Raw genomic sequence first — 56,453 nt, forward strand, 5'->3', positions numbered from 1 at the left:
CGGGACTCGGCGGTGGCGTCGGCCGGGGTCTCGTCGGCCGGGGCGCCGAGCACGCCGCCGGTCACCGCGGAGGCGGGTTCGGCGGTCTCGTCGGCGTCGGTCGCCCGGTCGGCGGACTCAGCGGCGCGCGGGCCGGTCGCGTCGGCCGGGGTCGGCGCCGGGTCGAGCGGCGAGGTCTCGGCGGACTCGTCGGCGGGGGTGGCGGGCCTGCGCAGACCGGCCACCCTGGGGCGGCGTGCGGGCGGGGTCGCCGGGCGGCGGCGCGGAGGCGTGGGCACTGCGGGTCCTCTCGACGGGCTCTCGGCTCAGCTTGCGGGGGTGAACGGCACCGTGTCGATCCCGGTGAGCTTCCAGCCGGTGTCGGTGCGCAGCAGGCTGGCCTGCACGCGCTGGTAGGTGGGGGTGGTCTGACCGCCGTCCGGGATCACCTCGACCAGCATCGCGGCCATGACCTGGGCGGTGCCGTCGCGGTCGTTGAGCTGGGTGACCGCGGACTTGAGGACCTTGGCGCTGGTGCTCGTCTTCGCCGACTCGATGGTGGGCTTGCTCGCGGCGCGCTTGCTGTGGACGTCGTTGTACAGGTCGCCGGTGGAGGCGGCCTCCCAGCGGTCCAGGCCCTCGTCGACCTTGCGGTAGTCCAGGGTGTTGAAGGTGACCATCGCGGCGTCGGCGACCCGGGACACCTCGTCGCGGGTGCGGTCGAGCGCCAGGTCGTCGTCGCCCGCGGCGACGGCCCAGGAGATGCCGAACCAGGCGGCGAAGACCAGCGCGACGGCGGCCAGCGCGCCCGCGCCGAGGAGGATCGGGTCGGGGCCGCGCCGCGCGGGCCCGTCCGCCGTGGACGCGCCTGCGCCGGTCCCGTCCGACCCGGGGGCGTCGGCCCGCTCGTCGTCGGCCTCGGGAACCAGGTCCGTGGAGGGCGCGGACGGCTCCTCGCGGGTGCCGTCGCCGTCGGCGACCTCCGCGTCCGCGATCTCGGCGCCGGGGTCGTCGCGCTCGTCCTTACTGGTCATGGCGCTCCAGGGTAGAGGGTGGCCGGTCAGGTCCGTGTTTGACTCCCCGGTAACAAGTACCGGGTGGACCGGCCGCTCAGCCGCCCAGGCCGAGCAGGCCCGCGAGCGTGGGCGGGCTGGGGTTGCCCGGCTGACCGATGGTGCCCGGCAGGTTCGCCGCCATCGCCGCAAGCTGCTCCCGCGACCGGTCCTGGTTGGCCGCGATGTCCTCCTGGCTCGGCGTGGCCGGGCTGCCGCCGAACGGGGCGTTCTGCGAGCCGCGCACGTTGATCGGGCTGCCCAGCGGTTCGGCGCAGTAGGCGGCGGTGTTCTCCGCGATCGGCGCCACGTCGGTGCCCGCGCGCCTGGTCGTGCCCTCGTAGCCCCTGGTGCACGGCGGCGGGTCGAACAGGTTGAGCGCCAGGCCGAGGTGGGCGGTGCCGTCGCCGGGGGCGACCGTCTTCGGGCCGACCGCCAGCACCGGGTAGACCACCAGCGCCAGCTCGATCCCGTCGACCCGGGTGCGGAGGATGTCCGAGGTGGTCAGCAGGTTCGCGGTGAGCACGCCCAGGCCCTGCCCGGACTCGCGCAGCAGGGTGACCACCGAGTCGGCGGCGGCCGGGGTGGCGGCGATCAGCGTGCGCAGCGCCGGGTCGGACGCCTTGAGCTGCGCGGTCACCTCGGCCAGGTCGGCGGCGAAGGACTTGATGTTGCCGGAGTTGGCCGCCTGGGTGCCCAGCACGGTGTTGCCGTCCTGGATCAGCTTGATCGTCTCCGGCAGGTTCTCCTTGGCCGCCCTGGTGAACTCGCTCGCCGTGTCGAGCAGGACCTGCAGGTCGGGTCCAGTCCCGGTGAACGCCTTGTCCAGCTCGTCGACGACGGTGCGCAGCGAGTCCGTGGGGACCGAGCGCGCCAGGCCGTCCAGGTCGCGGATGACGGTGTCGGTGCTGACCGGGGTCTTGGTCCGGTCGGCGGGGATGAGCGACCCCTCCCTGAGCACCTCGCCGCCGTCGTGGCGCGGGCGCAGGTCGACGAACTGCTCGCCGACCGCGGACCGGTTGGCCACCAGGGCGTCGAGGTCGGCGGGGATGTCCGGGGCGGACGGCTCGATGTTGAGATCCACCTCCATCCCCTCGCGGGTCAGCCGGATCTCCCCCACCCTGCCCACGTTCACGCCGCGGTAGGTGACCTCGGCGTTGGTGAAGATGCCACCGGACTCGACCAGCTCCATCCGCACCCGGTAGCCCTCGGAGCCGAAGGCGCGGCCGAGGTCGGTGAACCGGAACAGGGCGTAGACCACGGCCACGACCGCGATGACCGCGAACGCGATGAGCTGCCTGCGGACCGTTGTGGTGAGCATCAGGCACCGCCTCCGAGAAGGGCTCCGAGCAGGCCGGGCAGGCCGGTCCGCGCGGGGGTGGGCGGCGCCCCGGCCGCGGGCGGGGCGGCGGACGTGCCGAGACCGGGCAGCGGGGGCAGGGGCAGCAGCGGCGACGTCGGGGTGCCGGGGGCGGGGGTGGCGCCGGTGGGCGGGGCGGGAGTGCCGCCGATGCCGGGGATGAGGCTGTCGAGCGGGTTCTGCCGGGACCGGCCGAGGTTGTCCAGGACGTTCGACAGGTTCAGGTCGATGTCGGCGTAGATGTTGAAGTAGTCGCCCTTGACACCCGCGACCGCCGCGTCGGTGAACGGGAAGGTGATCAGCAGCTCCAGCGACTTGGGCAGGTCGTTGCCCGCCTCGCCCAGCTTGAGCAGCGTCGGGGTGAGCGCCTTGAGGTCGGCGACCAGGTCGGCCTGGCTGCGGTTGACCGTGTCGACCGCCACGCCGGAGAGCGAGTCGAGGCTCTGGAGCATGGTCACGAGCTGCCTGCGCTGGTCGGTGAGGACCTTCAGGCCGGGGCCGATGCCGTCGATCACGCCGACGATCCGGTCGCGCTGGCCGTTGAGGGTCATCGCCAGCCGGTTGACGCCGTCGATGGCCCTGGTGATGTCGGCCTTGCCCGCGTCGAGGGTGCTGACCGCGCTGTTGACGTTGTCCAGCAGCGCGCGGATGTCGGTCTCGCGGCCCTCGGTGGCCTTGTTCAGCTCCCGGGTGATGTCGCGCAGCTGCTCGACGCCGCCGCCGTTGAGCAGCAGCGACAGCGCGCCGAGGACCTCTTCGACCTCGGTGTTGCGGTTGGTGCGCCCGACCGGGATGACCGCCCCGTCGGCGAGCCTGCCCTCCGCCGCGGTGCCCGCGGGGGGCGTGGCCAGCTCCACGTACTTCTCGCCGAGCAGGCTGGACTGGCGCAGCTTGGCCGAGGCGTTGGCGGGCAGGTCGACGTCGCCGCGGACCAGCAGGGTCACCTCGGCGGTCCAGCCGTCGGCGGCGAAGCCGACCGAGTCGACCCGGCCGACGGCGACCTCGTTGACCTTGACCGCGGACTGCGGGACCAGGTCGAGCACGTCGCGGAACTCGACCTTCACCGTGTACGGGTGGTCGCCGAGGTCGGCGCCGCCGGGCAGCGGCAGGTCGTAGACGCCGGTGAACCCGCACCCGGAGGCGGTGAGCACGACCGCGCCCACCGCGGCGGCCACCCTGGTGGCGACTGCCCTGGCGCCCATCACTGGCCTCCCGTGGTGCCGAAGACCTGGCCCGCGAGCGGCAGCGGCAGCGACGGCAGCCGCCCGCTCTGCAGGTCGGAGATGATCTGCGCAGGCGTGGGCAGCGGCACCAGGCCCTGGACGACCGGGGCGAGCTGGTCGCAGGCGTCGGCCAGCGTGGTCGGCAGCCCGGTGGGGGTGCCCTGGCGGACCAGCTTGCACAGGGTGACGATCACCGGCTGGGTCAGCTCGTTGATGTTGGCCCTGGCGTCGAGGGTGCCGGAGGCGGCGTTGTAGGTGTTGATCACGTTGCTCAGCGCCAGCGGGGCGATGTCGAGGGTCTCGGCCAGCGCGGCCCGCTGGTCGGTGAGCACCTGGGTCACCGAGGCCAGCTTGTCCACGTTGGACCGGATGCGGCCGCGGTTGTCGTTGATGAACTGCTGCACCACGCCCAGGGACCGGCCGAGCTGGTCGACCGAGGCGGCGAGGTTGCCCTTCTCGGATGCCAGGAATTCGCTGACCTGGGCGAGCTGCCTGCTGAACAGGTTCACCTGATCGTCGCTGCCCGCCAGCGCGGTGGTGAACTTCTGGAGGTTGTCCACCGTGGCGAACAGGTCGGTGGAGTTGCCCGACAGGGTGCTGGAGAGCTGGCCGAGCTGCTTGATCGTGTCGTTGAGGGCCTGCCCGTTGCCGCCGAGGTTGGTCGCGGCCGTGGTGAGCAGGTCCGACAGCGCCCCGTTCTTGTTGGCCCCGTTCGGGCCGAGGGTCTCGCTGACCCTGGTGAGGCTGGCGTAGAGGTCGTCGACCTCCAGCGGGGTGGAGGTGCGCTCGCGCGGGATGACCGCGCCGGTGGCCATGACCGGGCCCGCGGTGTAGGCGGGGGCGAGCTGGACGTAGCGGTCGGACACCAGCGACGGCGCGACGATGAGCGCCTGCGCCTCGGCGGGCACGTCGACGGTCCGGTCCACCAGCACCTCGACCTCGACCACGTCCCCGCGCGGGGTGATCTTGTCGACGGTGCCGACCTTGACGCCCAGCACCCGCACGTCGTTGTCCTCGTAGAGGCCGACGACACCGGGGAACACGGCGGTGTAGCGCTTCTCGTTCGGTTCCCGCAGCAGCCACCACAGCGCCGCCGCGACGAGGAGGCCGAGCACGCAGGCGAGGGCGACGGTGCGGGACAGGTCGCGGCCGAACTTGCTGGAGAAGGTGCTCATTTCAGGTCCCCCAGGCAGCCGGAGCTGTTGATCGGGCCGAGCGAGGGCGGCAGCAGGCCGCAGATGTAGCTGTCGAACCACCGGCCGTTGCCCAGGACGTTGTTGAACTGCCGGGCGAACGGGGCGAACTTCTCGATCCCCTCGGCCAGCGAGTCCTGGTTGCGCTGGAGCATGGCGGTGAGCTGGTCGAGCCCGGTCAGCACCGGGCCGAGCTGGGCCTGGTTGTCGGAGACGAGCCCGGACAGCTCCCGCGACAGCGCCTGGGTGCCGGTGAGCAGCGCGTCGATGGCCTTCTTGCGGGCGTTGACCTCGTCGAGCAGCAGGTTCCCGTCGGTGATCAGCTTGACCACCTGGGCGTCGCGGTCGGCGAGGGTCTGGCTGAACTGCCGGGTGTTGCCGAGCAGCGCCGACAGCTCCCGGTCGCGCGAGGAGATCGTCTTCGACAGCGCCTGCAACCCGGTCAGCGCGCCCTTCACGTCGTCCGGGGTGTCGGCGAAGGTCTCGGTGATGACCTCGAAGCTCCGCGCGAGCTGGGAGGTGTTGATCTCGTCGGTGGTCTCGGCCAGCCCGCGGAAGGCCTCCAGCACGTCGTACGGGGCGGTGGTGCGCTCGCGCGGGATGCGGGTGCCCGGGTCGAGCACCTCGGTGCCGTCGGGTTCGAGGGAGAGGAACTTCTGGCCCAGCAGCGTCTTGATCCTGATGTCGGCGCGGGTGCGGTCGCCGATCCAGGCGTCCTTGACCTTGAAGCTGACCACCACCCGGTCGTGGTCGAGGTCGATGTCGGACACCTGGCCGACCTTGATCCCGGCGACCCGGACCTCGTCGTCGGGTCGCAGACCTGCGGCCTCGGTGAACTCGGCGCTGTAGGTGGTGCCGCCGCCGATGACCGGCAGGTCGTCGGAGTGGATGGCCGCGGTGAGGACCAGGCCGATGGTCAGCAGGCTGACCAGGCCGATCGGGATCGGGTTGCGCTGGCGGAAGGGCTTCATCGGGCTCATGGCGTCGTGCACCTCGGCTGGTTCGCGGGCAGCACCGGGATGTCGATGGGGGTGGTGATCAGACCGGGGATGCCGACCTGGCCGGAGGCCGAGCAGAGGAAGAAGTTCAGCCAGGAGCCGTAGCTGACCGTCCGCGCCAGCGTCTCCGTCTTCTGCGGCAGGAACTGGATGAACCGCTCCACGGTGGACTCGTTGGCGTTCAGGTTGTCCACCAGCCCGCCCAGCGCGGCGATGTCCTGCCGGAGTGGTTCGCGGGCCTCGGTGAGCAGGCCGGAGGTGGTCGTCGCCAGGCCGCCGAGGGCGTCGATGGCCTCGCCGATCGGCTCGCGGTCCTCGGCCAGGCCGCTCACCAACTGCTGCACCTGCCCGACCAGTTGCCCGAGCTGGTCGCCGCGGGAGTTGATCGCGCCGAGCACCCCGTTCAGGTTGGTGATCACCTCGCCGATCACCCGGTCCTTGTCGGCGAGGGTGGTGGTCAGCGTGGCCGTGTGCGCCAGCAGGTTCTCCACCGTGCCGCCCTCGCCCTGCAGGACCTGGATGACCTCGTAGGACAGCTTGTTGACGTCGTCCGGGGACAGCGCCTGGAACAGCGGTTTGAAGCCGTTGAAGAGCTGGGTCAGGTCCAGCGCGGGCCGGGTGCGCTCCAGCGGGATCACCTCGTCCTGCGCGAGCACGGCGTTCGGGTCGCCGCCCGCGCCCTGCCCGAGCGCGACGTAGCGCTGGCCGACCAGGTTGCGGAACTTGATCTGCGCGGTGACCGAGGCGGGCAGCTTGCGCCCGGCGGTCACGGAGAACCTGACCTCCGCCTGCTTGCGGTCGGCGATGGCGACCTCCTCCACCTGCCCGACCCGCACCCCGGAGATCCGGACGTCGTCACCGGGCAGCAACTGCGTGGCGTCGGTGAAGCGGGCGGTGTAGGTGGTGGTGTCGGACAGGTCGATGTTGGCGATGCTCACCGCGAGCACGCCGGTGGCGGCCACCGTGACGACCATGAAGACCGCCAGCTTGACCAGCGGGGCGACGAGGCTCCTCACCTGAAGCTCACCTCCGTGCCGCGGTAGGCGGGGCCGAGCAGCAGCGCGCTCCAGCTCGGCACCTGCTCCGGTGCCACCCCCAGGTCGGGGGCGAGCAACTGGGCCAGGAAGTCCGCCTCCCCCGGCGAGTTCACCAGGCCCAGGTCGCCGTCGGCCGGGGCGGACTGCGGGGTGGTGCCGCCGAGGTTGGCGGGCGGGTTGACCCCGTCCTGCTGCGAGCGGGCGGCGGGCTTGGCCGAGGCGCCGTCCTGGATCCGGCCGTCCGGCGGGTTCTGCGGGAACGGCGTGGGGAACTGGGTGAAGTCGTAGCAGCGCGGGCCGCGGTCGTCTTCGTAGGCGGGGGTGTCCTTGCCGGGCTCGTACTTGCCGCGGTTGACCGTGACCTCGATGGTGGCGTGCAGGCCGGGCCGGTCGGTGCCCTTGCCGAAGACCTTGTCCAGGGTGTCGACGTTGTCGGCCATCATCCCCAGCAGGCACGGGTACTCCGGGGAGTACCTGGCGAGCGCGTCCAGGGTGGGCCGCGAGCTGTCGGCGAGGCGGATCAGGTTGTCCCGGTTGATCCGCAGGAACGACTCCAGGTCGCGCGCGGCGGTGGTGGTCGTGGCGAACAGGCTGTCGAGGTTCGCGCGCTGCTCGGCGATGGTCTGCGAGGTGGTGGTCAGGTCGGTGAGCGCCTGCACCAGGTCCGGCGCGGCGTCGCTGTAGGTGTCGGAGACGGTGGCGAGCTGGACCAGGTCCGCGCGGAGCTGCGGCAGGTGCGGGTTCAACTCGCCGACCAGCGAACCCAGGTCGGACAGGGTCTGCCCGAGGGCGTCGCCGCGGCCCGCGAGGGCGGTGGAGATGGCGGTGAGGGTGCTGGAGAGCTTCTGCGGCTGCACCGCCTGCAGCACCGGCAGCAGGCTCTCGAACGCCTGCTCCAGCTCGACGGCCGCGGTGGAGGTGTCCTGCCGGATCCGGTCGCCGCCGCGCAGCCGGTCGGGCGAGGCGTCCTCGGGGATCTGCAGGGAGACGTAGCGCTCGCCGAACAGCGTCTTGGGCAGGAACCGGGCGGAGACGTCGGCCGGGATGACGTCGATCTTGTCCGGGTCCAGCGCCAGGTCCAGCTCGGCACCGTCGCGGGTCGGGGTGATGCCGCGGACCTCGCCGACGAGCAGCCCGCGCACCTTCACGTCGGAGTGCACCGCGAGCTGGTTGCCGACCTTGTCTGTGGTCAGCGTGACCGAGGCGACCGGGGTGAACGCCTTGTTGTACATGGCGATGCTCAGCGCGACGAGCCCGACGACGATCAGGATGAACGCCAGCCCGGACAGCCTCCGCTTGATGACTTTCCCGAGACTCATCCCGCGATCCTCACCGTCGTGGTCGTGCCCCAGATGGCGAAGCCGATGAAGAAGTTGACGATCGCGACCGTGACGATCGTGGTCCGCACCGCCCGCCCCACGGCGATCCCGACGCCCGCCGGGCCGCCACTGGCGTTGTAGCCGTAGTAGCAGTGCGACAGGATGATGATGACCGCGAAGATCAACACCTTGCCGAACGAGGAGAACACGTCCTCCGGCGGCAGGAAGAGGTTGAAGTAGTGGTCGTAGGTCCCCGCCGACTGCCCGTAGAAGTAGACGGTGATCGACCTCGACGCCAGGTACGACGTCAGCAGGCCGATGATGTAGAGCGGGATGACCGCGATGAACCCGGCGATGATCCGGGTGGTCACCAGGAACGGCAGGCTCGGGACCGCCATGACCTCCAGCGCGTCGATCTCCTCGGAGATCCGCATCGCGCCGAGCTGCGCGGTGAACCCGGACCCGACCGTCGCCGACAGCGCCAGCCCGGCGACCAGCGGCGCGATCTCCCGGGTGTTGATGTAGGCGGAGGCGAAGCCGGAGAACGCGGCGGTGCCGATCTGGTCCAGCGCGGCGTAGCCCTGCAACCCGACGACCACCCCGGTGAACACGGTCAGCCCGACCATCACCCCGACGGTGCCGCCGATGACCGCCAGCGCGCCGGAGCCGAAGCTGACCTCGGCCAGCAGCCGCATCGTCTCCCTGGTGTAGCGGCGCAGCGCCCGCGGGATCCAGGCCAGCGCGCGCACGTAGAACGAGAGCTGGTCGCCCAGCTCGTCGAGGACCCTCATCGGGCGGTCGTAGCCCCGCTTGGCGATCCGCTTCGCGGAATCGGCTGCCGAAGCCATGCTCAGCTCCCCTTCGCCGGGACGACCTGGAGGTACACCGCCGTCAGCACGAAGTTGACGAAGAACAGCAGGAGGAACGTGATGACCACGGACTGGTTCACCGCGTCACCCACCCCCTTGGGACCGCCCTTGGGGTTGAGCCCCCGGTGGGCGGCCACGACCCCGGCGATGAACCCGAAGATCAGCGCCTTCAGCTCGCTGATCCACAGGTCCGAGAGCTGGGCCAGGGCGGAGAAGCTGGCCAGGTACGCGCCCGGCGTGCCGCCCTGGAGCACGACGTTGAAGAAGTAGCCGCCCATCACCCCGACCACGCTGACCAGCCCGTTGAGCAGGACGGCCACCAGCATCGCGGCGAGCACCCTGGGCACGACCAGGCGCTGCACGGCGGAGACGCCCAGCACCTCCATCGCGTCGATCTCCTCGCGGATGGTGCGCGAACCGATGTCGGCGCAGATCGCCGAGCCGCCCGCGCCCGCCACCAACAGCGCGGTCACCAGCGGCGCCGCCTGCTGGATGATCGCCAGCACGCTCGCCGCGCCGGTGAACGACTGCGCGCCGAGCTGCACGATCAGCGTGCCGAGCTGCAACGCGATGATCGCGCCGAACGGGATGGCCACCAGCGCGGTCGGCAGGATCGTCACGCTGGCGATGAACCAGCACTGCTGGATGAACTCGCGGGTCTGGAACGGCCGCCGGAACGTGTTCACCACGACGTCGATGCCCAGCGCGCACAGCTTGCCCGTCTCGCGCAGCGCCCCGGCGCCGGGGAAGTCGCCGCGGGCGGCCTTGGTGGTCACGGGCGCCCGCTCCCCGGCCACCCGGGCTCGGGCACCCTGGCGATCTCCTGGGTGTCGTGCGGACCCGGCTGGTACCGCGGGCGCGGCGACGGCTGCGCGACCGGCTGGGCGAAACCGGTGCGAGCGCCGCCGACGCCGTAGTGGCGGCGCTCGTCGTCGGTCAGCGAGGCGATGATGCCCTGCTGGGCCACCGGCGGCAGGGTGTGCAGGATCTTCATGACCCGGTCCTTGCGGCGGCGCTCGCCCTGCCGCGGCGGCAGCCCGGGGGTGGGCACGAGCTGCGGGACCACGCCGCGCATGTCCTCCCCCGCGGTGCCGTCGGCGTGCCCGGCCTCCACGTGCGCCTGCTCGCGGGCCATCTGGGCGGCGTCCTTCTCCTCGGACATGCCGATCGGCCCGAGCCTGCGGCCGTTGAGGAACTGCTCGACCACCGGTTCGTCGCTGGTCAGCAGCACCTCGCGCGGGCCGAACATGACCAGTTCCTTGCGGAAGAGCATCCCCAGGTTGTCCGGCACCGTGCGGGCCAGGTTGATGTTGTGCGTGACGATCAGGATCGTCGCGTCGATCTGGGCGTTGAGGTCGATGAGGAGCTGGCTCAGGTAGGCGGTGCGGACCGGGTCCAACCCGGAGTCCGGCTCGTCGCACAGGATGATCTCGGGGTCGAGCACCAGCGCCCGAGCCAGGCCCGCGCGCTTGCGCATACCGCCGGAGATCTCCCCGGGGAGCTTGCCCTCCGCGCCCTGCAGACCGGTGAGGTCGAGCTTCTCCAGCACGATCCGCTTGATCTCGGACTCGGACTTCTTGGTGTGCTCGCGCAGCGGGAAGGCCACGTTGTCGTAGAGGTTCATCGACCCGAACAGCGCGCCGTCCTGGAACAGGACGCCGAAGAGCTTGCGCGTCTCGTAGAGCTTCGCCTCGCTGCACGTGACGATGTCCACGCCGTTGACCACGCAGCTTCCCCGGTCCGGCTTGAGCAGGCCGATCATCGACTTGAGGAACACCGACTTGCCGGTGCCCGACGGGCCGAGCATCACCGACACCTCACCGGGGGGCAGCGTCAGCGACACGTCCCGCCAGATGGCCTGCTTGCCGAAGGACTTCGTCAGACCCTCGATGACCACCTCGGCGCCCATCGGACCTCCCCGAACCTGTGCTCCGCCGCCCGGCCGCCCGCCGAACCGCGTCAGTGGATGCAACGACGGCGGACCGCCCTGGTTACTGCGGAAGTTACCGCCGAGTCGGAAAAGTACTCGGATGGCCCTTGTCCTGCACGCGGGGGTTGTGACGGGACGCAAAAAGGCCCGGCACCTGACGGTGCCGGGCCTCTTCGGGCTGCTGCGCTGGACTACTTGACGGAGACCTTGGCGCCCGCGGCCTCGAGCTTCTCCTTGGCGGCCTCGGCGGCCTCCTTGTTGACCTTCTCCAGGAGGGCCTTCGGAGCGGCCTCGACCAGCTCCTTGGCCTCCTTCAGGCCCAGGCCCGAGACGACCTCGCGGACGACCTTGATGACCTGGATCTTCTTGTCACCGGCGGCCTCGATGATGACGTCGAACTCGTCCTGCTCCTCGGCGGCCTCGGCCGGGGCGGCACCCGGCGCGGCGGCGGCCACGGCGACGGGGGCGGCGGCGGTGACCTCGAAGGTCTCCTCGAACTGCTTCACGAAGGACGACAGCTCCAGGAGGGTCATCTCCTTGAAGACGTCGAGCAGCTCGTCGGTGCTGAGCTTCGCCATGGTGGCGTTCCTTTCACTAACACACCCGGTCGAACGGGCGCGATGTACTTACCGGGTGGGTGTTCAGCTCTCGGCTGGGGCTTCGGCGGTCTCGGCCGCCTCGGCGGGCTCGCCCGCCGCCTTCTTCTCCTGCAGGGCGGCGGCGAGGCGCGCGACCTGCGAGGCCGGGGCCTGGAACAGACCGGCGGCCTTGGACAGGTTGCCCTTCATCGCACCGGCCAGCTTGGCGAGGAGGACCTCGCGGCTGTCCAGGTCGGCGATCCGGGTGACCTCGTCCACGGACAGCGCGCGGCCGTCCATGTAGCCGCCCTTGACGACCAGGCCCTTGTTGTCCTTCGCGAAGTCGCGAATGGCCTTGGCCGCGTCGACCGGCTCACCGGTGACGAACGCGATGGCGGTCGGACCGACGAAGAGGGACTCGAGACCCTCCACGCCCGCGTCCTCGGCCGCCCGCTTCACCAGGGTGTTCTTGGCGACGCGGTAGGACGAGCCGGAGCCGAGGGCGCGCCGCAGCGTGGTCAGCTGCGCCACGGTGAGGCCGCTGTACTCGGTCACGACGGCAGCCGAGCTGGTGCGGAACTTGTCCGCGATCTCGGCGACGGCGTTGACCTTGTCAGGCTTCGCCATGGGACGCCTCCTCTCGTGTGCATGGGGTTGCGCCGGCATCACGAGGGCCCTGGAACGCACGAACGCCCCGGCGCGAGAGCGGCACGGGGCGTGGCAGCGCGCGGGGCGCTGCGTCTTCCTCGTTCCCCCTGCGCGGGCCGCCCACATCCGGGGCCTTCGTCCTGCGCGGCCCTGGCGGGCAGCGCGGGAAACCAGCGGTCTTCGGTAGAACTACCGGCAAGAGTACGCGCCCGGCTGTCGACTCTCCAAATCGGGTCACGGCACAATGGTCGACGTGGCCGACAACCAGCAGTCAGGACCCGGCGACCCCGAGTCGAGGCCGCCCGCCCTGCGCCCCCCGGCACCGCCCCCCGCGGCGCAGGGCCCGACTCCCCCGCCCGGCCAACCCCTGAGCGCGGAGGAAGCCGAGCGCTGGCGGCAGTTCCAGGAGTTCCAGCGCTTCCAGGAGTTCCGCGACTCCTCGCAGTTCGGCGAGGCCCCGGAACCGGACAGGCCGCGCCGCCGGGGCAAGCCGGTGTGGAAGAAGCTGCTGCTGTCCAAGTGGCTGCGCAGGCTGGCGTTCCTCCTGGTGGTGGTCCTGGCGTTGAACTGGGCCTACGAGAAGTACTTCGGCAACCCGGACGAGAACCTCCCGGCCTCGGTGACCGGTGGCTTCAAGACCGAGCGCACGGTGCTGTTCGCCACCGACCCGAAGGAGGCCATCCGCGCCTTCTACGACAACGTCGCCCAGGAGACCCTCCCCGACGCCTGCACCCGGTTCGAGACCGAGGCGGTGGAGCGGTCGTTCGCGAACCACTTCAACGCCCCCGACTGCGCCACCGCGGTGCGGCGGCTGCACGCGGAGGTGACCGGCAAGAACGACTACGCCGAGGTGTACTTCCCCACCGACGTCAGCCTCGTCCCCGGTCCGGACAAGACGGTGGTGGTCAGCTCCTGCGACCTGGAGGTCAGCGCCGGTCCGCGCCTGGGCCGCTTCACGATCAAGGTCATCGAGGGCTCGCGCGGCGACCAGTGGACCATCTCCCGGCACGAGCGCGAGACCTGCTGAACGAGGCCGGACGACGAACGAGGGCGGCCCCGCCGAAGCGGGACCGCCCTCGTTTCGTGGAGGGGAGGCTCAGACAGCCGCCTCGTCCTCCAGCAGGTTGCGGGTGCGCGACGGGTCGACCGGGATGCCGGGGCCCATCGTGGTGGAGAAGGTGATCTTCTTCAGGAAGCGGCCCTTCGCGGCCGACGGCTTGGCCCGGAGGACCTCGTCCAGCGCGGCGGCGTAGTTCTCGACCAGCTTCTCCTTGTCGAAGGAGACCTTGCCGATGACCAGGTGCAGGTTGGCCTGCTTGTCCACCCGGAAGTTGATCTTGCCGCCCTTGATCTCGTTGACGGCCTTGGTGACGTCCGGGGTGACGGTGCCGGTCTTCGGGTTCGGCATCAGGCCGCGCGGGCCCAGGATGCGGGCGATCCGGCCGACCTTGGCCATCTGGTCCGGGGTGGCGATCGCGGCGTCGAAGTCGAGCCAGCCGCCCTGGATCCGCTCGATCAGGTCCTCGGCGCCCACGGCGTCGGCACCGGCGGCCTCGGCCTCGGCGGCCTTGTCGCCGGTGGCGAAGACGATGACGCGGGCGGTCTTGCCGGTGCCGTGCGGCAGGTTGACCGTGCCGCGGACCATCTGGTCGGCCTTGCGGGGGTCCACGCCGAGCCGGATGGCGACCTCGACGGTCGCGTCCAGCTTCACCTTGGAGGTGTCCTTGGCGAGGTTGGCCGCCTCGAGCGGGCTGTAGAGCCGCTCGCGGTCGATCAGCTCCGCCGCCTGACGGTATGCCTTGCTGCGCTTTGCCATTGCTGTTCCTCTGGTAAGTCCTGGAGTGCGGTGCCGGTCAGGAAGGCGAACCGGCGTCCGCTGATCAGTTGTGGTGCGAGCCGCGCTCGGCCCTCCCACGTCGGTGCTGGTGGAGCGGGTCCTACTCGACCGTGATGCCCATCGAGCGGGCGGTGCCCGCGATGATCTTGGCGGCCTGGTCGATGTCGACCGCGTTCAGGTCGGCCTTCTTGGTCTCGGCGATCTCGCGCACCTGGTCCCAGGTCACCTTGGCGACCTTCTTGGTGTGCGGCTCCGGCGAGCCCTTCTCCACCCCGGCGGCCTTGAGCAGCAGCTTCGCCGCGGGCGGGGTCTTGAGCTTGAAGTCGAACGAGCGGTCCTCGAACACGGAGATCTCGACCGGCACGACCTGCCCGCGCTGCGACTCGGTCGCGGCGTTGTAGGCCTTGCAGAACTCCATGATGTTGACGCCGTGCTGGCCCAGCGCGGGGCCGACCGGCGGGGCCGGGTTGGCCAGGCCCGCCTTGATCTGCAGCTTGATGATCGCTGCGAGCTTCTTCTTCTTGGGTGGCATTTCCGTGCTTCCTGTTTCCATCGGGAGTGGCCAGGTACGGCCACAGGGTCCGCACCCGGCGAATGGCTGCGCCGGGTGCGGCCGTCCGTCCCCGCGGGCGGGGAGCGGATCAGATCTTGGAGACCTGGGTGAACGACAGCTCGACCGGGGTCTCCCGGCCGAAGATCGACACCAGGACCTTCAGCTTCTGCCCGTCGGCGTTGACCTCGCTGATCGTGGCGGGCAGCGTGGCGAACGGGCCGTCCATGACGGTGACCGACTCGCCGACCTCGAAGTCCACCTCGACCGCGGGACCGCGGGACGCGCCGCCGGAGGAGCCCTTGGCCTTGTCCGGCTTGGCCTCCTCGACCCGCGGGAGGAGGAACTTCAGCACCTCGTCGATGGTCAGCGGCGACGGCTTGGAGGTCGCGCCGACAAAACCGGTGACCCCGGGGGTGTTGCGGACCGCGGACCAGGAGGCGTCGTTGAGTTCCATCCGGACCAGGATGTAGCCGGGCAGCACCTTGCGCTGCACCTGCTTGCGCTGGCCGTTCTTGATCTCGGTGACCTCTTCGGTCGGCACCTCGACCTGGAAGATGAACTCCTCCTGGTCGAGGGTCTGGATGCGGGTCTCGAGGTTGGTCTTGACCTTGTTCTCGTAACCCGCGTAGGAGTGCACGACGTACCAGTCGCCAGGGGCCGCGCGCAGCGCGTCGCGCATCTCGGCGACCGGGTCGGCGGGCGGGGCGTCGATCGGGGTCTCGTCAACAGCGGCGCTGTCCACAGCCTCGGACTCAACAGCCTCGGTCTCAGCGGCTTCGGACTCGGCCGCCGCCGAGTCCTCGGTGTCCGCGTCGTCGTCGGAGTCCGCAGCGTCGGTGTCCGCGCTGTCGGCCCCGTCGGTGCCGTCGGCCTCATCGGCGCTGTCGGTCTCGGTGGAGTCCACCGCGTCCGCGTCGGACTCGGTGTCCTTGGCCGCGAAGACCTCGTCGTCGGTGAGGGCGGACAGGCCACTCCCGTCGGCGGCGCCGTTCTCGGAGGTCACAGTTGGTCTCGCTTCCTTTCGTACATCACGTCCCCAGCCCGTTCCGACCGGCGCACCCAGCGGGCGCGGGCTCAGCCGAACAGCCAGAAAACGCCCTTGCCGAGGAGGAGGTCGAGGCCCGAGACCAGCGCCACCATGAAGGCGACGAACACCAGCACCACGGCGGTGTAGGTGATCAGCTGCTTGCGCGTGGGCCAGATGACCTTGCGCAGCTCGGAGACGACCTCGCGGAGGAACCGGGCGATGCGCGCGAAGAACGACACCTTCTCGGCCTTGCGCTCCCTGCTGGGGGTCGCACGGCCCTTCTTGTCGCTCGCGTCGGCCGCGCCGGTCTTGCCCGCGGGGCGGACCGCCTTGACCCGCTCGGTCTTGGGGTCGACGTCCTTGCCCGTGGAGGCAGCGGCGGCGGCGGGCCGGGCGGTGCCGCGGCGTTCCCGCCGGGAAGCGGCGGTGGACGGACGAGAGGGGCGCTCCTGCCCCTCTTCCCGCTCCTTGTCCTCGGCCACGCCATCCTCCACTCGGTGTGTTCTGTTCGCCCGGACCGGCCGAGTCGAGGACTCGGGCCGGACCGGGCGACAAACGCAGGGGCGACAGGAATCGAACCTGCAACCTGCGGTTTTGGAGACCGCTGCTCTGCCAATTGAGCTACGCCCCTGTGCAGCCTCGCGGCTGCGTGGTGCGAACGCACCCGATCGACCCCCACCTTACCGCTCGCGCGGACCAGCGTGGGCGATCAAGCCGTCCCAAGCACGAGAGCATACGGTACCCGGGAGTGGGTCTCGCAACCGAGGCCCACATCCCGGGTGACCAGTGCTCTCAGCCCGCGGTGACCTGCAACGAGCGCAGCGCCTCGGCGAGGCGGCCGACGCCCTCGGCGATCTGGTCGGCGCGCACCCCGGAGTAGGCCAGGCGCATGGTCGACGCGCCGCCCTCCAGCAGGAAGTCGGTGCCCTTGACGAAGGTCACCCCGCGCTCCTCTGCGGCGGGCAGCAGCCGCGCCACGTCGACGCCCTCGGGCAGCTCGACCCACATGAAGTAGCCGCCCTCGGGGGCGGTGAACTTCGCCTCCGGAAGCTGCTCGGCCAGCGCCGCGCACAGCGTCGCGACCCGCTCGGCCAGGGCCGCGTTGACCTTGGCGATCGACCGGTCGAGGCCGCCGTCGACGCAGAACTGGTAGACCACGGCCTGGGCGAACATGTTGGGCGAGATGTAGGTGTTGGTCGCCCGCGCCCGCACCCGCGCCACCAGCTCCTTGGGGCCGACGATGTAGCCGACGCGCACGCCGGGGGCCACCGTCTTGGAGAACGAGCTGGCGTAGACGACCCGGCCGCGGCCCTCGTCGAGCTCCAGCATGGTCGGCAGCGGCTCACCGGCGAACCGGATCTGCGCGTACGGGTCGTCCTCGAAGACGACGAAGTCGTACTGCTCGGCCAGCTCCAGCAGGCGCTTGCGCTTGGCCAGGCTCAGCGTGTAGCCAGCCGGGTTCTGGAAGTTGGGGATGATGTGCGCGAACGTCGGGCGCAGGCCCCCGTCGAGCAGGGCGGCCAGCTCCTCGGTGTCGATGCCGTCGAGGTCCAGCGCCACCGGCCGCACGTCGGCGCCGCGCTCGCGCAGGCCGAGCAGGGTGCGGTCGTAGGTGGGCCGCTCCACGACGACCGGGCTGCCGGAGACGACGAGCTGGTCGAACAGGAACGCGTCGGCCTGCATCGAGCCGTTGGTGACCAGCACCTGGTCCTCGGCCACGCCGTGCCGCTCGGCGAGCAGCTTGCGCAGCGGGGGGTAGCCGATCGCGGTGCCGTAGCCGAGGGCGCCGCCGGGGTCTTGGGTGAGCGCCGCGTCCGTGGCGGCCTTGAGGCCTGCCACGTCGATGATGTCGAGGGAGGGGGCGCCGCGGGCGAAGGAGATGAGGTCGGATGCCGTCACCCGGGCGAATCTAGTCCCGTCCCACCGGGGCTGGGCGAGTGGGCTGCATTACCCGACGCACCCCCGGTTTGGCCAGCCCCGGACGACAAATGTTGCGGGCGTCCCCCGGGTGACCGGAGCAATTCCGGCGGCCGGGCCGGTGTCCGGCCGCCGGGGGGTTCAGGGGCGGACGATGGCGATGGCCTTGCCGAGGACGGTCCGGCCGTCGAACCGGGCGGTGATGTCGATGCGCAGGTCGCCGTTGTCGAGCACCGCGCCGACCTTGGCGCTCAGCTCCACCAGGGCGCCCTTGTCGTCGTCCGGGACGACCACGGGCCGGGTGAACCGGGCGCTGTAGCTGACCAGCGTGCCCACCCGGGCCTCGGTGACGACCCGACCGGCGACGCCCATGGTCAGCATCCCGTGCGCGATGACGCCCGGGAGGCCGACCTCCTTGGCGAAGCGCTCGTTCCAGTGGATCGGGTTGTGGTCGAGCGCCGCGCCCGCGTACCGGACCAGGTCGGCCCGGGTCAGCCGGACCTGCAGCGGGGGCAGCTCGGCACCCTTCTCCAGCGCGCTCACGTGTCGGCTCCCGCGTCCCGCACGACCAACTGCGCCGTGCCGGTGACCCTGGGCTCGCCCGCCTCGGTGGTGATCTCCGCCTTGAGCACGATGAAGTCGTTGCCCGCCCGGCTCATGATGCTCTGCACCGACCCCACCGCGACCAGCCGGTCCCCGGCCACGACGGGCCGGTGGTACTCGAAGCTCTGGTCCCCGTGCACCATCCGGCCGTAGTCGAGCCCCAGCTTGGGGTCGGACACGATGGTGTTGATGAGTTCGAGGTTCAGGATGGTGGTGAACGTCGGCGGTGCCACCACGTCCGGGAAGCCCGCGGCGCGCGCGGCCTCCGGGTCGCGGTGCACGGGATCGGTGTCGCCGATCGCGTCCACGAACTCCTTGATCTTCGCCCGCCCCACCTCGTACACGGGTGAAGGCGGGTAGGTACGCCCCACAAACGACTGGTCGAGTGCCACGGAAGCACCTTATCCAGGGGGGCCTGAAAACGACCAAAGCCGTCCCACCGAGGTGGGACGGCTCAGTCAGCCTGCCAGGGGAGCCCGGGGGCCCCGGTGGGTCAGCGGGTCTCCTTGTGCAGCTTGTGCGCGCCGCAGTTCGGGCAGAACTTCTTCATCTCCAGGCGGTCCGGGTCGTTGCGCCGGTTCTTCTTGGTGATGTAGTTGCGGTGCTTGCAGCTCTCACACGCGAGCGTGATCTTCGGCCGCACGTCAGTAGAAGCCACAGCAATGCCTTTCGTAACCGATGACCGCCCTGCGGGCGGAGAGACCTGGCCCACTGCCTGGACCGGGTCTCAAGGATGCGAGGGGCGAGCCCCTCGGTCTATCACGTAGCGACGGCCGGACTTGAACCGGCGACACAACGATTATGAGCCGTTTGCTCTACCAACTGAGCTACGCCGCTATGACATGGTTCAAGCCGCGACACACCGCAGAAATTCCCGGTGTAACCGCGGCTTCAACCGTCGAGCCCCTTTACGGAATCGAACCGTAGACCTTCTCCTTACCATGGAGACGCTCTGCCGACTGAGCTAAAGGGGCTGGTCTGGCTCCTGCCGCCTGGTTTCCCTGGCGACGCGGGTAACCATACACAACGGTGTCGCAGGGTCAAAACGGGGGGGTCGTTCAGGAGAGCAGGGTCAGCACGGTCTCGTCGCGCAAGCCCCTGGCCTGCGTCGTTCGGGCCTGGAGCCAGGCCTCCAGCCTGCTCTCCGACAGCGGGCGGGAGATCAGGTAGCCCTGCGCCACGTCGCAGCCCATCGCGGCGAGCTGGTCGCGGGCGGCGTCGTCCTCCACGCCCTCGGCCACCACGATCAGGCCGAGCGAGTGGCCCAGCTCGACGATGGAGCGGACCACGGCGAGGTCGCCGAGGTCGGTGCCCATGCCGAGCACGAAGCTCTTGTCGATCTTCACCTCGTCCACCGGGAGCTGCCGCAGGTAGGCCAGCGACGAGTAGCCGGTGCCGAAGTCGTCGACCGCCAGCGTCACGCCCAGGGTGTGCAACCGGCGCAGCACCGGCAGGGCGCGCTGCGGGTCGGCCATCACCCCGGACTCGGTCAGCTCCAGCGTCAGCAGCTCCGGCGGCACCTGGTGGCGCTCCAGCGCCTCGGCGACGCGGTCGGGGAAGTTCGGGTCGTCCAGGCTGCGCACCGACAGGTTCACCGCGGCGGCGATCCGCAGCCCGCGGTCGAGCCACTTGCGCACCCGGATCAGCGACTGGTCCATGACGAACCCGGTCAGCGCGTCCACCAGCCCGGCGGCCTCCACGGCGGGCACGAACTCGTCCGGGTCGAGCCTGCCGAACTCCGGGTGCCGCCAGCGCACCAGCGCCTCGACGCCGAGCACCTGGCGGCTCGGCAGCGCCACCTTCGGCTGGTAGTGCACCTTGACCTGCCCGGTCTCCAGCGCCTGGCGGAACTGGGTGACGAGCTGGAAGCGGCGCAGGAAGATCTGGCCCATCGTGGGCAGGTAGACCCGCACGTTCTCGCCGCTGGAGCGGGCCGCGCGCAGCGCCACGTCAGCGCGCTGCAACAGCGCGTCGACGTCGAGTTCGAGGGCGTCCTCCGCGTCGGTGCCGACCGTGCGCGGGGTGGAGTAGCCGACCACGGAGCTGGCCTCGACGGTCAGCCGGTCGACCGGGTAGGAGGCGGCGAGCCCGGAGCGCAGCCGCTCGGCGACCCGGTGCGCCTCCTCGGGGGTGGTCTCGGCCAGCAGCACGGCGAACTGGCCGCCCTCCAGCCGGGCCAGCGCCACGTCCGGGCCGAGCGCGTCGCGCAGCCGCCTGCCCGCGGCCACCACCATCCGGTCGCTCCAGGCGTAGCCGAGGGCGTCGCTGACGGTGGAGAGCACGTCGAGGTCGATGCGCAGCACGACCGAGTCGGGGTGCTGGCGGATGGGCTCCCCGGCGGCGCGGCGGAAGCCGGGCCGGTTGAGCAGGCCGGTCAGCGGGTCGTGGTAGGCGTCGTGGCGCAGGGTGGCGAGCAGCCTGCGGTTGTCCATGGCGGTGGCGAGGTGGCTGGCCATGGTGCCGATGAGCCGGGTGTCGGCCTGGCCGAAGCCGCGCCACCTGGACAGCTTGTCGTGCGCCTCGACCACGCCGAGCAGGTGGCTGGCGCTGCGCAGCGGCACCACCAGCGCCTCCTCGGCGTCGCGGCGCAGCAGGGCGTGGCGCACCTCGGGGACCGCGTCGCCGCGGCGGAAGTGGCGCACGTGCGAGCCGGGCAGCCGCAGCAGCGCGTCCGCCTTGGGCCCGGTCGCCTCGACGTCGTACATCTCACCGGGCAGGTCGGCGCCGGAGACCACGGTGTGCAGCGGCAGTTGCGGGTCGAACCGCAGCCGCAGCACCACCCTGGCGGCGCCGAGCTGGTCCTTGATCCGCTCGGCGATGACCTGCCACTCGTCGGGGTCGGTCACCTCGGCGACCTCGTTCGGGTCGGCCAGCCCCATCGAGGGCTTGGCCGCGGCCTGGTGCCCGGAGCGGGCGACGATCAGGCTGACCTCGGAGAGAGCCTCCAGGTCCCGCTGCTCGCGCAGCAGCCCGGAGTAGGCGATGTAGAGCGCGGCCAGCCCGCCCATGGCCAGCACCAGCAGCGGCCACCCGGCCTCGGCGTGCATGACGACCTGGTAGCCGACGACGCCGGTGGAGGCGTTGACCAGGCCGAGGACCAGGGTGCGCAGGACGAGACGGACCGCGGCGCCCAACCGCATCCGGCGGCCGAGGACGCGCACGCAGACCAGGGCCAGCAGGGTGCTCGACAGCGGGGCGGCCAGCGCGCCCGCGAGCACGCCGGTCCAGCTCGGGCCGACCCCGGCCAGCCAGCGGTTGACGAAGCCGAACACGGCGAAGGCGCTGACGATCTCGAAGACCATGGCGCCCGCGTTGTAGAGGATGCGGTCCTGCACCCGGCGCACCAGCAGCGTGCCGACACCGGCGACCAGGTGCGCGGCCAGCACCACCTCGAACGGTGCCACGAACAACCCGATGACCAGGGGGATCTCGGAGAAGGAGATCGACCAGGACACGCCGCTGCGCACGTCGATGTTGATGCCGAGCTGCTCGGCGACCAGGAAGCCCAGCGCCAGCAGCAGCCCGACCCAGATCACCTGCGCCCCGCCGGAGGGCATCGACCACGGCGACACCAGCGCCGCCGCGACCAGGGAGGAGGTGAGGACCAGGACGGAGAAGACGAGGAACCGCCGATTCGGCGGGGGCTCCTCGGACGCCCACTGCTGCCCCTCGTCCGGGGTGTCGGCAGTGGTGCTCACCGCAGGCAGTGGGCCGGGACCGGCCCCGCCATGGTGGTCCGACATTCAACCTCCTCGGACGGCCGGTGGATGGCCCTGCTGGCCACCCCCGCGCATGGCGAGTCCCCCGACGGCGAGCTGACTGTACCCCGATCAGGCGAAACTGGCACGTGTGCTAGTTACTCGTGGACACCAAGTTCAGGCACCCGTCCACCGGTCGACGGCCCGCCGAACCCGGTTCCCGCTCACCACCGCAACACCACCGGTCCTCGGTCGAGCACCCCCGGCACGTTCTCGCGCCGCCGGGTCCCCGCCGGGCCACCAGCGACGACCGCCCGGCCCGCCCCCGCTCGAGTCCTGGCCCAGGTGCACAACGAAGATCCACCCGGCACACCCCGGGGCCGCCGGGGACCCCGGCCGACACCAGCCGCCCCTTCCGGTCGGGGCGCGGCGACAATCACCCCACTGGCGCAACGCCGTCCCAACGCAGAGACACCGGGCGCGTCCCCGGCGTCACCCACCCGAACGAGGAGCCGTCCGGACCCGAACGCGGCACACCGGACCGGTCGCTGCGCTTGGATGACCGCGTGAGCCCCGCCGACACCGCCCCAGACCTCACCGCCGTCGCCGCCGTCGCCGACGAGCACGCCGCCCGCCTGGCCGACCTGGACCCACTGCTGCCCGCACCCCCGCCGCTGTCCCCCGGCGCGGGCAAGCTGATCACCGCGCCCTCCGGCGCGGCGATCGCCTGGTACCAGGAGTCCGCGGTCGGCACGGCGGCGCGCACCTGGGACCCGGCGAAGCGGCACAACCTGGAGGTCCGCCTGGCGGGCGCGGACCGGGCCGACACCCTCGGCGCCCTCCTCGACACCTGGTTCGACCTCCTGCACGGCGCCACCACCCCCGGCGACACGGACTCGGCGGCGGTCCTGGAACTCCCCAGCCGCGACACCGAGGCGGTCCTGGCCCTGGTCCACCGCGGCTTCGCCCCGGTCAGCACCATCGCCGCCCGCACCGCGGGCCGCCCCGGCCCGACCCCGCCGACGGACGCCACCATCCGCCCCGCCACCCCCGACGACCTCGACACCCTCGTGGCCCTCAACCTGGAGGTCGTCGAGTACGACGCCCCCTTCGGGAAGGTCACCCCCCGCGAGGACACCGCCGAGGCCCTGCGCAACCAACTGGTGTTCCTCCTGGGCGAACCCCGGCCCGCGGTCTGGGTGGCCGTGCGCGGCGACCGCGTCCTCGGCCACGTCCACCTCCAGCTCCCACCCACCTCGCAGTGGGCCCGCCGCTACACCTCGGCACCGGAGGTGGCCTACCTCGCCAGCCTCGGCGTCACCGCGGCCGAACGCGGCTCCGGGGTCGGCTCGGCCCTCGCCGCGCACGCCCACCGGGTCCTCGACGCCGAGGGCATCCCGGTGACCCTCCTGCACCACGCCCTGCCCAACCCCCGCTCCACGCCGTTCTGGTACTCCCACGGCTACCGCCCGCTGTGGACGATGTGGCTGCGCCGCCCGGTCCGCCGCTGACCGGTCCTCAGGCCCGTTCCCGCAGGGTCAGCGGCTGCCCCAGGAACCGGCCCAGCTCCCCCGTCTCCACCCGCAGCAACGACCCCACCCCGCGCGGCAGGATCGCGAACGGCGCCACCTGCACCTCGTCGCCCTCCAACCCCCACGTCCCCACCGCGGCCCCGTCCACCAGGACGACCGGGTTCACCACCCCCTCGCCCTCCTGCACGCGCTCCTCGAACCCCGAGGGCACCACGAACGTCCGCGACCGGTACGCCGACAGGTACGGGTCCGAGTGCCCCAGCAGCCGCACGGTCCGCGGCGGCTCCGGCCGCGCGGCGGGCGGGTACAGCCCGGCGAACGCCGCCTTGGCCTTGCCGGTGGGCAGGCCGGACCAGGTGGCGAAGTCCTCCCACCCGGCGGGCGCGTGCCCGTCGAGGTAGCGCAGGGCGAGCCGGTTCAGCAGCACCGCCTCGTCCTCGACCACCGGTTCCGCGCGCAGGAACGTCGGCTCCCCGTCCCGGTCGGCGACCCGGACGACCTCGCCCGCCATCGCCGCGTGCGCGACCAGTTGCGCGAAGGCCCGGCTGTCGTCCAGCGCCATCCCCGCCGCGGCCAGGTCGGCGAGCAGCTCCGGGCGCGTGCGCGGGACCACCGCGGCCTCGGCGATCACCTGCGTGCCGTGCGCGACCCTGGCGTCGTCGAGCCCGAGCCGGTGCCTGCGCTCCCGCAGCCCGTGCGCGGCCCGCGGCCCCAGCAGGGCGACCAGCCAGCCCGCGTCCGCCGCGTCGACCAGGTTCAGGGCGCCGCGCATCGCCCAGGTCCGCACCACGGAACCGGAGGTGATCGCGTCGTCGACGTCCGCGAGCACCAACCCGTCCGTGCGGGCGCGGACGGCCAGGGCGGCGGCGAACACGTCGCGGGCGGGCACGCCCACCACCCGCCGGACGGCGTCGACGACGGCCTTCGGGCGAGGACCGGCCAGGCCCTGGGACACGGTCCGCGAAACGAGGTCGAGGTCCATCGTCAGCGGGCGAAGAGCTGGTCGCGGTCGGCGAAGGCCTTGAACTCCAGGGCGTTGCCCGCCGGGTCGCGCAGGAACATGGTCCACTGCTCACCGGGCTGCCCGGGGAAGCGCACGTGCGGCTCGATGACGAACTCGGTCCCGGCCGCGCGCAGGCGCTCGGCCAGGGCGTGGAAGTCGGGGACGTCGAGGACCAGGCCGAAGTGCGGCACCGGGACCCCGTGGCCGTCGACGGCGTTGACGGCCACGTCGCCGCGCCCGCCCGGGGCGAGGTGGGTGACCAATTGGTGGCCCCCCAGGTCCCAGTCCACCCAGGTGTCGGCCTCCCGCCCCCGCGGGCACCCGATCAGCTCGCCGTAGAAGCGGCGGGCGGCGTCGAGGTCGTCGACCGGGATGGCGAGGTGGAAGGCGGTGCTCATGGCCGCACGGTAGCGCGGGCGGGGAGATTCCCGCCGGGCACGGCAACCTTCCGGGCGACCGGGCGGTCTGGGGAGTGGATCGGGAGGTAAGACGTGCCGGGTGACCCGGACTTCGACGCGTTCGTCCGCGAGCGGTACGACCAACTGCTGCGCTACGCCCTGATGCTCGCCGGACGCCGCAGCGACGCGGAGGAGATCGTGCAGGAGGCGCTGCTGCGCTGCCTGGCCCGGTGGCGCAGGGTGCCCGCGGACAACGCGGTCGCCTACGCGCGCAAGGCCGTCTACCACGAGTTCCTGCGGACCGTCCGGCGCAAGCCGCCGGTGCCGCTGGCGGAGTACGCCGAGCAGTTGGACGTGGCGGACTTCTCCCGGGCGGTCGACGACCGCCACCACGTGCTGGCGGTGCTGCAGCAGCTCCCCGCCCGGCAGCGGGCGGCGGTCGTGTGCCGGGTGGTCCTGGACATGACCGAGGCGCAGGCCGCCGGGGAACTGGGCTGCGCCGTGGGCACGGTGAAGTCGCTGACCAGCAGAGGGCTGGCCAGGGTGCGCGAGCTGTGGGGGGCCGACGAGCCCGCCGCGCCGGGGAGGAGGAGGCCGTGATCGCGGGAGGACGGGACGAAACCCACCGGACGGTCACCCGGCTCCGGCGCGAACTCGACGCGGTCGAGGTCCGCGGGGACGGCGCCGCGGTCGACGGGGTGCTGCGCGTGTTGCACCAGCGCAGGCACGCCCAGCGGCGGCAGCGCGCGCTGGTGTCGGTCACCGCGGCGGTGGTGGCACTGGCACTGGTGGCGGGCGGGTTCGCGGCCTGGGACCGGGGCGCGGAGGTGCCCCCGGCCGCACCGGTCACCGAGTGGGCCCCGCGCGGCGACCTCGTGGGCGATGCGGAGCTGGCCGACCGGGCCCGCGCGGCCTGGCCGGAAGGCGGGGCGTCACGGGTGGTCTACGCGGGCACATCCCCCAACCGGGCCGCGTCACTGGTGGTGGTCGTCCTGGTCGCGGTCGACCCCGGCGGCGGGGAACGCGTGGGCTTCGCCACCAGCCCACTCGACGCCCAGGGCACCCCCGACCCGTCGCGGCTGGTGCTGCGCGCCACCGCACCGGTGGTCCGCGGCCAACGCGCGGTCGGCTTCGTCTCCGCCAAGGCCCTGCCGGGCGACGAGGTGCCCGCGGGCGGCGGCTCGATCGGCTTCGCCCTGGCCGAACCGGGAGCGCGGGAGGTCACCCTGCACACGTCGGTCCTCGACGAGCAGGTGGCGACGCCGTCGGTGGAACCCGGGGTGACCTGGGCGCTGTTCCAGACCGGGGCGGGCGCGTGGAACACGGTGGCCCTGGTGGGGGAGGTGTCGGTGCCGGTCACCGCGGGCGTGGCGGACCCGCAGGTCACGGTCACCACACTGACCCGCACCAGCGACCTGCTGAGCGTCCCCGACGCGGGCCGCACCAGCCTGCTGGCCAGCCCGGAGGGCCTCCTCGGCGTGGTCGCCCCGGACGGGGCGGTCACCACGGACCTGGGAGCCGTCCCCGACCTCCCGGTCGCGGTGGCCATCACCGGCACCCCCGGCACCCTCACCACGGTCGACGACACCACGGTCGTCTTCAAGCCCCGGGGCCGGACCAAACCCTCCCCCGGCAACCGCATCACCCTCGCCGACCCGGACCACCCCGAGGTCCTGATCAACGTCGGCGTGGTCACCGAGGTGGAACCGGTGGTCCGAGTCCGCCGGTCCGCCACCCCCGACACGGCCACCACCGTCCTGCGGGTGGACGGCCTGTGAAGCCCACCTCCTGGACGAGGACGGGGCGGCTCACACCGCCCCGTCCTCGGACAAGGGGATCAGATGGGCGAGGTCCAGCCGTTGCCCCACACCCGGGCGCCGAGGTTCCAGTCCTTGTAGATGCGGAAGTAGTGCTCGTGGCCGGAGGCCAGACCGGACCAGCAGTAGCCGTAGTAGCCGCCGTTGAGCGAGTACCGGGCGGTGAGGCCCTTCTTGGTGTCGGTGCCGTAGGCGTCCCACATCTCGACCTTCACCTCCCGCTGGTAGTAGCTCGGGTCGGCGCTCCCGGTCCCCCGCAGGCTCACGCACGCCCGCCCCAGGACGGGCCAGAAGGTCCGCGAGGCGAGGCTGGCGGTGAAGTCGAAGTTGAAGTTGAACGGCAGGAACGCCGCCTGCGCCCCCACCTCCCCGGTCGCCCGGTCCACCCCGGTGTCCGGCACCAACTCCACCTCCACGGCCCCCGAAGGCGGCCCACCCCTCACCACCCGGGCGACGACCTCCCCCTTCTTGTCCGCGTGCGCCGAAGCACCCACCCCGGTGCCCCCCAGAACCGCGACAACCGCGAATACCGCACCCACACGTCTTTTCCACGCCATCTCAGCAAACCCCCTGCGTAGGATCCATCGCTTCGGAGCCGAAAACTAACCACCCCCACCCCTCCCGACGTCCCTCTTGCGGGTGATAGACCCTCGACTTCACCGGCTTACCAGCAGAGATCCATCAAATGCGCCACCGCGCTACCACAGAAAGCCCAACCATCCCCCACCATTCGGCAGCACGCCCGAATGGGATCGACTATTCCCATTCTTTCCGCGGCCCAGCCGGCAGCGGAAAGGGCGGCCCCCTCGTCGCGGCGGGACACCACGGGGACCGGCCGCGCCACAGGGGGCGCGCCCGGTCCCCGCCCGAAACCCCCAATACACATTCCCGACTCGAAATGGTGATCCCCTGTCCCCATTTCCGCATACGGCATCCGCACATTGCCCGGCAAGCCGAACTCGCACCCACAACCGATGTCCACAGAAGACACAGAGTCCGACCGAGTGGGACACCGGGGTCGATGAGCACACAGCGAACGCTGACCGCGGCCATGCACCGAGAAGAGGACTGGTTCGTCGCCCAGTGCCTCGAGGTCGACATCGCCAGCCAGGGCCAGTCGCCCCAGGAGGCCCTGACCAACCTCCGCGAAGCCGTCGAACTCCACTTCACCGAGGCCCCTGAAAGCCGACGAAGCCCGTGATCTGAACTCGCAGATCACGGGCTTCGTGGTGGCGGGTAGAGGATTCGAACCTCTGTAGCTTTCGCGACGGATTTACAGACGCCTGACCAGCGAAGATGTAGATGAACCCAGAGGAATGGTTCACCTGGATGGACTACGCTGACCAGTCACGGGGCACGGGGATCAACGACTTCGCACCCCAGCTCGCACCCACGACCGCACCCCGTGACCGGCCTGGCGTCTGCGGAGACACGCGACCCGGACAGGTGGGACACTGGCGCCATGAGCGAACAGCGGACGCTGACCGCAGCAGTACATCAAGAAGAGGATTGGTTCATCGCCCAGTGCCTTGAGGTGGACATCGCCAGCCAGGGCCAGTCGATCCAGGAGGCCTTGGCCAACCTCCGCGACGCCGTCGAGCTGTACTTCGAGGAAGTTCCCGAGGCAGAGGTCACCACGACACCCCTGGTCACCTCGTTCCAGATCCCCGGTACCGCCGCGTGAGTCCAGCACTGTCCGATCTCTCGGTCAAGAAGGTCATCCGGGCGCTGGAGGCTGTCGGCTTCGAGTACACCCGCACCAGGGGCAGCCATGCCGTCTACCGCGACACCAACAGCCGTGCGGTGATCATCCCCATGCATGGGACCGTAAAACGCGGCACTCTCGCCTCCATCATTCGCCAGGCCGGATTGACGCCAGCAAAATTCCTGGCGCTGCTCTGAAAACCGGACCAAGTCCATAGCACTCACAACGAAGGCCCGTGCCCTCGCGAAGAGGACACGGGCCTTCGTTGTGACGGGTAGCGGATTCGAACCCTTGAAGCTTTCGCGACGGATTTATAAGCGCCCGACCAGTGAAGACACCGTAAACCTCGAGATAAAGTTACCCAAAAGAACTAGGCCATCCAACTCGAGTCACGGTCGTCACGATCTCGCCCCCCTGCTCGCATCCACGCACGGATACCCCTGACGCAGTATAAGGATTAGTCGAGGGGCTCCGATTCGTGACTGATGAGGTCCGTCCACGTGGCAGACAAGATCTTGTTCTCAACTTGGCCAATATGCGCTGGCGTGTTCGAGGCTGCTGCTGCGACGACAATCTCCCCGGTAGACTTAAGAGTCGCCGTCTTCTTAGTTCCATTCTTATCCTGCAAATAACCTGTGATTCGGATCCAATGCCGCCGGTCACGCCGCCAGTCCACAGCAGCGAGACGCTGCTTGAACTCATCGAAAGAGATGATCGGAGTAGGTGCCGACTGTTCTGCGACAATCTCGGCGAATCGCTTTTCCAACTGCTCAGTTGTGTCGTCTCCGGTTGCTGTTTCCTTTTGCATCGCTTCCATGATCGGCCCAAGTTTGTCGCGCCGCACCTGGTTGTAGGCCAACGCGAGGGCCTTAAGGGCAAATGCCCATCCGTGAACGTACAGACGTCGATACGTATCAGGCTGCTTGGTGTCACGCCAAGCGTCGCCGAATTGATCTTCCAGCATCTGCAAAAACTCGCGACAATACGGCAGCACCGCCTCGACGTGATGGTGCTTGATATGTTCACGTTTTCGGTTTCCGTGTGAAATTACGTTAAGCAAGATCTGCTCGAGTGTCGATGCATCAATAATGTTCTGAACCGCAGTGAGCGTAGCTCCTGTGCTGCGACCATCGGCGACGCGTTCCTCAAAGATAGTGCCCTTGATCGCCTTATTGCGCAATTTAGCAAGCGCAGAGGAGGTATCGAAGGTTGCTACCAGGTTGGTATTCTTCTTCGTTCCGCGCCCGTTGCGGTCAGCGAAACTCTGGGCCGCCGCTTCGACGCTTACCTTCAATTCAATTTCGAGAGTCACAAAAAAGGTGTCAAGCGCGCCACCTTGGATCACCAGGCGATTCTGCGCCGCCTCGAACAGAGCAGCAGTCTGAGTCTGACCGTCGGCTTGCATGATGGGACGCTTAGGCAAGTAAATTTCGCCGTAAAGTGCCGCCGGGTTCGCTTCATCGAACGCGACAAAAATAGGCTGCGGGTCCTCCTCGAACTCCTCGACCGACTGCCACCCGGTAACAGTGGGAAGGTAGGCAATCCGCTCACCGCGGACAGCCTCAAGGATGTAACGGCGGAAATCGCCACGATTATTGGCCTTTGCGCCTTTGAAGTCGCTCTGCGTCTTCACGTGGGCCGCTTTCATGCCAATAGCCTCATAATCGACAGCACGTGGCGGATCGGAAGGATTGTACCGCACCAGGTCGGTAAATTGCCGTAGGCTGGGATGGACCGTGACACAGATCCGGTACCCCTCCTCGGCACCTTTCAAGCAGAGTGTTCCGCGAATGACATGCCGCTTCTCGCCCTCATGCTGAAATCGATAGCGATGCTGATCAAAATTGTCCCGTACTTCAGGGTCAGAACTGACACGTAGGATACGCAGACCTCCAAATTTCGCATCTTCGGCAATTTCTTCAGTGTTGATCAATTTTTTCTGACTAATAAATGGCGTATTCATAGCGTCTCCTTGTAGACCGTCTCGGCGTCCGCCGAGACGAAAAGTCCAGACTGACACGGAATTACAGGAGGTGATGCAGATTCCACAACAGACGGGATTCTTCCAGCATTGCGAAGCACATGCGGCAGAACGACTGTCTCAATTGAAAGATTCATCCTCTCGACGGCGTATAGAATTTCAGACCGAAATTCGAAAGCCGCAATGACGCCACGGATTAGAGAGCCGCTGCCAGCACTTTCCTCCGCACGTCGCGCCATGGCGACATAGACCAAGATTTGCCCCAAAGCCTCGTAACTAGCGCGGATTTTAAACTCCCACAGGCGGGTGACGTTGCTCCGATCGATCGTGCGCATATCTGCGCGCACGGCCGTGCCGTCGTAACTGTTCTCCCGCGCGACAAGCAACTCGCCCGGGCGATGCTGGACGAGCTCTGACGCGTAGCAGTCCCGCACTTTGCACTCGTGTTCGTGCAACGACCGTCGATCTCGCGTCACGGCCACCTCTCTCAACGCTTTGACCTGCCGTCTCCCAGAGACTATCTTTCATCTTCGAGCTTGACAACCTCATCTCCGAGATTTGTCTCGTAACTGTCCTACTCCTAACACATCAGCGCCGTGACCCTCGGGAGTGCTCCACCAACGAGGTGTCTCGTCGCCCATTGACGGACTCACCAACGGCCTCCGAAGCTTCACGACGGATCTACAGAAGCCTGACCTGCGAAGATGAGAGTGATCCTCGAGATATGGTTGAACTTGATACCGCTCGCACCCACGAGCGCGACACAACCAGCGAGACGCGCACTGGAGACAAACCACCCGCGCAGGTGGGACACCGGAGACATGGGCGAGCAGCGAAAGCTGACCGTGAGTGCACAAAAGGAGGACTGGCCCATCGCCCAGTGCCGCGGGATCGACATCGCCAGCCAGAGCCAGTCGATCCAGGGCGCCTTGGCCAATCTCCGCAGGTGGAGATCACTACAGCACCACTGGTCACGTCACTCCAGATCCCAGGCACCGCCCCGTGAGTCCATCCCTATCCGACTTCTCAGTCCAGAAGTCATTACCTGCTGGAGGCTGTCGGCTTCGAGTACACCCGAACCAAGGGCAGCCATGCCGCCTACCGCAACACCGATGACGCACCGTGCTCATCCCCATGCGCAGCCCCCGCGCCTCCGCCAAGCGGGGCTGACATCAGCGGAATTTCTGCGCCGCCCAACGCAAGACCACCAACCCATGGCACTCACGACCAAAGGCCCGCGTCCTCACTAAGAGAACGCGGGCCTTGCTGTGGCGGGTAGAGGATTCGAACCTCTGTAGCTTTCGCGACGGATTTACAGTCCGCTCCCATTGGCCGCTCGGGCAACCCGCCGGGTGTCCAGCACTGTGGACGACGGAGACCTTACCCAATGCCCCCGGGGCTCCGCCAACGGGTACCCCCTGACGCGCGGGGGGTGGGGGTGGGGAGGGCGGCGGTAGCATCCACGGGACCCCAGTGAGGCCTGAACGCGGAGGTGCGAGACACGTGGCGGACCCGTCATTCGACGTGGTGAGCAAGGTTGACCGGCAAGAGGTGGACAACGCGCTCAACCAGGCGGCCAAGGAGTTGGCGAACCGCTTCGACTTCCGCGGTACCGGGGCGGAGGTGAGCTGGGCCGGGGACGAGGCGATCACCATCAAGGCCGAGACCAAGGAGCGGTGCACCGCCGCCATCGAGGTGTTCAAGGAGAAGCTGGTCAAGCGCAACGTCTCCCAGAAGGCCTTCGACGTGGGTGAGCCCACGCTGTCGGGGAAGACGTACCGGGTGACCGGGACGCTGGTGCAGGGCATCAGCACGGAGAAGGCCAAGGAGATCGGCAAGAAGATCCGCGAGGAGGCCCCCAAGGGCGTCCAGGCGCAGATCCAGGGCGACCAGCTACGCGTCTCGGCCAAGAAGAAGGACCACCTGCAGGAGGTCATCGCCCTGCTGAAGGCGAGCGACTTCGGCATCGCGCTCCAGTTCACCAACTACCGCTGAGCTAGCGCCGCTGACCTGGGGATATGCCTCACGCGGTGGTGCTGGGTACAACCCCGGTACATCCGAGTGAGGCATCCACCAGGCCGCGAGTCTGGTCAACGGCGTCCGGCCAGTACCCGACGTAGGTGTTGAGAGTGACCGTCGGCGTGGTGTGGCCCATCGCGAGCTGCACCGTCTTGACGTTGGCTCCGCCGAAGATCAGCACAGTGGCGAAGTAGTGCCGCAGGTCGCGCAGGCCGAACCCCTCGGGCAGGCCAGCGGCCTTGACCGCGGGGCGCCAGATGTACGACCAGTCCGCCCGGTGGATCGGTCGGCCGTCCTCCCGGGTGAACACCAGTCGCGCGGCCCGGGTAACCGGAGTCCGGGGATCGGTCTCGTCAGAGATCTCCGTCAGCAGGGCCGGGAAGCGCCCCATGTGGTCCCGCAGCGCATCCGCGACGACCGCAGGCAGCTCATTCGTCCGGGTGCTGGTCTTCGTCTTCGGAGGCGCGAGGTAGGGCGTCCGGCCCGCGATCACGGTGAGCTGGTGACGGACGTGCGCCTCTCGGGCCTCCAAGTCCACCCCGTCGACCTCAAGGCCGAAGATCTCGCCACCGCGCCAGCCGCAGCCAGCCGCGAGGTAGACGATCGGCCGGTAGAGGATCGGCAGCGCGGCGGCCAGGGCGTGAACCTGCTCCGGCTTGGCGATGTAGTAGCGGGCGTCCGGGATCTCCGGCAGGCGGATGCCCACGCACGGCGTGAAGCCGATGAGCCGGTCCGCGATGGCCGCGCCGAACATCGGCAGGAGCGTGCCGTTATAGACCACGCTGAGAGTGCTTGGGGCGAGCACCCCAGCCCGGTCCTTCACCCAGCCGCGAACGTGCGAGCTGCGCACCGAGGCCAACGGGAGATGCCCCAGAACGGGCACGATGTGGCGCCGGATGGTCCGCTCGGTTCGCTCGGCGGTGCTCCCGCGATGCAGGAGGGTCTTCCGCCACTGCTCGGCGAACTCGGCGACGGTGAGCTGTCCACCACGCGGGTCCACGTACTGCCCGCGCGAGATGTCCGCCTGGACCGTCGCATCCCGACGCTCAGCATCTGCCTTGCGCTCGAACAGCTCCGTCCGAGGCTGCCCACTCTCAGGGTCGGTCCACCTGACACGCCAGCGCTTGCCCCGGCCGTGCCGTTTGGACGGTATCCGGGCACCTGACGCGTCCCGCTTGCGCAGGTACCACAGGTCATCGACAGCCACCGCTCAGTCCTCCGGGAGGTTGTCGAGCCAGGCGTGGAAGCGCTTGCAGGGCACGACCCAGCGGTTTCCGAGGCGTATCGCGGGGATGGTGCCGTTGCGGACGCACTCGTAGGTGCCGCCCCGGGAGAGACCAAGCATCTCGGCGACCTGGGTCACGGTGTAGGTCATGACGCGGGTGTTGATCTCGCCGGAGCCGGTGACCGAGGCGGTCTCAGCGGCCCCGTTCTTGCCGGGGGAGGCCGCTCCCGGGGTGAGGTCGTTGAGGAAGGGCAGGGGCACGACGTTGTCGTTGTCGGGGGTGCTCACGGGGTGGCCTCCTGCATTCGGGCGCGGCGCTTGTGGGCGGTGAGTTCAGCGATGGCGGCGGCCAACTCGCGCTCCGGCGCGGTCTGGTAGCCGATGCCGGTCATGGCCCAGTCGTTGATCACGGTGATGGAGTCGGTGTCGGTGATGCCGAGTTCGGCGAGCTCCCGGGTACGGCGGTGCTCCCCGCGCGCGGCCCGCAGCGTCTTGAACGTCACGGAGTAGGCGCGGGACTTGGTCAGGAAGTGGCCCCGGAAGCCGAGCATGTGTGCCCACTTGCGCAGCCGCAGCTGTGCGAACTCGCCCAGGCCGCCCAGGCGCCAGGCGGTGGCGATCATCGCCCGCGCGTGCGGGGTGACGTCGAGTCCGGCGATCTGGTGTTCGTGGCGGATCGGGGAGTCGACCCCGATGGTGGTGCCGGTGCCCTTGGTGGCGTACTTGGCGATGTACCCGGCGACCTTGCGGTCGTGGACCACCTGGTCGTCACTGCCTCCGGTGGTGGGGTCGATCGGTTCCGCGTCGACCTGGGCGCCCCACCGCAGGACCCGGGCCGGGGCGGTGTCGCTGTCCGGGCTGGTGAGGGAGACCATCCCCGCGGCTTGCTTCACCACCGCAGCGAGCAGGTCCGGGGTCACCCCCGCCGGGGGTGGTGTGGTGGGGCCGTCGGGGCCGTCGAGGCGGATCACCGCGTGGAAGTGGACCAGGCCGCGCCGCTGGTACTCGGCGACCTTGGTGTAGGACAGGCGGAAGTAGTCCCCGGCCTTGCCCCTCGGGACCCCGAGCGCGTCGGCGAGGTGACGGGAGGCGGTGATGGTGAACCGTCGCCACAGCTCCGGGGCGTGCGCCTGCCACAGCACCGCGCCGACGTAGTCGTAGCTCTGCGGGTCGAGCGGGGAGCCGATCCGGGTGTCGTGTTCGTGGTGGTACTCCCCGCAGCCACAGGGGCGGGGCTTGCCGGTGCGGGTAGTGGGGCGGTTGTGCACCGGCCCGAACGAGGGGGCGGTGAGGGTCACGAAGGCGCGCACGTGCCCGGCCACGGTCTCGGGGATGCCCTTGCCGCCGGTGAGCCCGGCGCGCACGAGGTGGAAGGTGTCAGCGGCGTAGCGGGCCGAGCAGGCCGGGCACACGGTCTCGCGGCGGTTGTTGCACGCGGCCAGGATCGACCCGGAGATCTCCCGCACCGGGTACCCGTCGGACCCCACCCACGCCGCTTCACCGGACAGGCGCACCGGCTTGGCACACCCGCCCACAGCCTGCACGTTGGCACGCCACGCCTTGTAACCCTTGCCACGCAGCAGAGCCGCCCACTGCTCATCCTCGGTCGCAGGTTCGACCAGGGGCTCAGGGCGGGTCGTCGTGGTCGCCATCAGCACCACGCCTCGACGTCGTCATGGCTCTCGATCACGTTGTACCGCTCACCCGCGTTGCCCCGCCCACCCGCGCGGCGCTCCACATCGGCGACGTAGTCCTCCCACGTGTAGCCAGGGTGGTTGGACTGGCGGAACCGGAACTCCGCACGGTGACCCGAGTCCATCGGGTCCACGATCCCCCGGTCGGTCAACCCGGGACGCCCCCCGCTCTGACGGGGCACCATCACCCCGCCGACGAACACCGAGTGCAGGTCGACCAGCTCAGCCACCCGACGCTCGGACACCACCTCGTCCCACTCGTCCGGGTCCAGGTAGAGCTGATCGGTCACCGCGTCCGCGACGAAGTCCGGCAGATCCCGGAACCGGCACTCCGCGAACACCTCACCCGAGACCGGATCCTCATCACCGAACCGGAACTCCACCTCAGCCGAACGCGGCCGACGGTGATCCCACCCCAGCTCCTGGTCCTCATCCGCCCACCGCGCGATCAACGCAGCCGTCACACGTGTCACAACGACTCCCCCTCGCCAACCGGGCCAACTCCCTTGAGCCAGTACTCCCTTGAGCCAGTAAAGCCGGCCGGTCGTGCGATGTCAAGAACTCCCTTGAGCCAGTACGATGACCCGAGGACCAGGAGGGACGACGTGACCACCAACCCCAGCTCCCCACAGGGCGAGCCACCAGCCAGCCGCCGAGTAGCGGCAGCACTCCGAGCGCTGATCGAGTCAGGCGAGCTCTCGCCTGGTGACGTACTGCCATCTGAGCGAGGACTTTCCGAACAGTTCGGCGTGGCTCGCAACACTGCCCGCGAGGCCGTTCGTCTTCTGGCCGATGAAGGGCTTGTAATCGCCAAGCACGGCAAGGGCGTTTTCGTTCGCGAGGAGCCACGTCTTTTGCGATTTGGCAGCGAGCGCTATTCGCAGAAGATCCGAGAGGAAACGGGCCTATCGCCATACCGTGCGGAAGTTTCAAAGCAGGGACGAACCGCCCGCGTTGACTGCACCTCCATCACCCGAGTACCAGCTCCGGCACTGGTCGCTGAACGCCTCTTCCTTCCGACGGAGTCGGAGGTAGCTCGACGCGAAAACTGGTACTACGCCGACGATGAACCAGTCCAGTGTGGAGTCACGTACATTCCTTGGCACATCGCACAAGGTTCAGTCCTCGGCGACTCCGCCAACCTGGGGCCTGGCAGCTTGTACGCGCGTTTCGATGAACTTGGATACCCGATCAAGGTAATTCGCGAAGAAATCTCCGCCCGAATGCCCCGAATTAGCGAGAAAGAGGCTTTGAAGATTCCCGACGGCGTCCCGGTGATCGAGGTTATCCATACAGGAATTAACCACGAGGGCACACCTTTCGAGGTCACCATTTTCACGATGCGCGCGGACACCAATGGTTTGGACTACACGATTCCGGTTGAGGACTAATGACCATCATTCCCATTCGACCTCGAACCGAAAACGACCTGAGCAGCGCGAGCGAATTGCTCGTCAAGGTTCACGCACTCGACGGCTACCCCGTGGAAGGTGTCGCCGACCCGCAGGCATGGCTGGTCTCCGACTCATTGATCCAGTCCTGGGTTGCGGACAACGGCGAGCGCATCGTTGGCCATGTGAGCATCTCGCAGGCCACGAGCGGAGACGACGCAGCTCGCATGTGGTTCGACCGAACCGGCCAGGCCCCGGAGACCATCGCAGTACTCGGACGGTTGTTCGTCGATCCCGATACCCGAGGCGCATCGCTGGGTAAGCGACTCGTGCAGACAGCCATGACCGAGGCCGACAGTCGAGGGCTCCGCCTCACGCTTGACGTCATGACCAAGGACCGGGCCGCCATCAGCCTTTACGAACGCCTGGGCTGGACCCTGATTGGCGAGGCCGCACATACCTTCGGCGCTGGACAATCCGCCCCTGCTGTCTGCTACGTCGCGCCCGAGGCCGCCAACACTCCGTGATGCGGTGAGGACTTTCTCTACTGGTTCAAGGCGGCCCGCCTGCGGCGGCCCGCTGGCACGCTGCGCTCTCTCCGGTCGGCACACCCGCGCGGGGCGTGCGGCCTCCGGCCGACCCCGCGCGGGCACCGACCGGCGAGGCGTGCCAGACGATGAGCACCAGGCCGCTGAACCGAGAGAGCAGCACGAGGGGCAAGCTGCGGGGAGCAGGCCGGGGGCAACGAGCACCAGGCCGCCGAGCAGCACACCAAGCAGGGGAAGCCGCGGGGCCGGGTCGCGCAGCTGTTACCGACAAGAGAATGCCCTCGCCGGGCGGGCAGGCCAGCAGCGAGGCGGGGTCAGGCGTTCGGCCGCCGGTTTCGTCGGGGTCTGCCTGCCTCACCGCCGTCAGACCCGGGCTATCAGTCTGGCCACCAGGGCGCAGAGCCCGCAGCTGTCGGCCGCCGGTGTCCGTCGAGGGCTGCACCCTGGTGACCAGACTGATCGAAAGCGCCCAGACGGCGGCGAGGCAGGAAGCCCCCTCCTAGCTGTGGTCAGACAGGAACACAAAGATGCCGCCTCCCCGAGCAGGAAGACGGCATCTAGTAGACTTGTAGGTTAGACCGGCGCAGAGCTAGGCCAATCTAGTTCACTAACCTGGCAGTTAGAGGCTAGTCAACCCAGCGCGGCGCGTCAAGTCTCAAGACTTGACGATGATCAGCAGGAGAGTCCTGACTGGTCAGAAGCCTGTCGGTCTCTGACCGAAGGAAGTGCACGTGCACGAGAAGCACGAAATCTGTGGGCTGTGCGGCCTGCCGTTCAACTGGGTATGGGACTCCGAGGAGCGCGTCTGGCGCTGCGATCAGGGCTGCAAGCTGGTGAAGCGTAGACGTCCGCGCCCGGCAGCTATTCGGGCCTACCGAGCAGACTCGGAGGACTAGCAACTCGACCAGCGGTACAAGCTGGGTACAAACACCACCTGACACCCAACGACACGAACCGGCACCGACCGACCCCAAACGGCTGGTCAGTGCCGGTTCGGTATCGTCTGCCCAGGTAGGACGCAGTTCACCAACTACCGCTGACCAGCGGCCACCGCATCTCGGCCTTCGCCGCATCTCGGGTGGCGGTCACCGCATCTCGACGGCGGGGGCTGCGTCTCGGGGGAGGGCGCCACGCCTCGAGGGCGGGTGCCGCGTCTCGAGGGCGGGTGCCGCGTCTCGAGGGCGGGTGCCGGGGCTTGGCGGCGGGAGGTGCGAGTGGGCGTCCAGCAGGCCGCGAGTGGTGGCGGGCAGGGTTGCGCAATCGGGAGCAGTGGGGGCGCCCGGGGCGCGGCAGGGTGGCGGGACGAACCGGGCGAGGAGCCCCGGTCGGTCGCGGTAGCCTCGACTCCGAGGGATCGGGGGCCGGGGGGCGTGCGGGACCGGTCAGATCAAGGACTTACGACAGGAGCCGTGATGAAGGGCATCGTTCTCGCCGGGGGTAGTGGGACCCGGTTGCACCCCATCACCCAGGCGGTGTCGAAGCAGTTGCTGCCGGTGTACGACAAGCCGATGATCTACTACCCGGTGTCGGTGCTGATGCTGGCCGGGATCCGGGACATCCTGATCATCTCGACGCCGACCGACCTGCCGAACTTCCAGCGGCTGCTGGGGGACGGGTCGCAGTTCGGGGTGAACTTCAGCTACGCCGAGCAGGCGGCGCCGAACGGGCTGGCCGAGGCCTTCATCATCGGCGAGGAGTTCATCGGGTCCGACGACGTGGCGCTGGTGCTCGGGGACAACATCTTCTTCGGGGTGGGCTTCTCGCACCTGATGAAGGCCCACGTCTCCGACATCGACGGCGCGGTGCTGTTCGGCTACCCGGTCAAGGACCCCGAGCGCTACGGCGTCGGCGAGGTCGACGAGAACGGGATGCTGGTCTCCATCGAGGAGAAGCCGCTCAAGCCGAAGTCGAACCGGGCGATCACCGGGCTCTACTTCTACGACAACGACGTGGTGAAGATCGCCAAGGGGCTGGAACCCTCCCCGCGCGGCGAGCTGGAGATCACCGACGTGAACCTGGAGTACCTGCGGCAGGGGCGGGCCCGGCTGCTCGACCTGGGCCGCGGGTTCGCCTGGCTGGACACCGGCACGCACGACTCGCTGCTGGAGGCCGGGCAGTTCGTGCAGGTGCTGGAGCACCGGACCGGCGTTCGGCTCGCCTGCCTGGAGGAGATCGCGCTGGACCGCGGGTTCATCTCCGCCGACGAGGCCTACGCGCTGGGCGCGAAGCTGGCGAAGTCCGGCTACGGCCAGTACGTGATGCAGCTGGCCAAGGCCGCGGGCGCCACCGGCTGACCACCGGGCTCCCCGGGTTCGCTCAGAACCTGGGGAGCCTGAAGTCGACGCTTCCGAGGTAGTCGGCGACGGCATCAGCCGGGAAGTCGGCCAAGCGTTCCGGGGTCAGCGCCCGAAGGAGCCCCACCCAGTGCTGGGTTCGATCGAGTTCCGCCTCGGAGAGCAACCGGTCGAACACCTTCCGGTAGTGGTGATACGCCAGCATCATCGGCAGGGGTGAGGGCGGGTTCAGCAGCGGCAAACGCAGGAGCCAGCGGAGATAGTTCTCGACGAACCTCGGATTCCAGTCACCGCAGCGCACGCCCAACACGCCGTAGGCGAGGTTGGCGACCTCCACCATCTGCTGCACCGCGGTCCCCTCCGGTGGGTCTATGAAACCGAAGGCCAATGAGTCGGGGTGGGTGAGCAGCGAGATCAGCCAGCCCGAAGAGTGGACCGCCCAGTCATCTTCCACGCCGAATCTGTTGTAGTGCCGGTCGAGGACGACCGCAGCCCCGAACCGTTCCAGGAACGCAGGACGACGTCGCAAGTACTGGGCGTCGATGAGGTCCAAGCTGGTGGTGGACGAGCCCCTGGATGGGTAGACCTCGCTGTCCACGAAGGTGAATGCGCCGAACAGCGAGCGGTAGCCCTCGCTGTCCAAGCCCGCAGCCCAGAGGTCGACCAAGGCGATCCACCGGCTGTCCGCTTCGTCCTGCGGCCACAGGGTTCCCAGGTCGATCGGGGCGATGGTGCTGCGGAGCAGGACGACGTTGGCCGAGTAGGCGGCGCTGGCGCGGATGTGATCGGGGGCTAGTGGGCGGTAGTCAGGATGACGGCTCCCGGGTGGGCGGTGCGTGGGCAGCAGGAGGTCCAAGGCTGCCGCGATGTCGTCGGTTTCCTCGCCCAGGGTGCGGAAGAGCTGGGAGATGAACGTCAGGATCGGGCGCTGGATGGTGAGGGGTTGGTATGACAGCAGGGTGAACAGCAGGTCGTCGTCGGGGTGGTGGCGTTTGCGGCGGGCGAAGGTTCCTTCTGCCATGTCGCGGAGGATGTCGACGATGCGGGCGGCCACCAGGTACTCGTTGAAGGTGGCGTGCAGGAACTCGTAGCTGCGGTGGACGGTTGCCGTAGTTGCTTCCGCTGCGTGGACGAAGAAGAACTCGCCCAGGAGTTTGCCGCCGTCGGGGACCTGCTCGCCCAGGGCCAGTAGGTCTGCGGTGAGTTCTGCTTCGGTGATGGACTGGCGGCCTCGGTTGAACATGCCCAGGGCTGCAACGGAAAGCCGGGTCAGCTGGGTTTCCACAGCCTCCTCGAACTCCGCGTCCGGGAGGACTCGGCCCGCCTGCTTGGTGACCTCGCGGCGGGCGTAGGTGTCGAACAGGCGGCCGTACAGTTCGGACTCTGACAGGTCTTCCACTGGACCCACTGCCGGGTCGGTGAAGTACAGCGTCAGCATCAGCAGCAGGAGGGGCTGGCGGGCCAGTTCTCCTTGCGCCTTGGCGGTTTCCGCGACCATCGGGCGGCTGTTGTGCTGGTTCCACGCCGACACCCACTGGTCGATTTGGGCGTTGTCGAACTCTTCCAGCTTGACCACGGGGGTCGCGTCCGGGAGGCGGACCCGTTCGGCCACCAGGGTTCTGGAGGTGACGACCACCGCGACCGGGTGGCCCATGGCGGCTTCGCGGCGTTGGAACTCGACCACGTCGGCGAGGTAGCCGCCTCGGTCGTTCGTCGTGGCCTGGAGGAGTTCGTCGAGGCCGTCCAACAGGACCACGCGGACGGTGTCCACGCTCTGGTCGGCGAGGGCGGACCAGTCGACGCGGCCGTGGGTGGACTGGGAGAGGGCTTCGCGGATTTGATCGGCGATGTGGGCGTCCGCGTCGACTCGGCGCAGGGGGACTCGGGTGACCGTGTACGTCGAATCCGGGAGGCGGGCGGCGAGGACCTTGGTGAGCAGGGACTTCCCGGCGCCGGGGTGACCCAGGAGCAGCAGTGGGCGTTTGGTGGCCTCGCCGGTGATGAAGTGGCGGGCGAGGACCAGGTCCAGGTCTTCGCTCAGCGGGACTTCCTGCCACCACTGCTCGTCGCCGAGGCGGGAACCGCGGCTGGCGTACCAGGCGCGGAAGCGGGGGGTGATGAAGATGTCCGAGACCGCCGGGAAGACCGCGTCGGTGCCGTAGCCGTCGGTGTCGACGTCGATGATCGGGCGGTCGAGTTCGGCTCGGTTGATCGCGCGGACGGTGTCGCGCAGGTCGCGGGGTTGTGCGGGGACCGGGGTGGTGAGCAGGGATTCCAGGCGGGCCAGGGCGGAGCGGGTGGCGGCGTGTTCACCCAGGTCGGACCAGACCTTGAACTCGGGGACGGTGGTGGCGAGGGCCAAGTACGAGTCGCGGTAGGCGGATTCGACCAGGGCGAGCAGGTGCGGGATCTGGTGGGGGCTGGCGTCGAGGTCGAGGCCGTCGAGGAAGTGGAAGACCTCGTTCAGCAGGCTCATCGCCCAGGAGCGGACCACGGCGGTGTTCTCGTGGAAGCCTCGGACCAGGGACGGGGTGGGCACGTCCGCGGCGTAGAGGGTGCGGACCAGGGACTCGCCCTTGTCCGCCCAGTTCGCGGTGAGGATTCCGAGCTTCTCCGGGTCGGTGAGGTTGGACTCCGGGTAGGCCGCGTGGACGGTGTCGAAGACGGCTGCCGTGGCGATGGTGGTGTGCGCGGCGATGACCAGTTGGTGGCGGTCCAGGCCGCCGGTGCGGGTCAGGCGGTCGGACACCGCGTTCAGCGCCTGGCGGGTCAGGGCGATGGCCTCGTTCTTCTGGTCCACCAGGCCGAACAGCGCCGCGATCGGGGGGACGCCGCCCGCCGCCAGGACCACACCGCCGAGGAGACCGTTGAGACGGGTCAGCCAGGGGCGGTCGTGGTGGCCGAGGATCTGCAGGGCGCCGCGGAAGGTGATCGGCGGGTCTCGTCGCACGTGGCTCAGGTTAGAGGTGTGGGCCGCGGAAAACCGGGGAAGCGGCTCAGAAGTCCGGGAGGGCCAGGCGCTCCAGGCGGGCGATGCGGTCGGCGATGGGCGGGTGGGTGGAGAACCGCTTGGAGAGGCCGTCGCCGGGGCGGAAGGGGTTGGCGATCATCAGGTGGGACTGGGCGACCAGGGTGGGTTCGGGGGCCAGCGGGGCCTGCTGGGTGCCCGCGTCCAGCTTGCGCAGGGCGTTGGCCAGGCCGATCGGGTCGCCGGTCAGCTCCGCGGCGGAGGCGTCGGCCTGGTACTCGCGGGAGCGGCTGACGGCCAGTTGGACGATGGTGGCGGCGATCGGGCCCAAGACGGCCACCAGCAGGAGCACCAGCGGGTTGCTGTCCTCGTCGTCGTCATCGCCGAACAGGCCGGTGAGCAGGGCCAGGCTGGCGACCGTGCTGACCGCGCTGGCCAGGGCGCCCGCCACGCTGCTGATGAGGATGTCCCGGTTGTGGACGTGCGACAGCTCGTGCGCGAGGACGCCGCGCAGTTCGCGCTCGCTCATCAGGTCGAGCAGGCCGGTGGTGCAGCAGATCGCCGCGTTCCTGGGGTTGCGGCCGGTGGCGAAGGCGTTCGGGGCCTGCGTGGGGCTGAGGTAGAGCCGGGGCATGGGCTGGCGGGCGGCGGTGGCCAGTTCGCGGACGATCCGGTACAGCGCGGGCTGCTCGGCCTGCGAGACCGGCCGGGCGCGCATCGCGCGCAGCGCCAGCCGGTCGGAGTTGAAGAACGCGTAGGCGTTCACCACCAGCGCCACGCCGAGGCCGATCAGCAGGGCCGTGGCGCCGAAGAACGAGCTGACCAGGACGATCAGCGCGCTGAGGCCACCGAGGAGCAGCGCGGTCTTGACTGCGTTGGCGTGGCGGTGCACGGCGCGCTCCTCCCCGGTGTGAAGTCGTTGTTCGGTTCCGGAAGGTCAAACGCGGGCGGGGGGCCAGAAGTTCCAACCGGACACTGAGTCAGTTGCCACTCTCACCCGAGCGCCAGTAGGTGGTGGGGCGGACCTGCTTGCGCGGGAAACCGCGCTCCTCCAACAGATGCGCGCGCACGGCCACCATGGCCGCGCGCTCCCCCGCCAGCCACACCTCGGGGGTGCCCCCGGGCAGGTCGGCGGCGCGGATGGCGTCGACGAGGACCGTGCTCTCGCCCGCGGGGGCGTCGCGGTGCAGCCAGGTGATGCCGGGGATGTCCTGCTCCTCGGCGGCGTCGGCGACCTCGACGAACGCGCGCACCGGGGCGGTGACGGCGGTGAGGATGTTGGCGATGGCGGGCAGCGCGGTCTCGTCGCCCGCCAGCAGGTACCAGTCGGCCGCCGGGTCGGGCTGGTAGGCGGGCGAGGGGCCGACGAAGATCACGTCGTCGCCGACCCCGGCCCGCGACGCCCAGGCGGAGGCCGGGCCGGAGTCGCCGTGCAGGACGAAGTCGAAGTCGACCTCGTCGGTGGTCGGGTCGTGGCGGCGGATGGTGTACGTCCTGGTCAGCGGGCGGACCTGGGACCACAGGCCGCGCGCGGACTCCAGCGTCAGCGGCTCGGGCAGCTCGGTGCCCTCCGGGTAGAAGTACAGCATCACGTTCTGGTCGGTGCCCGCTCCGGCGAGGTCGGCCAGCGACGGGTCCTGGACGGTCACCCTGGCCAGGCGCGGGGTGACCCGCTGGACGCGGACCACCGGCACGCGCCAGAGCCGGGTCTCCTGCCTGCGCGAGCGGCGGCGGGGCGGGGTGTCGGGGTTCGTGCTCATCGCGGCCCATCCTCACCCTCGTGGCGGGTGGTCGCCAAACCGGCCGCTGTTACTGTTCGTTCGAACGAACAGGAGGCGGCGATGGCGACGACACCGGATCTGCGGTTCGCCGGGCTGGTGGCGACCGCGCAAGCGCTTGCCGACGGCGCGGTCACCTCGGTCGAGCTGGTCGACCGGGCCCTGGCGGAGGTCGAGGACACCCAGCCGACGCTCAACGCGTTCCGGTTCGTGCGCGGCCGGGAGGCGCGCGCCGAGGCCCGCGTGGCCGACCAGCGGCTGCGCGACGGCGAGCGGTTGCCGCTGCTGGGCGTGCCGATCGCGATCAAGGACGACGTGGACCTCGCCGGGGCGCCGACGGCGTTCGGCTGCGCGGGCGAGTTCCCGGTCAAGACCGCGGACTGCGAGCTGGTCCGGCTGCTCAAGGCCGCCGGGGCGGTCATCGTGGGCAAGACGAACACCCCGGAGTTCGGCCAGTGGCCGATCACCGAGGGCAGCGCGTTCGGGGTGACCCGCAACCCCTGGCGGCTCGACCACAGCCCGGGCGGGTCCTCCGGCGGGTCCGCGGCGGCGGTCGCGGCGGGTGTGGTGCCCGCGGCGGTCGGGTCGGACGGGGCCGGGTCGGTGCGCATCCCGGCCGCGTGGACGCACCTGGTGGGCGTCAAGCCGCAGCGCGGGCGCTTCTCCCCGCTGCCGGAGAAGGAGTTGTTCAACGGCATCACGACCAGCGGCGTGCTGGCCCGCTCGGTCGCCGACGCGGCGCTGCTGTTCGACGTGCTGGCCGACACCGGCACCGCGCACCAGGACGCGGCGCGGACCCCGCCGGGGCGGCTGCGCGTCGCGCTGTCGCTGCGCCCGGCGTTCACCGGGCTGCCGGTGGCGCTGGACCCGCAGGTGCGGGCGGCGGTGGTGCGGCTGGCCGGGGTGTTGCGCGGGCTGGGCCACGAGATCGTGCTCGCCGACCCCGCCTACGGCCTGATCGGCCTGAACTTCCTGCCCCGCTCGCTGGGCGGGCTCAACGACTGGCACGGCCGGGTGCCGGACCCGGCGCTGCTGGACCGGCGCACCCGGGACAACGGCCGGATGGGCGGATTGCTCCGCGGTCGGGCGCTGGCCGCCGCGCACGCCACCCTGGGCCTGTTCCACCGGCGGGTCGGGCGGATCTTCGACCGGGTCGACGTGGTGCTCACCCCGACCACGGCCAAACCGCCGCTGCCGGTGGGCGGCATCGACGGCCTGACCGGCTGGCAGACCGACCGGACGATGATCCAGTCGTGCCCGTACGCCTGGCCGTGGAACGTGCTGGGCTGGCCCGGGGTCAACGTGCCCGCGGGGCTGACGAGCGACTGGCTGCCGGTGGGGGCGCAGTTGCTCGGACCCGCCGACAGCGAGCCGCTGCTGTTCTCGCTGGCGGCGGAGCTGGAGCAGGTCGAGCGCTGGTACGAGCGGACGCCGCCGCGTGCGTGAGCGCATCCTCCGCGCGGTCCTGCGGGTGATCGGGGCGTCCGGCGTGGCGGGGGTGACCAACCGGCGCGTCGCCGCCGAGGCGGGCGTCTCGCTGGGGTCGATCACCTACCACTTCGCCACGCAGACCGAACTGCTGCGCGAGTCGCTGCTGCTGTTCGTGCGGGAGGAGACGACCAGGCTGACCGCGTTCGCCCGGCAGCAGCGCGGGCCGGTGTCGGTGGAGCAGGCGGCGGCCCTGGTGGAGCAGGTCGTGGAGAGCACGGCGTTCGGCCGGGAGGAGATCGCGCCGCTGGAGCTCTACATCCAGGCGGGCCGCGACCCGTCGCTGCGGGACGCCGCGGCGGAGTGCTTCGCCGCGTACGACGCGCTGGCGCTGTCCGTGCTCACCGGTCTGGGCGTACCCGAGCCGGAGCGGCTGACCGGTCCGGTGGTGGCACTGGTCGCGGGCTTGCAGCTACGCAGGCTGGCGACCGGCGCCGCGGGCTCGACCGGGGTGGCCGAGGCGGTGACCCTGCTGGTCAGGCCTGCGGGCTCGTGAAGACGGGCCGCGGGACCTTGGTGCTCGCGTGGGTGACCGTGGGCTGCTCCTCGTGCTCGGGCTCGGGCACGTTCTGGAAGACCGGGACGGGCACCTTGCGGAGGTCGCGGTGCTGGGTGTTCTCGTTCAAGGGCTGTTCCTTACGATGAGGTCCGCGTCCACTCGCTGCGGGATCCGCTGCCGAGGGAGGGCGGGAAGAACCCGGCTTGGCCGGATGCGATCGACTGTACGGGAATTCCCCGCGCTCGGGCAGGTATTTCCCCGTGCGAACCCACATGACACCCGACTCGCTGTGATCGCGATCACTTCCGCCTGTCCACACCGCACACCGGGAAACTGCCGCTCACAGCCACACCGCGCGCCGCGGGGGCACTCGGCCTGCACGGCGAGGACTCCCGCGCGAACAGCCCGCCGAATTCCCCCGACGGGCGGCGGCGAGGTCGATCGACACCTGAACCGGTGCGGCACCCCGCGCGTGTCGCGCCTGCCGGGCTCGGTGCTCAGCCCCGGAGTTCCATGGTGCAGCACTTGGGGCCGCCGCCGGACTTGCGCAGTTCGGAGACGTCGACCGGGTGGGGGGTGTAGCCGTGGGCCTCGAGTTCGGCCGCGAGGTGGGTGGCCTCGGCGGCCAGGACGACGTTGCGGCCGTCGGAGACGGCGTTGAGGCCCAGGCAGGCGGCGTCCGCCTCGGTGGCGATGATCGCGTCGGGGTAGAGGCGGCGCAGGGCTGAGCGGGTGCCGGGGCTGAACGCGGCCGGGTAGTAGGCGATGTGGGCGCGGCGGGTGGGGGTGGCCTCGGACAGGACGACCAGGGCGACGTCGAGGTGGTAGTAGGCCGGGTCGGTCAGGGACAGGGAGACGACCGGGACGCCGAGGGCTTCCTGGGCCTCGGCGTGCGCCGCGGGGTCCGTGCGGAAGCCGGCCCCGGCCAGGAGGACCTCGCCGGTCCAGGTGAGGTCGCCCTCGGCCTCGTTGACGCGGGTGGGCATGACGACGTCGCGGTAGCCGTGGTCGAGGAACCAGCGGCGGTAGTGGTCGGCCTCGGCGGCGCGCTGCGGGGCGCGGAAGCGGGCGCCGAGGACCTTGCCGCCGATGACCGTGCCGGAGTTGGCGGCGAAGACCATGTCGGGGAGGCCGTGGACCGGCTCGATGCGCTCGACCCGGTGGCCCAGGGACTCGTAGGTGGCGACGAGGGCGTTCCACTGGGCGACCGCGAGCGCGGTGTCCACCGGCCGGGTGGGGTCCATCCAGGGGTTGATGGAGTACTCGACGGTGAAGTGCCTGGGTTCGCACATGAGGTAGCGGCGGGTGGTCGGGACCCGCTCCGCGTGGGCGACGGCCGCGGTGGGGACGGGGAGCACGAGGGTGGTGGTGCTCGCGGGTGGCGTCATGGATCGAAATCTATTGACCCCGTTGACCTCCTTCAATGTCGCTTCCTTGCCTGTCGACCGGCACTATGTTGCGTGTGGACGTGATAGATCAGCGAATCATTTCGCGGCTGGTCGCCGATGCCAGGGCGAGCTACGCCGAGATCGGCAAGGCGGTGTCCCTGTCCGCCCCCGCGGTGAAGCGGCGGGTGGACCGGTTGCTGGAGCTGGGGGTGCTCAAGGGGTTCACCGCGGTGGTGAACCCGGAGGCGCTGGGGTGGGGCACCGAGGCCTTCGTCGAGGTGCACTGCCAGGGGAACGTGTCCCCCGACCGGATCCGGCAGCGGCTCGAACCCCTGCCGGAGGTGGTGGCCGCCTACACCGTGTCCGGGTCGGCGGACGCGATCGTGCACCTGCGCGCGGCGAACATCCACCACCTCGAGGAGGCCCTGGAACGCCTGCGCAGCGTCGACATGGTGTCGCGGACGGTGTCCACGGTGGTGCTCTCCACGCTCCTGGAGCGGCCCGCCGGGCCGGAGCCGGGGTGATGGCGGCGGGGGTGGTGGCGGAGTCCACACCGGGCGCTGCCGGGGGGTGCGCCGGGCTAGGTTGTCGGCCATGGACAACGCGGTTCTGCTGGAGCGGCGCGACGGCGTCGCCGTGCTCACCCTCAACGACCCCGAGCGGCGCAACGCGCTGACGCTGGCCGGTTCCGCGCGGCTCGCCGAACTCGTGCGGCAGTGCGAGGACGACCCGGGGGTCTCCGCGATCGTGGTGACCGGCGCCCCGCCCGCCTTCTGCGCGGGTGCCGACCTGACCGTGCTGGGCGAGTCGAAGGCCGAGGGGCTGCGCGGGATCTACGCCGGGTTCCTGGCGGTGGCGAACTCGTCGCTGCCGACGATCGCGGCGGTCGGGGGTGCGGCGGTGGGGGCCGGGTTGAACCTGGCGCTGGCCGCGGACGTGCGGATCTCCGGGCCGCGGGCCCGCTACGACGCGCGGTTCCTGCAACTGGGCATCCACCCCGGCGGTGGGATGACCTGGATGTTGCAGCGGGTCGTCGGGCCGCAGACCGCCACCGCGATGACCCTGTTCAAGCAGATCCCCGACGCCGAGGAGGCGCGGCGGCTGGGGTTGTCCCTCGCGACCGTGGACGGGGACCACGACGCGCTGGTCGCCGCCGCCGTCGAGTTGGCTGCCCCGGCGGCGAAGGGGCCCCGGGAGCTGGTGAAGACGATCAAGCGGACGCTGCGGGCGACCTCGGCGATGACCGGGCACGCCGAGGCGGTGGACGCCGAGCTGGTCGTGCAGGTGGAGTCGATGGGCACGCCCGAGTTCGCCGAACTGCTGGCGACAATGAAGGCCCGGATCTCCGGTTCTGCCTGACCCGGTACCCGGATCAAGCCGCGCTTCGGTCGGCTTTGTCCCGGCGGCAAGCGCGATCCGGCAGAATCATCCACACAGCGGGAACCGTCGACCAGAACTTGGGATAACTGTAACCGCCGGTTACACTAATCGGTACGCCCATATCCCATCGCCGTTCGGCGTGGGAGTGGACTCGTTGTGATCTACACCGCACCCAGCGGGCCTCGGCCCACCGGGTGCCTACCGTGGACAAAGGCGGCGAACAGCCGACCTGCTGCCGGTACGTCGGCGGTCAGCGCTCGGCCGGAGACTAGCCTCGGGCGGTGCACGGCCCGCCGGGAAGCCGGGTACGGGCGGCCTGACCCGCGGACGGACCGCTGTCAGGAGAGAGGGATCGGCAGCTCATGAGCACAGGCTTGGACGGCGACGTGGCCGGGAGCGCACGCGGGGCCGGGATCACCAAACTGGACCGGGTCGTCATCCGGTTCGCCGGTGACTCCGGTGACGGCATGCAGCTCACCGGCGACCGGTTCACCTCCGAGGCGGCGGCGTTCGGCAACGACCTGTCGACGATGCCCAACTTCCCGGCCGAGATCCGCGCCCCGCAGGGCACCATCCCCGGTGTCTCCAGCTTCCAGGTGCACTTCGCCGACTACGACATCCTGACCCCCGGCGACCGCCCCGACGTGCTGGTGGCGATGAACCCGGCGGCGCTCAAGGCCAACATCGCCGACCTGCCCGCGGGCGGCACGCTGATCGTCAACACCGACGAGTTCGTCAAGCGCAACCTCACCAAGGTCGGCTACGACGCCAACCCGCTCGAGGACGACTCGCTGGCCGCCTACCAGGTGCACCAGGTCGCCATGGCGACCATCACCCAGGGCGCGCTCGCCGAGACCGGCCTCGGCAAGAAGGACGCCGAGCGCTGCAAGAACATGTTCGCGCTGGGCCTGCTGTCGTGGATGTACCACCGGCCGACCGAGGGCACCGAGCAGTTCCTGCGGGAGAAGTTCGCCAAGAAGCCCGACATCGCCGAGGCGAACGTGCTGGCCTTCCGCGCGGGCTACTACTACGGCGAGACCACCGAGTCCTTCGCCACCACCTACCAGGTGGCCCCGGCGAAGCTGAGCCCCGGCACCTACCGGCAGATCACCGGCAACACCGCGCTGGCCTACGGCATCGTGGCCGCCTCGCAGCAGTCCGGGCTGCCGGTGCTGCTGGGCACCTACCCGATCACCCCGGCCTCGGACATCCTGCACGAGCTGTCCAAGCACAAGCAGTTCGGCATCACCACCTTCCAGGCCGAGGACGAGATCGCGGGCATCTGCGCGGCCCTGGGCGCCAGCTACGGCGGCGCGCTGGGCGTGACCTCGACCTCGGGCCCCGGCGTGGCGCTCAAGTCCGAGGCGATCGGCCTCGGGGTGATGACCGAGCTGCCGCTGCTGGTGATCGACGTGCAGCGCGGCGGCCCGTCCACCGGCCTGCCCACCAAGACCGAGCAGGCCGACCTGCTGCAGGCCATGTTCGGCCGCAACGGCGAGTCCCCGGTGCCGATCGTGGCGCCGCAGTCGCCCGCCGACTGCTTCGCCGCGGCCGTGGAGGCCACGCACATCGCGCTCAAGTACCGGACGCCGGTGATGCTGCTGTCCGACGGCGCGATCGCCAACGGCTCCGAGCCGTGGCTGGTCCCCGAGGTCGGCGACCTGGCCGACCTGGGCGTCGAGTTCGCCACCGAGCCCAATGCCCCGGACGGGTCCGGCGAGTTCTGGCCGTACCTGCGCGACCCGGAGACGCTGGCGCGGGCGTGGGCGATCCCCGGCACCGCCGGTCTGCAGCACCGCATCGGCGGGCTGGAGAAGGCCGACGGCACCGGCAACATCTCCTACGACCCGGACAACCACGACCGGATGACCCGCATCCGCCAGGCCAAGATCGACGGCATCGAGGTGCCCGACCTGCGGGTCGACGACCCGTCCGGCAAGGCGCGGGTGCTGGTGCTGGGCTGGGGCTCGTCCTACGGCCCGATCGGCGCCGCCTGCCGCCGGGTGCGCAAGCAGGGGCACGCCATCGCCCAGGCGCACCTGCGCAACCTCAACCCGTTCCCGAAGAACCTGGGCGAGGTGCTCAAGTCCTACGACAAGGTCGTGGTGCCGGAGATGAACCTGGGCCAGCTCGCGCTCCTGCTGCGCGGCAAGTACCTCGTCGACGTCATCAGCCACACCAAGGTGGCGGGCCTGCCGTTCATGGCCGAGGAATTGCAGGACGTGTTGACCGGGGTCGTGAAGGGTGTCGACGCATGAACGAGCTTGCGAGTGAAATGCGGAGTGTCCCTTCTCTCACAGATTGCTACAGCATGAACGAGCTTGCGAGTGAAATGCGGAGCGTCCTTTCTCTTGTGGATTGTGAGGAAGCACGATGACTGCCACTGAACTGGGCCTGCCGACCATCGGTGGTCTCGCGGGGGTGCCGACCACCGACGAGCCGCAGAAGGCCAAGGACTACAAGTCCGACCAGGAAGTGCGCTGGTGCCCGGGCTGCGGTGACTACGTCGTGCTCAACGCGGTGCAGTCGTTCCTGCCCTCGCTCGGCCTCAAGCGCGAGAACATCGTGTTCGTGTCCGGCATCGGGTGCTCGTCGCGGTTCCCGTACTACATGAACACCTACGGGATGCACTCCATCCACGGCCGCGCCACCGCCATCGCCACCGGCCTGGCCACCGCGCGCGAGGACCTGTCGGTGTGGGTCGTCACCGGTGACGGCGACGCGCTGTCCATCGGCGGCAACCACCTGATCCACACGCTGCGGCGCAACGTGAACCTCAAGATCCTGCTGTTCAACAACCGGATCTACGGGCTCACCAAGGGCCAGTACTCGCCCACCTCGGAGACCGGCAAGGTCACCAAGTCGACGCCGATGGGCTCGCTGGACCACCCGTTCAACCCGGTCTCGCTGGCCCTGGGCGCCGAGGCGACCTTCGTCGGCCGCGCGCTCGACAGCGACCGCAAGGGGCTGACCGAGGTGCTGCGGCAGGCCGCCGAGCACCGGGGCACGGCGCTGGTGGAGATCTACCAGAACTGCCCGATCTTCAACGACGGCGCGTTCGACGTCCTCAAGGAGCCGGGCGAGGCCGAGCAGCGGCTGGTCCCGCTGGAGCACGGCAAGCCGATCCGGTTCGGCGCCGACGGCGAGTTCGGCGTGGTGCGGGCCGGGTTCGGCTCGCTGGAGGTGGCCAGGGTCGCCGACGTCGGCGAGGACGCGCTGGTGGTGCACGACGCGCACACCGACGACCCGTCGTACGCGTTCGCGCTGTCGCGGCTGTCCGCCCAGGACCTGAGCCACACCGTCACCGGCGTGTTCCGCTCGGTGTCGCGGCCGACCTACGACGACTCGGCGCGCGCCCAGGTCGCCCACGCCAAGGAGACCAGGAAGGCCGACCTCCAGTCCCTGCTGCGCGGCAGGGACACCTGGACGGTCGTCGGCGACTGACCGCCCCACAACGCGACTGAGGCCCCCACCGGCGGTGGGGGCCTCAGTCGTGCTCGGGGGTCCTACAGGACGTCGTCGAGGTTGCCGGAGACGCGGGTGACCTCGGTGTCCGGGTGGCGCTGCACCGGGAACGCGCCGGTGGGGGTGTCGTCGTACCAGGCGTCGTCGACCTGGGCGCCCTGGCTCACCGGGATCTCGACGTCCGGGGCTTGCGCGTTCCGGGGCTCGACGTCCTGGGGCCTGGCGCTCCGGGGCTCGGCGTCGTGCGGCTCGGCGTCGCGGGCCTGGGCTGCCGCGGCGGGCTCGGCCGGGGGCGGACCGGCGGGGGCGGTGACCGGGGCCGCGGCGGCGCGCCTGGCGTTGCGGTTCCAGGCGACCAGGACCGCCGCCAGGAGCAGCAGGGCAGACAACAGGAGCGGTCGCCGCACGGGGTTGGCCTCCTCGCCATCGGGTGGCGCGGCCCGTCCGCGCGCCCTGGAACTTGCTACCACCCGAGCGCGGCGGATGCCAGTCGCCTCACGGGAGCGGGCGGAACCCGACCCGTTCGGCGTCGTCGACCGAGCGGAACCACACCTCGGCGACGGTCCGGTCGAACTTCGGCGACTCCGGGGAGCAGTAGCGCAGCGCGGTCACGCTGGCCTTGATCGTGTACTCGCCCGACGGCGGGCGGCCACCGGGCAGCGGCATCGCCGAGCCGGGGCCGAACGGGCCGGGCGGCACGAACGGGTCGACGCCGCCCGCGGTCTGCTGGAGCGTGCGGGCACCGCGCCTGCGCTGCTGGGCGTGCGCCGGGGCCGCCTCGGCCTTGGCCGCCGGGGCCTCGTCGACCGGGACGATCGGTTCGAACAGGGACCGCTCCCGGCCGCCGTTGCTGGTGGTCTCCACGCCGAACGGGATGGGCGTGCCCATCGCGGCGGCGGGGACCTTCTGGCGCTCCGGCAGCGGCGCCGGGGCACCCGCGGCACCGGTGCCGCCGAACGGGACGCGGGTGCGCGGCCGGGAGGGGACGCGCTTGGGCAGCGGGTCGCCGGGGCGCTGCGGCCCGGCCGGGGTGTAGGCGGGGGTGATGCCCGCGGGGACCTCGGGCTCCTGGGCGGCGGGCTCCGGGGTGGGCTCGGGCTCGGGGCGGGACCGGGGCTCGTCGGTCACCCGGGGCACGAAGCTGGTCTCCGCGGCGGCGGGCTCCGGCTCGGCCGGGCGCTCGTCGGCGATCCTCGGGACGACGCTGGTCTCGGCGGCGGGTTCCTCGACCGGCCTGCCGAACGGGGTCAGCTCGGGCAGCGCGCCGGAGAGCGACCCGGGGGCGTGCCGGGGGCGGCTCTCGGCGGGCAGCACCTCGTCGAGGTCCTGGTCCACGTCGTCGGCGAGGTCGTCGACCAGGGCGTCGTCGTCGGCGAGGACCGCGTCGTGCTCGTCGTGCTCGTCGCGGCGGGCGCGGCGGCCGCGAGTGCCGCGGTGGTCCTGGCCTGCGTGCGGGACCTGGTCGGCATGGGGCTGGTCGGCGCGGTCGTCCTGGTCGGCGCGGTGGCCGTCGAGGTCGTCGGCGTGGACGGGGGCGACGCGGTCGTGCTCAGCCTGGTCCCCGTGCTCGACGCGGTCCCCGTGGTCGAGGTCGGCCTGCTCGTGCTCGACGTGGTGGTCGCCGTGGTCGCGGTCCGGGTCGCCGGGGTGGTCCCGGTCGGCGGTGTCCTGGTCGGCGCGGTGGTCGGGGTCGTCCTGGTCGGTGCCGTGGCGGGGTACGGCGTCGGGGTCGGGGGTGCTGTCGTCGAGGGAGCGGATCAGCGCGGCGGGGATGCGCTCGGTGTGCTGGGTGAAGATCGTGCCGTGGTCCTCGCCGTCGTCGACGAGGTCGATGCGGTCGTCGTCGGCGCGCTCGGCGTCGAGGTCGCGCGAGCGGCCGGGCAGGTCGTCGACGAGGTGCTCGCCGTCGGTGTCGCGGCCCGCGTACCAGCCGTCGCGGTCGTCGGCGAAGTCGTCCCCGCGGGCGTGGGCGGCGAGGTCGCCCAGGTCGCCGAAGTGGGCCAGGTCGCCGCGGGTGGCACCGCTGTCGGTGTCGCGGTCGTCGTGGTCCCCGGGGGCGGGCGGGATGTACCGGGTGGTCTCCGCGGCGGCCTCGGTGGGCACGAACAGGTCGCCGGGGGCGTGGTCGTCGTGGAAGTCGTCCCCGCGGTCGCCGCGGAGGTCGTCGTCGCGGTGGTCGCGGAGGTCGTCGCCGTGGTGGTCGCGGAGGTCGTCGCCGTGGTCGTCGTCGGCGCGGTCCGGGTCCGCGGCGCCGCCGTACCCGTCGTGGCGGTCGTCGGGGTGGCGGTCGTCGGGGTCGCGGTCGGCGCCGTGGGCGGGGGCGTCGTGGAGGGTGCGGACGTCGCTGTCGCCGCGGCGGTCGTACTCGTCGTGCTCGTCGGCGTAGCCGGAGACCACGGCGGTGCGCTCGGGGGTGGGCGCGGGGAGCTGCTCGGTGCCGCGCACCGGCTCGACCCGGCGGTCCTCGGCCAGCCTGCGCTCCAGCACCACGACCCGCTTGCGGGCCGGGTTGGCGATCAGCAGCCAGCACAGCAGGGCACCGACCAGGAAACCGGCGAGGCTCCAGACCCACACCTGCCCGAAGAACGGCATCGCCGACGTCTCCCTCCCCGGCCGCGCCATGGGGTTGACGCGGGTGAAACGGTTGCCCAAGCGTAGGGAAGGCTACTGCGAGCGGGTGAGCAGGACGTGTTCGACCGGGGTTTTCGCCGCGATGTCACAATCCGCGACACGCCAGGTGGCTCAGCGCGTGCGCTCGACCACGTAGCGTGTGAGCAGTTCCAGGGCGTCGCGGGCGTCGCAGGCGGGCAGGGCGGCCAGTTCCGCGTGCGCCCGGTCGGCGTAGCTGTCGAGGGTCTTGCGGGCGCGCTCCAGGCCCGAGGAGCGGCGCAGCAGTTCGAGCGCCTCCTCCACCTCGGCGTCGTCGTGGACCGGTCCGGCGAGCAGCTCCGACAGCCGCGGGTCGGCGTCGTCGGCGAGGGCGTAGAGCATCGGCAGCGTGCGGACGCCCTCGCGCAGGTCGGTGCCCGGGGTCTTGCCGGACTCGGCGGCGGGCGAGGCGATGTCGATGACGTCGTCGGAGATCTGGAACGCGGCGCCGATGACCTCGCCGAAGCGGTACAGCGCCTCGGTCTGCGCCGCGGTGGCCCCGGAGAACATGCCGCCGTAGCGGCCGGAGGTGGCGATGAGCGACCCGGTCTTCTGCCCGATCACCGACAGGTAGTGCTCGATCGGGTCGTCGTCGCGCGGGCCGACGGTCTCGCGCATCTGCCCGGTCACCAGCTCGCGCATGGTCTCGGCGATCACCCGGGTGGCCACCGGGCCCAGGTCGGCGACCAGCATCGAGGCGTGCGCGAAGAGGAAGTCGCCGGTGAGGATGGCGATGGAGTTGTCCCAGCGGGCGTTGGCGCTCTCGTCGCCGCGGCGCATGGTGGCCTCGTCCATCACGTCGTCGTGGTAGAGCGTGGCGAGGTGGACCAGCTCGACGGCGGCCGCGGCGGCGACCACGGCGTCGGTGGCGCCCTCGTTGACCTCGGCGGCCAGCAGGGTGAACAGCGGGCGGAAGCGCTTGCCACCGGCCTTGACCAGGTGCAGCGCCGCCTGGTCGACGAAGTCGACGTCGCTGTGCACAACCGCGCGCAGCAGGTCCTCGACCCGGCCGAGGTCCGCGACGACGCGGGCGACCAGCGCCGGGTCAGCCGAGTCGAGCCCGAGGGACGCGGGCAGGTCCGGCTGGGCGGAGTTCTCGGTGGCAGTCACTGCTTGGGCGCTCCTGATCGGGTGGGCTGTCGCGGAAACGAGCGTACTTGGCGAGTGAACCCTCACTGCACGCTCCGGGCTCCGGACCACTGACAACGTGGCCGACCCCACAGGGTGTCCACGAACGCGTGAGGGGCCGGGCACAGTCCGTGCCCGACCCCTCCACGCGATCGCTTCTTTACCTGATGGCGAACGCCCCACCCGCCGCCCAGTCGAGGGCGAACGAGGGCAGGATGCCCAGCAGCAGGGTGACCAGCACGCCGAGGGTGATCGCGGCGGTGGTGAACGCGCCCGGCACGG

The 56,453-nt window shown here is 70.3% G+C and carries 55 protein-coding genes, 4 tRNA genes and 1 pseudogene (1 of these 60 running past the window's edge); 17 read left to right on the plus strand and 43 right to left on the minus strand.

The features are described 5' to 3' along the window. From L6E12_RS06065 to rplJ, 13 genes and pseudogenes are all read right to left on the minus strand, one after another. Positions 1-278 (minus strand): annotated as a pseudogene (locus tag L6E12_RS06065) (hypothetical protein); the annotation flags it as partial. Between the two features lie 27 nt (positions 279-305). Then, complete coding sequence (locus L6E12_RS06070) at positions 306-1,013, minus strand: hypothetical protein (protein WP_236226893.1); 708 nt, start codon at positions 1,011-1,013, stop codon at positions 306-308. Positions 1,014-1,089: 76 nt separating this feature from the next. Beyond that, on the minus strand, positions 1,090-2,352 hold the full coding sequence (locus L6E12_RS06075) for an MCE family protein (protein ID WP_236226894.1): 1,263 nt from the start codon (positions 2,350-2,352) through the stop codon (positions 1,090-1,092). Beyond that, positions 2,352-3,593, minus strand: coding sequence for an MCE family protein (locus L6E12_RS06080; RefSeq protein ID WP_236226895.1), 1,242 nt, complete (start codon positions 3,591-3,593; stop codon positions 2,352-2,354). The genes L6E12_RS06075 and L6E12_RS06080 overlap by 1 nt, the downstream gene beginning before the upstream one ends. Then, the gene (locus L6E12_RS06085; RefSeq protein WP_236226896.1) at positions 3,593-4,789 is read right to left on the minus strand and encodes an MCE family protein; all 1,197 of its coding nucleotides are present in this window, start codon (positions 4,787-4,789) and stop codon (positions 3,593-3,595) included. The genes L6E12_RS06080 and L6E12_RS06085 overlap by 1 nt, the downstream gene beginning before the upstream one ends. Next, positions 4,786-5,778, minus strand: coding sequence for an MCE family protein (locus tag L6E12_RS06090; RefSeq protein WP_236226960.1), 993 nt, complete (start codon positions 5,776-5,778; stop codon positions 4,786-4,788). The genes L6E12_RS06085 and L6E12_RS06090 overlap by 4 nt, the downstream gene beginning before the upstream one ends. 5 nt (positions 5,779-5,783) lie before the next feature. Next, positions 5,784-6,821 carry an MCE family protein gene (locus L6E12_RS06095; protein WP_236226897.1) on the minus strand — a complete coding sequence of 346 codons (1,038 nt, stop codon included), beginning with the start codon at positions 6,819-6,821 and terminating at the stop codon, positions 5,784-5,786. Continuing rightward, positions 6,818-8,161: an MCE family protein gene (locus L6E12_RS06100; protein WP_236226898.1), complete on the minus strand. Its 1,344-nt coding sequence runs from the start codon at positions 8,159-8,161 to the stop codon at positions 6,818-6,820. The genes L6E12_RS06095 and L6E12_RS06100 overlap by 4 nt, the downstream gene beginning before the upstream one ends. After that, entirely contained in the window at positions 8,158-9,009 is an 852-nt protein-coding gene (locus L6E12_RS06105; RefSeq protein ID WP_236226899.1) for an ABC transporter permease, read from the minus strand. The genes L6E12_RS06100 and L6E12_RS06105 overlap by 4 nt, the downstream gene beginning before the upstream one ends. A gap of 2 nt (positions 9,010-9,011) precedes the next feature. Further along, positions 9,012-9,806, minus strand: a complete 795-nt coding sequence (locus L6E12_RS06110; RefSeq protein WP_236226900.1) for an ABC transporter permease — start codon at positions 9,804-9,806, stop codon at positions 9,012-9,014. Further along, positions 9,803-10,939: an ABC transporter ATP-binding protein gene (locus L6E12_RS06115; protein WP_236226901.1), complete on the minus strand. Its 1,137-nt coding sequence runs from the start codon at positions 10,937-10,939 to the stop codon at positions 9,803-9,805. The genes L6E12_RS06110 and L6E12_RS06115 overlap by 4 nt, the downstream gene beginning before the upstream one ends. 212 nt (positions 10,940-11,151) lie before the next feature. Further along, positions 11,152-11,538, minus strand: coding sequence for a 50S ribosomal protein L7/L12 (rplL, locus tag L6E12_RS06120; RefSeq protein WP_035279481.1), 387 nt, complete (start codon positions 11,536-11,538; stop codon positions 11,152-11,154). Between the two features lie 63 nt (positions 11,539-11,601). Then, the gene (rplJ, locus tag L6E12_RS06125; RefSeq protein WP_236226902.1) at positions 11,602-12,165 is read right to left on the minus strand and encodes a 50S ribosomal protein L10; all 564 of its coding nucleotides are present in this window, start codon (positions 12,163-12,165) and stop codon (positions 11,602-11,604) included. Positions 12,166-12,439: 274 nt separating this feature from the next. Here rplJ and L6E12_RS06130 point away from each other — a divergent pair, with 274 nt between their 5' ends. Continuing rightward, positions 12,440-13,213 carry a hypothetical protein gene (locus L6E12_RS06130; protein WP_236226903.1) on the plus strand — a complete coding sequence of 258 codons (774 nt, stop codon included), beginning with the start codon at positions 12,440-12,442 and terminating at the stop codon, positions 13,211-13,213. Between the two features lie 69 nt (positions 13,214-13,282). Here the strand turns inward: L6E12_RS06130 and rplA are convergent, their stop codons facing one another. From rplA to L6E12_RS06190, 12 genes are all read right to left on the minus strand, one after another. Next, a complete protein-coding gene (gene rplA, locus L6E12_RS06135; RefSeq protein WP_035279477.1) occupies positions 13,283-14,002 on the minus strand; it encodes a 50S ribosomal protein L1 in 720 nt (239 codons plus the stop codon). A 121-nt stretch (positions 14,003-14,123) separates the two neighbouring features. Next, entirely contained in the window at positions 14,124-14,555 is a 432-nt protein-coding gene (rplK, locus tag L6E12_RS06140; RefSeq protein WP_035279476.1) for a 50S ribosomal protein L11, read from the minus strand. 109 nt (positions 14,556-14,664) lie between these two features. Beyond that, the gene (gene nusG / locus L6E12_RS06145) at positions 14,665-15,579 is read right to left on the minus strand and encodes a transcription termination/antitermination protein NusG (RefSeq protein ID WP_236226904.1); all 915 of its coding nucleotides are present in this window, start codon (positions 15,577-15,579) and stop codon (positions 14,665-14,667) included. A gap of 71 nt (positions 15,580-15,650) precedes the next feature. Continuing rightward, positions 15,651-16,085, minus strand: a complete 435-nt coding sequence (gene secE, locus L6E12_RS06150) for a preprotein translocase subunit SecE (RefSeq protein ID WP_236226905.1) — start codon at positions 16,083-16,085, stop codon at positions 15,651-15,653. A gap of 76 nt (positions 16,086-16,161) precedes the next feature. After that, positions 16,162-16,234, minus strand: a tRNA-Trp gene (locus L6E12_RS06155). A gap of 161 nt (positions 16,235-16,395) precedes the next feature. Next, positions 16,396-17,502 (minus strand): PLP-dependent aminotransferase family protein, encoded by a 1,107-nt coding sequence (locus L6E12_RS06160; protein WP_236226906.1) that lies wholly within the window; start codon positions 17,500-17,502, stop codon positions 16,396-16,398. A 159-nt stretch (positions 17,503-17,661) separates the two neighbouring features. After that, positions 17,662-18,054, minus strand: coding sequence for a MaoC/PaaZ C-terminal domain-containing protein (locus tag L6E12_RS06165; RefSeq protein WP_240012453.1), 393 nt, complete (start codon positions 18,052-18,054; stop codon positions 17,662-17,664). Between the two features lie 5 nt (positions 18,055-18,059). Next, positions 18,060-18,515 carry a MaoC family dehydratase N-terminal domain-containing protein gene (locus L6E12_RS06170; protein ID WP_236226908.1) on the minus strand — a complete coding sequence of 152 codons (456 nt, stop codon included), beginning with the start codon at positions 18,513-18,515 and terminating at the stop codon, positions 18,060-18,062. A gap of 101 nt (positions 18,516-18,616) precedes the next feature. Then, the gene (gene rpmG / locus L6E12_RS06175) at positions 18,617-18,781 is read right to left on the minus strand and encodes a 50S ribosomal protein L33 (RefSeq protein WP_035279464.1); all 165 of its coding nucleotides are present in this window, start codon (positions 18,779-18,781) and stop codon (positions 18,617-18,619) included. 106 nt (positions 18,782-18,887) lie between these two features. Beyond that, positions 18,888-18,960, minus strand: a tRNA-Met gene (locus tag L6E12_RS06180). Positions 18,961-19,024: 64 nt separating this feature from the next. Beyond that, positions 19,025-19,097 (minus strand) — tRNA-Thr (locus L6E12_RS06185). An 84-nt stretch (positions 19,098-19,181) separates the two neighbouring features. Then, the gene (locus L6E12_RS06190; protein ID WP_236226909.1) at positions 19,182-21,866 is read right to left on the minus strand and encodes a bifunctional diguanylate cyclase/phosphodiesterase; all 2,685 of its coding nucleotides are present in this window, start codon (positions 21,864-21,866) and stop codon (positions 19,182-19,184) included. A gap of 521 nt (positions 21,867-22,387) precedes the next feature. Here L6E12_RS06190 and L6E12_RS06195 point away from each other — a divergent pair. After that, positions 22,388-23,332 carry a GNAT family N-acetyltransferase gene (locus L6E12_RS06195; protein ID WP_236226910.1) on the plus strand — a complete coding sequence of 315 codons (945 nt, stop codon included), beginning with the start codon at positions 22,388-22,390 and terminating at the stop codon, positions 23,330-23,332. 7 nt (positions 23,333-23,339) lie between these two features. Here L6E12_RS06195 and L6E12_RS06200 read toward each other — a convergent pair whose 3' ends face one another. Together L6E12_RS06200 and L6E12_RS06205 are read right to left on the minus strand one after the other, a co-directional pair. Next, a complete protein-coding gene (locus L6E12_RS06200; protein WP_236226911.1) occupies positions 23,340-24,335 on the minus strand; it encodes a DNA glycosylase AlkZ-like family protein in 996 nt (331 codons plus the stop codon). A 2-nt stretch (positions 24,336-24,337) separates the two neighbouring features. Next, positions 24,338-24,754, minus strand: coding sequence for a VOC family protein (locus L6E12_RS06205; protein WP_236226912.1), 417 nt, complete (start codon positions 24,752-24,754; stop codon positions 24,338-24,340). A 93-nt stretch (positions 24,755-24,847) separates the two neighbouring features. Here L6E12_RS06205 and L6E12_RS06210 point away from each other — a divergent pair, with 93 nt between their 5' ends. Together L6E12_RS06210 and L6E12_RS06215 are read left to right on the plus strand one after the other, a co-directional pair. Further along, complete coding sequence (locus tag L6E12_RS06210) at positions 24,848-25,354, plus strand: sigma-70 family RNA polymerase sigma factor (RefSeq protein ID WP_236226913.1); 507 nt, start codon at positions 24,848-24,850, stop codon at positions 25,352-25,354. Then, positions 25,351-26,532: a hypothetical protein gene (locus L6E12_RS06215; RefSeq protein WP_236226914.1), complete on the plus strand. Its 1,182-nt coding sequence runs from the start codon at positions 25,351-25,353 to the stop codon at positions 26,530-26,532. Before L6E12_RS06210 ends, L6E12_RS06215 begins: the two co-directional genes overlap by 4 nt. 59 nt (positions 26,533-26,591) lie before the next feature. Here the strand turns inward: L6E12_RS06215 and L6E12_RS06220 are convergent, their stop codons facing one another. Next, positions 26,592-26,972 (minus strand): hypothetical protein, encoded by a 381-nt coding sequence (locus L6E12_RS06220; RefSeq protein WP_236226915.1) that lies wholly within the window; start codon positions 26,970-26,972, stop codon positions 26,592-26,594. Positions 26,973-27,592: 620 nt separating this feature from the next. Between L6E12_RS06220 and L6E12_RS06225 the strand changes: the two genes are divergently transcribed. From L6E12_RS06225 to L6E12_RS06235, 3 genes are all read left to right on the plus strand, one after another. Beyond that, on the plus strand, positions 27,593-27,772 hold the full coding sequence (locus tag L6E12_RS06225) for a type II toxin-antitoxin system HicB family antitoxin (RefSeq protein WP_236226916.1): 180 nt from the start codon (positions 27,593-27,595) through the stop codon (positions 27,770-27,772). A gap of 261 nt (positions 27,773-28,033) precedes the next feature. Beyond that, on the plus strand, positions 28,034-28,255 hold the full coding sequence (locus tag L6E12_RS06230; RefSeq protein WP_236226917.1) for a type II toxin-antitoxin system HicB family antitoxin: 222 nt from the start codon (positions 28,034-28,036) through the stop codon (positions 28,253-28,255). Next, positions 28,252-28,473 carry a type II toxin-antitoxin system HicA family toxin gene (locus L6E12_RS06235; protein WP_236226918.1) on the plus strand — a complete coding sequence of 74 codons (222 nt, stop codon included), beginning with the start codon at positions 28,252-28,254 and terminating at the stop codon, positions 28,471-28,473. The genes L6E12_RS06230 and L6E12_RS06235 overlap by 4 nt, the downstream gene beginning before the upstream one ends. Before the next feature lie 260 nt (positions 28,474-28,733). Here the strand turns inward: L6E12_RS06235 and L6E12_RS06240 are convergent, their stop codons facing one another. Then, positions 28,734-30,239, minus strand: coding sequence for a DNA sulfur modification protein DndB (locus L6E12_RS06240; protein ID WP_236226919.1), 1,506 nt, complete (start codon positions 30,237-30,239; stop codon positions 28,734-28,736). 1,287 nt (positions 30,240-31,526) lie between these two features. After that, a tRNA-Tyr gene (locus tag L6E12_RS06245) sits at positions 31,527-31,607 on the minus strand. A 153-nt stretch (positions 31,608-31,760) separates the two neighbouring features. On the opposite strand from L6E12_RS06245, the gene L6E12_RS06250 reads away from it, so the two are divergent. Continuing rightward, entirely contained in the window at positions 31,761-32,252 is a 492-nt protein-coding gene (locus tag L6E12_RS06250) for a YajQ family cyclic di-GMP-binding protein (RefSeq protein ID WP_236226920.1), read from the plus strand. 28 nt (positions 32,253-32,280) lie between these two features. On the opposite strand, the gene L6E12_RS06255 is transcribed toward L6E12_RS06250, so the two are convergent. Genes L6E12_RS06255 through L6E12_RS06270 form a run of 4 tightly spaced genes read right to left on the minus strand, consistent with a single transcriptional unit; the run spans position 32,281 to position 35,536 of the window. Further along, complete coding sequence (locus tag L6E12_RS06255; RefSeq protein WP_236226921.1) at positions 32,281-33,483, minus strand: tyrosine-type recombinase/integrase; 1,203 nt, start codon at positions 33,481-33,483, stop codon at positions 32,281-32,283. A 3-nt stretch (positions 33,484-33,486) separates the two neighbouring features. Further along, a complete protein-coding gene (locus L6E12_RS35305; protein ID WP_236226922.1) occupies positions 33,487-33,789 on the minus strand; it encodes a helix-turn-helix domain-containing protein in 303 nt (100 codons plus the stop codon). Further along, entirely contained in the window at positions 33,786-35,153 is a 1,368-nt protein-coding gene (locus L6E12_RS06265) for a replication initiator (RefSeq protein WP_236226923.1), read from the minus strand. The genes L6E12_RS35305 and L6E12_RS06265 overlap by 4 nt, the downstream gene beginning before the upstream one ends. Beyond that, positions 35,153-35,536 (minus strand): hypothetical protein, encoded by a 384-nt coding sequence (locus L6E12_RS06270; RefSeq protein ID WP_236226924.1) that lies wholly within the window; start codon positions 35,534-35,536, stop codon positions 35,153-35,155. Before L6E12_RS06270 ends, L6E12_RS06265 begins: the two co-directional genes overlap by 1 nt. 264 nt (positions 35,537-35,800) lie before the next feature. On the opposite strand from L6E12_RS06270, the gene L6E12_RS06275 reads away from it, so the two are divergent. The 3 genes from L6E12_RS06275 to rfbA all read left to right on the plus strand — a co-directional run bounded on the left by L6E12_RS06275 (position 35,801) and on the right by rfbA (position 39,428). After that, the gene (locus tag L6E12_RS06275; protein ID WP_236226925.1) at positions 35,801-36,586 is read left to right on the plus strand and encodes a GntR family transcriptional regulator; all 786 of its coding nucleotides are present in this window, start codon (positions 35,801-35,803) and stop codon (positions 36,584-36,586) included. After that, a complete protein-coding gene (locus L6E12_RS06280) occupies positions 36,586-37,113 on the plus strand; it encodes a GNAT family N-acetyltransferase (protein ID WP_236226926.1) in 528 nt (175 codons plus the stop codon). Before L6E12_RS06275 ends, L6E12_RS06280 begins: the two co-directional genes overlap by 1 nt. A gap of 1,433 nt (positions 37,114-38,546) precedes the next feature. Beyond that, entirely contained in the window at positions 38,547-39,428 is an 882-nt protein-coding gene (rfbA, locus tag L6E12_RS06285) for a glucose-1-phosphate thymidylyltransferase RfbA (protein ID WP_236226927.1), read from the plus strand. Positions 39,429-39,450: 22 nt separating this feature from the next. On the opposite strand, the gene L6E12_RS06290 is transcribed toward rfbA, so the two are convergent. The 3 genes from L6E12_RS06290 to L6E12_RS06300 form a co-directional block, all read right to left on the minus strand. Beyond that, positions 39,451-42,378: an NACHT domain-containing NTPase gene (locus L6E12_RS06290; protein WP_236226928.1), complete on the minus strand. Its 2,928-nt coding sequence runs from the start codon at positions 42,376-42,378 to the stop codon at positions 39,451-39,453. Positions 42,379-42,424: 46 nt separating this feature from the next. Beyond that, entirely contained in the window at positions 42,425-43,288 is an 864-nt protein-coding gene (gene htpX / locus L6E12_RS06295; protein ID WP_236226929.1) for a zinc metalloprotease HtpX, read from the minus strand. Positions 43,289-43,376: 88 nt separating this feature from the next. Next, entirely contained in the window at positions 43,377-44,156 is a 780-nt protein-coding gene (locus tag L6E12_RS06300; protein WP_236226930.1) for a siderophore-interacting protein, read from the minus strand. An 81-nt stretch (positions 44,157-44,237) separates the two neighbouring features. Between L6E12_RS06300 and L6E12_RS06305 the strand changes: the two genes are divergently transcribed. Both L6E12_RS06305 and L6E12_RS06310 read left to right on the plus strand, forming a co-directional pair. Then, on the plus strand, positions 44,238-45,620 hold the full coding sequence (locus tag L6E12_RS06305; protein WP_236226931.1) for an amidase: 1,383 nt from the start codon (positions 44,238-44,240) through the stop codon (positions 45,618-45,620). Beyond that, complete coding sequence (locus tag L6E12_RS06310; RefSeq protein ID WP_236226932.1) at positions 45,613-46,158, plus strand: TetR/AcrR family transcriptional regulator; 546 nt, start codon at positions 45,613-45,615, stop codon at positions 46,156-46,158. Before L6E12_RS06305 ends, L6E12_RS06310 begins: the two co-directional genes overlap by 8 nt. Here L6E12_RS06310 and L6E12_RS06315 read toward each other — a convergent pair. Both L6E12_RS06315 and ddaH read right to left on the minus strand, forming a co-directional pair. Next, a complete protein-coding gene (locus tag L6E12_RS06315; RefSeq protein ID WP_236226933.1) occupies positions 46,139-46,288 on the minus strand; it encodes a hypothetical protein in 150 nt (49 codons plus the stop codon). The genes L6E12_RS06310 and L6E12_RS06315 overlap by 20 nt on opposite strands. Before the next feature lie 370 nt (positions 46,289-46,658). Next, the gene (gene ddaH / locus L6E12_RS06320) at positions 46,659-47,549 is read right to left on the minus strand and encodes a dimethylargininase (protein WP_374201840.1); all 891 of its coding nucleotides are present in this window, start codon (positions 47,547-47,549) and stop codon (positions 46,659-46,661) included. 74 nt (positions 47,550-47,623) lie between these two features. Between ddaH and L6E12_RS06325 the strand changes: the two genes are divergently transcribed. The 4 genes from L6E12_RS06325 to L6E12_RS06340 all read left to right on the plus strand — a co-directional run bounded on the left by L6E12_RS06325 (position 47,624) and on the right by L6E12_RS06340 (position 52,373). Further along, positions 47,624-48,073 carry an Lrp/AsnC family transcriptional regulator gene (locus L6E12_RS06325; protein ID WP_035279433.1) on the plus strand — a complete coding sequence of 150 codons (450 nt, stop codon included), beginning with the start codon at positions 47,624-47,626 and terminating at the stop codon, positions 48,071-48,073. A gap of 70 nt (positions 48,074-48,143) precedes the next feature. Beyond that, positions 48,144-48,908 carry an enoyl-CoA hydratase gene (locus tag L6E12_RS06330; protein WP_236226934.1) on the plus strand — a complete coding sequence of 255 codons (765 nt, stop codon included), beginning with the start codon at positions 48,144-48,146 and terminating at the stop codon, positions 48,906-48,908. A 383-nt stretch (positions 48,909-49,291) separates the two neighbouring features. After that, the gene (locus tag L6E12_RS06335) at positions 49,292-51,187 is read left to right on the plus strand and encodes a 2-oxoacid:acceptor oxidoreductase subunit alpha (RefSeq protein WP_236226935.1); all 1,896 of its coding nucleotides are present in this window, start codon (positions 49,292-49,294) and stop codon (positions 51,185-51,187) included. Positions 51,188-51,302: 115 nt separating this feature from the next. Continuing rightward, entirely contained in the window at positions 51,303-52,373 is a 1,071-nt protein-coding gene (locus tag L6E12_RS06340; protein WP_236226936.1) for a 2-oxoacid:ferredoxin oxidoreductase subunit beta, read from the plus strand. A 62-nt stretch (positions 52,374-52,435) separates the two neighbouring features. Here L6E12_RS06340 and L6E12_RS06345 read toward each other — a convergent pair whose 3' ends face one another. The 4 genes from L6E12_RS06345 to nuoN form a co-directional block, all read right to left on the minus strand. After that, complete coding sequence (locus tag L6E12_RS06345; RefSeq protein ID WP_236226937.1) at positions 52,436-52,801, minus strand: hypothetical protein; 366 nt, start codon at positions 52,799-52,801, stop codon at positions 52,436-52,438. Between the two features lie 88 nt (positions 52,802-52,889). Continuing rightward, complete coding sequence (locus tag L6E12_RS06350; RefSeq protein ID WP_236226938.1) at positions 52,890-55,046, minus strand: hypothetical protein; 2,157 nt, start codon at positions 55,044-55,046, stop codon at positions 52,890-52,892. A 90-nt stretch (positions 55,047-55,136) separates the two neighbouring features. Next, entirely contained in the window at positions 55,137-56,153 is a 1,017-nt protein-coding gene (locus L6E12_RS06355) for a polyprenyl synthetase family protein (RefSeq protein WP_236226939.1), read from the minus strand. Positions 56,154-56,331: 178 nt separating this feature from the next. Next, a protein-coding gene (gene nuoN, locus L6E12_RS06360) for an NADH-quinone oxidoreductase subunit NuoN (RefSeq protein WP_236226940.1) crosses the window boundary here: on the minus strand, positions 56,332-56,453 show its final stretch. 1,468 nt of this gene lie beyond the right edge of the window; 122 of the gene's 1,590 nt are visible here — the last part of the coding sequence; its start codon lies off the right edge, out of view; it ends in the stop codon at positions 56,332-56,334.

The sequence above is a fragment of the Actinokineospora sp. PR83 genome, assembly GCF_021056305.1.
GTDB lineage: Bacteria > Actinomycetota > Actinomycetes > Mycobacteriales > Pseudonocardiaceae > Actinokineospora > Actinokineospora spheciospongiae.

What these genes read in the sequence shown, in the direction of transcription:
- L6E12_RS06070 (WP_236226893.1), bottom strand. Translation starts at nt 1,013, where the DNA reads ATGACCAGTAAGGACGAGCGCGACGACCCCGGCGCCGAGATCGCGGAC.
- L6E12_RS06075 (WP_236226894.1), bottom strand. Translation starts at nt 2,352, where the DNA reads ATGCTCACCACAACGGTCCGCAGGCAGCTCATCGCGTTCGCGGTCATC.
- L6E12_RS06080 (WP_236226895.1), bottom strand. Translation starts at nt 3,593, where the DNA reads ATGGGCGCCAGGGCAGTCGCCACCAGGGTGGCCGCCGCGGTGGGCGCG.
- L6E12_RS06085 (WP_236226896.1), bottom strand. Translation starts at nt 4,789, where the DNA reads ATGAGCACCTTCTCCAGCAAGTTCGGCCGCGACCTGTCCCGCACCGTC.
- L6E12_RS06090 (WP_236226960.1), bottom strand. Translation starts at nt 5,778, where the DNA reads ATGAAGCCCTTCCGCCAGCGCAACCCGATCCCGATCGGCCTGGTCAGC.
- L6E12_RS06100 (WP_236226898.1), bottom strand. Translation starts at nt 8,161, where the DNA reads ATGAGTCTCGGGAAAGTCATCAAGCGGAGGCTGTCCGGGCTGGCGTTC.
- L6E12_RS06105 (WP_236226899.1), bottom strand. Translation starts at nt 9,009, where the DNA reads ATGGCTTCGGCAGCCGATTCCGCGAAGCGGATCGCCAAGCGGGGCTAC.
- L6E12_RS06115 (WP_236226901.1), bottom strand. Translation starts at nt 10,939, where the DNA reads ATGGGCGCCGAGGTGGTCATCGAGGGTCTGACGAAGTCCTTCGGCAAG.
- rplL (WP_035279481.1), bottom strand. Translation starts at nt 11,538, where the DNA reads ATGGCGAAGCTCAGCACCGACGAGCTGCTCGACGTCTTCAAGGAGATG.
- rplJ (WP_236226902.1), bottom strand. Translation starts at nt 12,165, where the DNA reads ATGGCGAAGCCTGACAAGGTCAACGCCGTCGCCGAGATCGCGGACAAG.
- rplA (WP_035279477.1), bottom strand. Translation starts at nt 14,002, where the DNA reads ATGGCAAAGCGCAGCAAGGCATACCGTCAGGCGGCGGAGCTGATCGAC.
- rplK (WP_035279476.1), bottom strand. Translation starts at nt 14,555, where the DNA reads ATGCCACCCAAGAAGAAGAAGCTCGCAGCGATCATCAAGCTGCAGATC.
- L6E12_RS06190 (WP_236226909.1), bottom strand. Translation starts at nt 21,866, where the DNA reads ATGTCGGACCACCATGGCGGGGCCGGTCCCGGCCCACTGCCTGCGGTG.
- L6E12_RS06200 (WP_236226911.1), bottom strand. Translation starts at nt 24,335, where the DNA reads ATGGACCTCGACCTCGTTTCGCGGACCGTGTCCCAGGGCCTGGCCGGT.
- L6E12_RS06205 (WP_236226912.1), bottom strand. Translation starts at nt 24,754, where the DNA reads ATGAGCACCGCCTTCCACCTCGCCATCCCGGTCGACGACCTCGACGCC.
- L6E12_RS06225 (WP_236226916.1), top strand. Translation starts at nt 27,593, where the DNA reads ATGAGCACACAGCGAACGCTGACCGCGGCCATGCACCGAGAAGAGGAC.
- L6E12_RS06230 (WP_236226917.1), top strand. Translation starts at nt 28,034, where the DNA reads ATGAGCGAACAGCGGACGCTGACCGCAGCAGTACATCAAGAAGAGGAT.
- L6E12_RS06240 (WP_236226919.1), bottom strand. Translation starts at nt 30,239, where the DNA reads ATGAATACGCCATTTATTAGTCAGAAAAAATTGATCAACACTGAAGAA.
- L6E12_RS06265 (WP_236226923.1), bottom strand. Translation starts at nt 35,153, where the DNA reads ATGGCGACCACGACGACCCGCCCTGAGCCCCTGGTCGAACCTGCGACC.
- L6E12_RS06280 (WP_236226926.1), top strand. Translation starts at nt 36,586, where the DNA reads ATGACCATCATTCCCATTCGACCTCGAACCGAAAACGACCTGAGCAGC.
- rfbA (WP_236226927.1), top strand. Translation starts at nt 38,547, where the DNA reads ATGAAGGGCATCGTTCTCGCCGGGGGTAGTGGGACCCGGTTGCACCCC.
- L6E12_RS06300 (WP_236226930.1), bottom strand. Translation starts at nt 44,156, where the DNA reads ATGAGCACGAACCCCGACACCCCGCCCCGCCGCCGCTCGCGCAGGCAG.
- L6E12_RS06305 (WP_236226931.1), top strand. Translation starts at nt 44,238, where the DNA reads ATGGCGACGACACCGGATCTGCGGTTCGCCGGGCTGGTGGCGACCGCG.
- ddaH (WP_374201840.1), bottom strand. Translation starts at nt 47,549, where the DNA reads ATGACGCCACCCGCGAGCACCACCACCCTCGTGCTCCCCGTCCCCACC.
- L6E12_RS06330 (WP_236226934.1), top strand. Translation starts at nt 48,144, where the DNA reads ATGGACAACGCGGTTCTGCTGGAGCGGCGCGACGGCGTCGCCGTGCTC.
- L6E12_RS06335 (WP_236226935.1), top strand. Translation starts at nt 49,292, where the DNA reads ATGAGCACAGGCTTGGACGGCGACGTGGCCGGGAGCGCACGCGGGGCC.
- L6E12_RS06340 (WP_236226936.1), top strand. Translation starts at nt 51,303, where the DNA reads ATGACTGCCACTGAACTGGGCCTGCCGACCATCGGTGGTCTCGCGGGG.